This window comes from Mycobacterium sp., assembly GCF_029961025.1.
Taxonomy (GTDB): Bacteria; Actinomycetota; Actinomycetes; order Mycobacteriales; family Mycobacteriaceae; genus Mycobacterium.
This window is the reverse complement of record NZ_JASBVP010000009.1, coordinates 1-57,671: the sequence shown is the minus strand read 5'-3', so window position 1 is coordinate 57,671 and position 57,671 is coordinate 1. Positions and strand designations below refer to the sequence as shown.

Annotated in this window: 45 protein-coding genes and 3 pseudogenes (1 of these 48 running past the window's edge); 28 read left to right on the top strand and 20 right to left on the bottom strand. The window is 67.3% G+C overall.

The window, feature by feature from the left end; translation table 11 throughout:
- Both QJR12_RS12475 and QJR12_RS12470 read right to left on the bottom strand, forming a co-directional pair.
- Positions 1-1,440 carry the 5' portion of an acyl-CoA dehydrogenase gene (locus QJR12_RS12475; protein WP_300582630.1) on the bottom strand. Its footprint begins 405 nt before the window's first position, so the window shows 1,440 of its 1,845 coding nt (coding positions 1-1,440); its start codon is at positions 1,438-1,440; its stop codon lies beyond the left edge, outside the window.
- Between the two features lie 308 nt (positions 1,441-1,748).
- Positions 1,749-2,129 (bottom strand): metalloregulator ArsR/SmtB family transcription factor, encoded by a 381-nt coding sequence (locus tag QJR12_RS12470; RefSeq protein ID WP_300582708.1) that lies wholly within the window; start codon positions 2,127-2,129, stop codon positions 1,749-1,751.
- A 150-nt stretch (positions 2,130-2,279) separates the two neighbouring features.
- On the opposite strand from QJR12_RS12470, the gene QJR12_RS12465 reads away from it, so the two are divergent.
- From QJR12_RS12465 to QJR12_RS12450, 4 genes are all read left to right on the top strand, one after another.
- Positions 2,280-4,328 (top strand): heavy metal translocating P-type ATPase, encoded by a 2,049-nt coding sequence (locus tag QJR12_RS12465; protein ID WP_300582628.1) that lies wholly within the window; start codon positions 2,280-2,282, stop codon positions 4,326-4,328.
- Positions 4,329-4,330: 2 nt separating this feature from the next.
- Positions 4,331-4,690: a thioredoxin gene (trxA, locus tag QJR12_RS12460; protein ID WP_300582625.1), complete on the top strand. Its 360-nt coding sequence runs from the start codon at positions 4,331-4,333 to the stop codon at positions 4,688-4,690.
- A gap of 169 nt (positions 4,691-4,859) precedes the next feature.
- Positions 4,860-6,491: an ABC-F family ATP-binding cassette domain-containing protein gene (locus QJR12_RS12455; RefSeq protein ID WP_300582622.1), complete on the top strand. Its 1,632-nt coding sequence runs from the start codon at positions 4,860-4,862 to the stop codon at positions 6,489-6,491.
- Positions 6,492-6,631: 140 nt separating this feature from the next.
- On the top strand, positions 6,632-6,823 hold the full coding sequence (locus QJR12_RS12450; RefSeq protein WP_300582620.1) for a helix-turn-helix domain-containing protein: 192 nt from the start codon (positions 6,632-6,634) through the stop codon (positions 6,821-6,823).
- A 9-nt stretch (positions 6,824-6,832) separates the two neighbouring features.
- On the opposite strand, the gene QJR12_RS12445 is transcribed toward QJR12_RS12450, so the two are convergent.
- Together QJR12_RS12445 and acnA are read right to left on the bottom strand one after the other, a co-directional pair.
- On the bottom strand, positions 6,833-7,396 hold the full coding sequence (locus QJR12_RS12445; RefSeq protein ID WP_300582617.1) for a TetR/AcrR family transcriptional regulator: 564 nt from the start codon (positions 7,394-7,396) through the stop codon (positions 6,833-6,835).
- Positions 7,397-7,409: 13 nt separating this feature from the next.
- On the bottom strand, positions 7,410-10,238 hold the full coding sequence (gene acnA, locus QJR12_RS12440) for an aconitate hydratase AcnA (protein ID WP_300582615.1): 2,829 nt from the start codon (positions 10,236-10,238) through the stop codon (positions 7,410-7,412).
- 205 nt (positions 10,239-10,443) lie between these two features.
- Between acnA and QJR12_RS12435 the strand changes: the two genes are divergently transcribed.
- The 9 genes from QJR12_RS12435 to QJR12_RS12395 all read left to right on the top strand — a co-directional run bounded on the left by QJR12_RS12435 (position 10,444) and on the right by QJR12_RS12395 (position 19,563).
- Entirely contained in the window at positions 10,444-11,022 is a 579-nt protein-coding gene (locus tag QJR12_RS12435) for a DUF6676 family protein (RefSeq protein ID WP_300582612.1), read from the top strand.
- A gap of 197 nt (positions 11,023-11,219) precedes the next feature.
- Positions 11,220-12,683 (top strand): NlpC/P60 family peptidoglycan endopeptidase RipA, encoded by a 1,464-nt coding sequence (ripA, locus tag QJR12_RS12430; protein WP_300582609.1) that lies wholly within the window; start codon positions 11,220-11,222, stop codon positions 12,681-12,683.
- Between the two features lie 13 nt (positions 12,684-12,696).
- Positions 12,697-13,410 carry an NlpC/P60 family peptidoglycan endopeptidase RipB gene (gene ripB, locus QJR12_RS12425; protein ID WP_300582606.1) on the top strand — a complete coding sequence of 238 codons (714 nt, stop codon included), beginning with the start codon at positions 12,697-12,699 and terminating at the stop codon, positions 13,408-13,410.
- Between the two features lie 213 nt (positions 13,411-13,623).
- The gene (locus QJR12_RS12420) at positions 13,624-14,754 is read left to right on the top strand and encodes a MoxR family ATPase (protein ID WP_300582604.1); all 1,131 of its coding nucleotides are present in this window, start codon (positions 13,624-13,626) and stop codon (positions 14,752-14,754) included.
- The gene (locus QJR12_RS12415; RefSeq protein ID WP_300582602.1) at positions 14,751-15,704 is read left to right on the top strand and encodes a DUF58 domain-containing protein; all 954 of its coding nucleotides are present in this window, start codon (positions 14,751-14,753) and stop codon (positions 15,702-15,704) included. Before QJR12_RS12420 ends, QJR12_RS12415 begins: the two co-directional genes overlap by 4 nt.
- 82 nt (positions 15,705-15,786) lie before the next feature.
- Positions 15,787-16,794 (top strand): VWA domain-containing protein, encoded by a 1,008-nt coding sequence (locus tag QJR12_RS12410; RefSeq protein WP_300582599.1) that lies wholly within the window; start codon positions 15,787-15,789, stop codon positions 16,792-16,794.
- Positions 16,795-16,971: 177 nt separating this feature from the next.
- The gene (gene fabG1 / locus QJR12_RS12405; protein WP_300582706.1) at positions 16,972-17,676 is read left to right on the top strand and encodes a 3-oxoacyl-ACP reductase FabG1; all 705 of its coding nucleotides are present in this window, start codon (positions 16,972-16,974) and stop codon (positions 17,674-17,676) included.
- A 43-nt stretch (positions 17,677-17,719) separates the two neighbouring features.
- A complete protein-coding gene (gene inhA / locus QJR12_RS12400; protein ID WP_300582596.1) occupies positions 17,720-18,529 on the top strand; it encodes an NADH-dependent enoyl-ACP reductase InhA in 810 nt (269 codons plus the stop codon).
- A gap of 5 nt (positions 18,530-18,534) precedes the next feature.
- The gene (locus QJR12_RS12395; RefSeq protein WP_300582704.1) at positions 18,535-19,563 is read left to right on the top strand and encodes a ferrochelatase; all 1,029 of its coding nucleotides are present in this window, start codon (positions 18,535-18,537) and stop codon (positions 19,561-19,563) included.
- An 8-nt stretch (positions 19,564-19,571) separates the two neighbouring features.
- Here the strand turns inward: QJR12_RS12395 and QJR12_RS12390 are convergent, their stop codons facing one another.
- Entirely contained in the window at positions 19,572-20,462 is an 891-nt protein-coding gene (locus QJR12_RS12390) for a hypothetical protein (RefSeq protein ID WP_300582593.1), read from the bottom strand.
- 58 nt (positions 20,463-20,520) lie between these two features.
- On the opposite strand from QJR12_RS12390, the gene QJR12_RS12385 reads away from it, so the two are divergent.
- The 3 genes from QJR12_RS12385 to QJR12_RS12375 are packed head-to-tail and all read left to right on the top strand — an operon-like array spanning position 20,521 to position 22,504.
- Positions 20,521-20,955 (top strand): NfeD family protein, encoded by a 435-nt coding sequence (locus QJR12_RS12385; RefSeq protein ID WP_300582591.1) that lies wholly within the window; start codon positions 20,521-20,523, stop codon positions 20,953-20,955.
- A gap of 50 nt (positions 20,956-21,005) precedes the next feature.
- A complete protein-coding gene (locus QJR12_RS12380) occupies positions 21,006-22,148 on the top strand; it encodes an SPFH domain-containing protein (protein ID WP_300582589.1) in 1,143 nt (380 codons plus the stop codon).
- Positions 22,145-22,504, top strand: a complete 360-nt coding sequence (locus tag QJR12_RS12375) for a DoxX family protein (RefSeq protein WP_300582587.1) — start codon at positions 22,145-22,147, stop codon at positions 22,502-22,504. The genes QJR12_RS12380 and QJR12_RS12375 overlap by 4 nt, the downstream gene beginning before the upstream one ends.
- On the opposite strand, the gene QJR12_RS12370 is transcribed toward QJR12_RS12375, so the two are convergent.
- A complete protein-coding gene (locus tag QJR12_RS12370) occupies positions 22,501-22,740 on the bottom strand; it encodes a type II toxin-antitoxin system VapC family toxin (protein ID WP_300582584.1) in 240 nt (79 codons plus the stop codon). The genes QJR12_RS12375 and QJR12_RS12370 overlap by 4 nt on opposite strands.
- Positions 22,741-22,764: 24 nt before the next feature.
- Positions 22,765-23,508 carry a TVP38/TMEM64 family protein gene (locus QJR12_RS12365; protein WP_300582582.1) on the bottom strand — a complete coding sequence of 248 codons (744 nt, stop codon included), beginning with the start codon at positions 23,506-23,508 and terminating at the stop codon, positions 22,765-22,767.
- A gap of 181 nt (positions 23,509-23,689) precedes the next feature.
- Between QJR12_RS12365 and mutA the strand changes: the two genes are divergently transcribed.
- Genes mutA through QJR12_RS12345 form a run of 4 tightly spaced genes read left to right on the top strand, consistent with a single transcriptional unit; the run spans position 23,690 to position 30,140 of the window.
- The gene (gene mutA / locus QJR12_RS12360; protein WP_300582579.1) at positions 23,690-25,534 is read left to right on the top strand and encodes a methylmalonyl-CoA mutase small subunit; all 1,845 of its coding nucleotides are present in this window, start codon (positions 23,690-23,692) and stop codon (positions 25,532-25,534) included.
- A 2-nt stretch (positions 25,535-25,536) separates the two neighbouring features.
- Positions 25,537-27,816, top strand: coding sequence for a methylmalonyl-CoA mutase (gene scpA / locus QJR12_RS12355; protein ID WP_300582576.1), 2,280 nt, complete (start codon positions 25,537-25,539; stop codon positions 27,814-27,816).
- Between the two features lie 2 nt (positions 27,817-27,818).
- Positions 27,819-28,829 carry a methylmalonyl Co-A mutase-associated GTPase MeaB gene (meaB, locus tag QJR12_RS12350; RefSeq protein ID WP_300582573.1) on the top strand — a complete coding sequence of 337 codons (1,011 nt, stop codon included), beginning with the start codon at positions 27,819-27,821 and terminating at the stop codon, positions 28,827-28,829.
- 42 nt (positions 28,830-28,871) lie between these two features.
- The gene (locus QJR12_RS12345; protein WP_300582571.1) at positions 28,872-30,140 is read left to right on the top strand and encodes a serine hydrolase domain-containing protein; all 1,269 of its coding nucleotides are present in this window, start codon (positions 28,872-28,874) and stop codon (positions 30,138-30,140) included.
- Here the strand turns inward: QJR12_RS12345 and pks2 are convergent.
- Entirely contained in the window at positions 30,137-36,478 is a 6,342-nt protein-coding gene (gene pks2 / locus QJR12_RS12340; protein ID WP_300582568.1) for a sulfolipid-1 biosynthesis phthioceranic/hydroxyphthioceranic acid synthase, read from the bottom strand. The genes QJR12_RS12345 and pks2 overlap by 4 nt on opposite strands.
- A gap of 401 nt (positions 36,479-36,879) precedes the next feature.
- On the opposite strand from pks2, the gene QJR12_RS12335 reads away from it, so the two are divergent.
- Positions 36,880-38,619, top strand: a complete 1,740-nt coding sequence (locus tag QJR12_RS12335) for an AMP-binding protein (RefSeq protein ID WP_300582701.1) — start codon at positions 36,880-36,882, stop codon at positions 38,617-38,619.
- A gap of 45 nt (positions 38,620-38,664) precedes the next feature.
- Here the strand turns inward: QJR12_RS12335 and QJR12_RS12330 are convergent, their stop codons facing one another.
- From QJR12_RS12330 to QJR12_RS12305, 6 genes and pseudogenes are all read right to left on the bottom strand, one after another.
- Positions 38,665-39,006, bottom strand: a complete 342-nt coding sequence (locus QJR12_RS12330) for a hemophore-related protein (protein WP_300582565.1) — start codon at positions 39,004-39,006, stop codon at positions 38,665-38,667.
- A 96-nt stretch (positions 39,007-39,102) separates the two neighbouring features.
- A complete protein-coding gene (locus QJR12_RS12325; protein ID WP_300582562.1) occupies positions 39,103-42,015 on the bottom strand; it encodes an MMPL family transporter in 2,913 nt (970 codons plus the stop codon).
- Complete coding sequence (locus QJR12_RS12320; protein WP_300582559.1) at positions 42,005-45,001, bottom strand: RND family transporter; 2,997 nt, start codon at positions 44,999-45,001, stop codon at positions 42,005-42,007. Before QJR12_RS12320 ends, QJR12_RS12325 begins: the two co-directional genes overlap by 11 nt.
- The gene (locus QJR12_RS12315; protein WP_300582698.1) at positions 44,998-45,420 is read right to left on the bottom strand and encodes an MmpS family protein; all 423 of its coding nucleotides are present in this window, start codon (positions 45,418-45,420) and stop codon (positions 44,998-45,000) included. Before QJR12_RS12315 ends, QJR12_RS12320 begins: the two co-directional genes overlap by 4 nt.
- A gap of 369 nt (positions 45,421-45,789) precedes the next feature.
- Entirely contained in the window at positions 45,790-47,223 is a 1,434-nt protein-coding gene (locus QJR12_RS12310) for a hypothetical protein (protein ID WP_366526307.1), read from the bottom strand.
- 300 nt (positions 47,224-47,523) lie between these two features.
- Positions 47,524-47,658: pseudogene (locus tag QJR12_RS12305) on the bottom strand (hypothetical protein); the annotation flags it as partial.
- A 29-nt stretch (positions 47,659-47,687) separates the two neighbouring features.
- Here QJR12_RS12305 and QJR12_RS12300 point away from each other — a divergent pair.
- Positions 47,688-47,945, top strand: coding sequence for a CopG family transcriptional regulator (locus tag QJR12_RS12300; RefSeq protein ID WP_300582556.1), 258 nt, complete (start codon positions 47,688-47,690; stop codon positions 47,943-47,945).
- A complete protein-coding gene (locus QJR12_RS12295; protein ID WP_300582553.1) occupies positions 47,942-48,331 on the top strand; it encodes a type II toxin-antitoxin system VapC family toxin in 390 nt (129 codons plus the stop codon). The genes QJR12_RS12300 and QJR12_RS12295 overlap by 4 nt, the downstream gene beginning before the upstream one ends.
- 338 nt (positions 48,332-48,669) lie before the next feature.
- Here the strand turns inward: QJR12_RS12295 and QJR12_RS12290 are convergent.
- From QJR12_RS12290 to QJR12_RS12270, 5 genes and pseudogenes are all read right to left on the bottom strand, one after another.
- Positions 48,670-49,675 (bottom strand): annotated as a pseudogene (locus QJR12_RS12290) (HNH endonuclease signature motif containing protein); the annotation flags it as partial.
- A gap of 186 nt (positions 49,676-49,861) precedes the next feature.
- Positions 49,862-50,587 carry a hypothetical protein gene (locus QJR12_RS12285; RefSeq protein ID WP_300582551.1) on the bottom strand — a complete coding sequence of 242 codons (726 nt, stop codon included), beginning with the start codon at positions 50,585-50,587 and terminating at the stop codon, positions 49,862-49,864.
- A gap of 4 nt (positions 50,588-50,591) precedes the next feature.
- The gene (locus QJR12_RS12280; protein ID WP_300582549.1) at positions 50,592-51,926 is read right to left on the bottom strand and encodes a hypothetical protein; all 1,335 of its coding nucleotides are present in this window, start codon (positions 51,924-51,926) and stop codon (positions 50,592-50,594) included.
- Positions 51,927-52,066: 140 nt separating this feature from the next.
- The gene (locus QJR12_RS12275; RefSeq protein WP_300582547.1) at positions 52,067-52,240 is read right to left on the bottom strand and encodes a hypothetical protein; all 174 of its coding nucleotides are present in this window, start codon (positions 52,238-52,240) and stop codon (positions 52,067-52,069) included.
- A 22-nt stretch (positions 52,241-52,262) separates the two neighbouring features.
- Positions 52,263-52,580, bottom strand: coding sequence for a hypothetical protein (locus tag QJR12_RS12270; protein WP_300582544.1), 318 nt, complete (start codon positions 52,578-52,580; stop codon positions 52,263-52,265).
- Between the two features lie 1,108 nt (positions 52,581-53,688).
- On the opposite strand from QJR12_RS12270, the gene QJR12_RS12265 reads away from it, so the two are divergent.
- The 4 genes and pseudogenes from QJR12_RS12265 to QJR12_RS12250 form a co-directional block, all read left to right on the top strand.
- Positions 53,689-53,832, top strand: coding sequence for a hypothetical protein (locus QJR12_RS12265; protein WP_300582542.1), 144 nt, complete (start codon positions 53,689-53,691; stop codon positions 53,830-53,832).
- Between the two features lie 68 nt (positions 53,833-53,900).
- The gene (locus QJR12_RS12260) at positions 53,901-54,113 is read left to right on the top strand and encodes a hypothetical protein (RefSeq protein ID WP_300582539.1); all 213 of its coding nucleotides are present in this window, start codon (positions 53,901-53,903) and stop codon (positions 54,111-54,113) included.
- Positions 54,110-55,210, top strand: a complete 1,101-nt coding sequence (locus QJR12_RS12255) for a sulfite oxidase (RefSeq protein ID WP_300582537.1) — start codon at positions 54,110-54,112, stop codon at positions 55,208-55,210. Before QJR12_RS12260 ends, QJR12_RS12255 begins: the two co-directional genes overlap by 4 nt.
- A 151-nt stretch (positions 55,211-55,361) precedes the next feature.
- Positions 55,362-55,556: pseudogene (locus QJR12_RS12250) on the top strand (transposase); the annotation flags it as partial.
- A 177-nt stretch (positions 55,557-55,733) separates the two neighbouring features.
- Here the strand turns inward: QJR12_RS12250 and QJR12_RS12245 are convergent.
- Positions 55,734-57,146 carry an MFS transporter gene (locus tag QJR12_RS12245; protein ID WP_366526308.1) on the bottom strand — a complete coding sequence of 471 codons (1,413 nt, stop codon included), beginning with the start codon at positions 57,144-57,146 and terminating at the stop codon, positions 55,734-55,736.
- 407 nt (positions 57,147-57,553) lie between these two features.
- On the opposite strand from QJR12_RS12245, the gene QJR12_RS12240 reads away from it, so the two are divergent.
- The coding region (locus tag QJR12_RS12240; protein ID WP_300582693.1) for a glycosyltransferase at positions 57,554-57,671 on the top strand (118 nt) is incomplete at its 3' end.

The following is a 57,671-nucleotide window of genomic DNA, read 5'->3' as shown; positions in this document are numbered from 1 at the left end:
GCGCCTGATCTGCGACACCAGGTGATCGAGGGCCGCGCCGCGGTCGCGCACGATTTTCCGGAAGAAAAAATCCAGCGCCTGGATGGCGGTGGTGCCCTCATAGAGCGAGTCGATCCTGGAATCACGAAGGTACTGCTCGATGGGGTAGTCGGACAAATAGCCCGACCCGCCCAGCGTCTGCAGCGATTCGGCCAGGATCTCGTAGGCCCGTTCGGAGCCCGCCCCTTTGACCACCGGCAGCAAAAGGTCGGCGACCCGATGCGCCATGTCCTGGTCTGCACCCGAAACATGTTGCGCGACATCGCAGTCCTGGTGGGCAGCGGCATACATATAGAGCGCTCGCAAGCCCTCGGCGTAGGCCTTCTGCGTCATCAGGCTGCGGCGCACATCCGGATGGTGGATGATCGTGATTCGCGGCGCGGTCTTGTCGGCCATCCGCGTCAGATCCGCGCCCTGAACGCGGTGTTTGGCGTAGGCCAGAGCGTTGAGGTATCCACTGGACAGCGTGCCGGCGGCCTTGACGCCGATGGTCATCCGAGCGTGGGTGATCACGGTGAACATCTGCGCGATACCCCGGTGTACGTCCCCGACCAGGTAGCCGACGGCGGGTAATCCGTTGGTGCCAAACGTCAATTCACAGGTCGGCGAGGCCTTCAGGCCCATCTTGCGCTCCAGGGCGGTGGCGAACACCCCGTTGCGGGACCGAAGTTCGAGTGTTTCCGGGTCGAACAGGTATTTAGGCACATAGAACAGGCTTAAACCCTTGGTGCCCGGGCCGGCGCCTTCCGGGCGGGCGAGCACGAGATGGAAGATGTTCTCCGCGGTGTCGCCCACGTCACCGCCGGAGATAAACCGTTTAACCCCCTCGATGTGCCAGGTCCCGTCCGGCTGGGCGATGGCCTTGGTCCGACCCGCCCCGACGTCAGAGCCCGCATCGGCCTCGGTCAGCACCATGGTGGCCGACCAGCCGCGTTCCAGTCCCATTGCCGCCCAGCGCTTCTGCTGCTCGGTGCCCTCCCGGTAGAGGGCATTGGCCATCGCCGGGCCCAGGCTGTAGAAGAATGCCGCAGAAGGATTGGCGCAGTACAGCATTTCGTTGATCGCCCAGGTCAGCGGCGCCGGAGCGGCAACACCGCCGATCTCCTCGGCCAGGCCGATGCGCCACCACCCGGCATCCTTGACGGCCTGCACCGTCTTGGCCAATTCGGACGGCACGTCGATGGCGTTCCGATCCGCGTCGAAGGTCGGTGGCCGGCGATCGGCGTCGGCGAACGACTCGGCGACCGGGCCCTCGGCGAAACGGGCGGCGTCGCAGAGCATGGCGTGCACCGTGGGAACATCCAGATCGCCGTAGCGGCCCGAACCCAGGACCCTGCCGATGTCGAGGACCTCGAAGAGGTTGAACTGTAGATCGCGCACGTTAGAGATGTAATGCCCCACCGGTTTTCCTTCCCCGTTTCCTCGCACAATCACCCCGCACAATCACCCCGCAAACACCCCGCAAACACCCCGCCAAAGCGCCCACAAAACTCCCCCGCAGTGTGCACTACCCGCAATAAGATACGCAACCGTAACCTACGGTGACGGAACCGTAACGTGCGCTGACCCGACGACAGCAGCTAGTGCGCTGAATTACCGCCGGTATGACTGTTTTTGGCGACCGTTCGGCGTCGAGAGACGACGAGATGATCAGCGGATGATCGGCGCGATGATCGGCGCGGAAAATCCGGCCGGCAGCGCCGGCGCGATCAGCGGCGCGCGGATTGCCCCCGGTGGTGGCCGGGATGTCCCCGCGCGGCCGGGGGAAGGGGATGGGGGAACGTGTCGCTGACGCCCAGGCGCAGGTGCTCGCTGTGATAGACCGCCTCGTCGAGCAGCGCGGCGACGTGGTTGTCGTAGAGCCGGTAGACGATGTTGCGCCCGCTGCGATCGCCGGCCACCAAGCCCAGGTTGCGCAGCAGCCGCAGCTGATGGGAGACCGCGGGCTGCTCCATCCCGACCGCGGCCGCCAGCTCGGTCACCGAGCACGGCGATTGCCGCAGCCGGGTGAGGATGCGCAGCCGGCTCGGGGAGGCCAGCGCCTGCAGGGTTTCGGCGACCTTGCCGACGGCCACGGGATCCGTCAGCAGCGGCTCGGTGCGGCCCTCCCGCTCATATCCCGCGTCATAACCCACCTTCAAATTCAACCACACCACACCCGATAGCGAGAAAACATGTTGACCTTTACATGTATACATTTATACTGCCATCAGTGCGGGCGATCCCGAGGAGGGCGTTGGATGAGCGTGACCGCTGTCGGGGAAACGGTCCGAAACGGCACGCGGCGGGCCGCCGGTGGGCGCGGGGCGCAGCCCCCGGTGGGCTCGGTGTGGTGGGCGCTGGGCGCGCTGGCACTGTTCGTGCCGGGGCTGGGGGCCCAGTTCTGCGGGGCGCCCCCCGTCGTGTGGTGGGCACTGTATCTGGGCTGCTACCTCACCGGGGGCTGGGAGCCCGCGCGCAGCGGGCTGCGGGCGTTGCGGCACAAGACCCTCGACGTGGATCTATTGATGATCCTCGCCGCTATCGCGGCGGCCGCGGTCGGGCAGGTCGATGACGGGGCCCTGCTGATCGTCATCTTTGCCACCTCCGGGGCCCTCGAAGACATCGCCACCAGACGGACGGCGAACTCGGTGAGGGGTCTGCTGGACCTGGCGCCGGACCGGGCCGTCGTGATCGACGGCGGCGGCCACCAGAGGGGAGTGGCCGCCGCCGAACTGGTGGTCGGTGACCGGGTGGTGGTGCGCCCGGGCGAGCGAATCGCCGCGGACGGCATCGTGCTATCCGGGTCCTCCGAGGTCGACCAGTCCTCGATCACCGGCGAATCCCTGCCGGTGACAAAGACCCCCGGTGATGAGGTGTTCGCCGGGACCTTGAACGGATCCGGGGCACTGGAGGTGGTGGTCACCCGCGACCCGTCGCGGACGGTTGTCGCCCGCATTGTCGCGCTGGTGACCCAGGCCTCGGCCACCAAGGCCGAAACTCAGCTTTTCATTGAGCGGCTGGAACGGCGCTACTCCGTCGGCGTGGTGGTGGCCACCGTCGCGCTGTTCGCCGTTGCGCTGCTCTGCGGCGCCCGGCTCGACTCGGCGGTGCTGCGCGCTATCACGTTCATGATCGTGGCCTCCCCCTGCGCGCTGGTGCTGGCTACCATGCCGCCGCTGCTGTCGGCCATCGCCAACGCCGGACGCCACGGGGTCCTGGTCAAATCCGCCGTCGTCGTCGAACGCCTCGCCGGCATCAGCATCGTCGCGCTGGACAAGACCGGGACGCTGACCCGTGGCGTTCCCCGGCTGACCACCATCGCATCGCTGGATCCCGATCACGTCGACGGCGAGGGGCTGCTGCGGTTGGCCGCCGCTGCGGAACAATCCAGCGAACACCCGCTCGGGCGGGCAATCGTGGACGCCGCCCGCTCGCGCGGCGTTGCGATTCCACCGGCGGCGCGGTTTCGCGCCCTGCCGGGCTGCGGCGTCCGGGCGGTCGTCGGGCACACCGTCGTCGAGCTGTGTGGCCCGCACACCTACCGGGGGGCACCGATTCCGCAGCTGGCGACGATCCAGGAGGACGGCGCCACCGCCGTCGTGGTGCTGGCGGACGGCGCCCCGATCGGCGTGCTGGGGCTTTCCGACCAGATCCGCCCCGGGGCCGCCGACGCCGTCGCCGCGCTGAGGGCCTTGACCGCCGCCCCGCCGGTGCTGCTCACCGGCGACAATCCGCGGGCCGCGGCCCAAGTCGCCCGCCACGCCGGCATCTGCGATGTGCGGGCGGCGCTGCTGCCCGAGCAGAAGGTCGACGCGGTCCGGGAGCTGCAGGCCGGGGGCCACCGGGTGCTCGTCGTCGGCGACGGCGTCAACGACGCTCCGGCCATGGCCGCGGCGTCCGCCGCCATCGCGATGGGTGCCGCCGGCTCGGACCTTGCGTTGCAGACCGCCGACGGGGTGACGGTTCGTGACGAACTGCACACCATCCCGACGATCATCGCGCTGGCCCGTCGTGCCCGCCGAGTCGTGATCGCCAATCTGGCCCTCGCCGCCGCCGTCATCACCGTCCTGGTGGCCTGGGACCTGCTGGGGCACTTGCCGCTGGCGCTGGGTGTGGCCGGTCACGAGGGATCCACCGTGCTGGTCGCTCTCAACGGGCTGCGGCTGCTGACCAACGGTTCCTGGCGGGCCGCGGGCCGACGGGCCCGACGCCCGCGCGCCGTGCCTGGCGGGCCGGTCCCACCGGCCGGCCGGGCGGGCGGCGCACCGCGAGGGGAACAAGCGCCCCAGCTCGCCGCGTTGGGCTAGGGGTGACCACCGTAGATCTCACCGCTGAGCAGTTCAACGACACCATCACCGGCAACGACATCGTGCTCGTCGACTTCTGGGCGTCCTGGTGCGGGCCGTGCCGCGCCTTCGCCCCGACGTTTCAGGCGTCGTCGGAGAAACATCCCGACGTGGTGCACGCCAAGGTCGACACCGAAGCCGAACAGCAATTGGCGGCGGCCGCCCGGATCCGGGCCATCCCGACGCTGATGGCGTTCAAGAAGGGCCGGCTGGTGTTCAACCAGGCCGGAGCGTTGCCGCCGGCCGCGCTGGAGGAACTGGTGCAGCGGGTCAAGGCGTTCGACGTCGACGCCGCCGCGGACGACACCGGCGACGGGCCCTGAGCCCGTACCCCGGGCTCGCGGAAGCCGGGGCGGAAGACCGCTAGTCTGTTGGGACGGCGGCAACCGCCGGCCCGGCGGGTGTCGGCACGCCGATCCCGCGGCCGCGACGGTGCCCGGGAGACCGAGCACCGCGTGCCCCGGCCAGACGCAGACGACGAGGAGGGTGACCGTGATCACGGCAACGGACCTGGAGGTCCGCGCCGGAGCCCGCACGTTGCTCGCCGTCAGCGGTTCCGGGCTGCGTGTTCAGCCCGGGGACCGCATCGGGCTGGTCGGGCGTAACGGCGCCGGCAAGACCACCACCCTGCGGATCCTCGCGGGCGAAAGCCAGCCGTATGCCGGCACCGTGTTTCGCACCGGCGACATCGGTTATCTGCCACAGGATCCCAAAGAAGGTGACCTGGAGGTGCTGGCCCGCGATCGGGTGCTGTCGGCGCGTGGATTGGACACCCTGCTCGCCGAGATGGAAAAGCAGCAGGCGTTGATGGCCGAAGTCGCCGCCGCCGATGACCTGGAGCGCGCCGTCCGCCGCTACGGCGAGCTCGAGGAGCGGTTCGCCGCGCTGGGCGGTTACCGCGCCGAGAACGAGGCGGGGCGCATCTGCGCGAACCTCGGGCTGCCGCAACGGGTGCTGGCTCAGCCGCTGCGCACGCTGTCGGGCGGTCAGCGCCGCCGGGTGGAGCTGGCGCGCATCCTGTTCGCCGCCTCCGGCAGCAGCGGTCCGGGCGCGTCGACCACGCTGCTGCTCGACGAGCCGACCAATCACCTCGACACCGATTCACTGGGCTGGCTGCGGGAGTTCCTGCGGGCCCACACCGGCGGGCTGGTGCTGGTCAGCCACAATGTCGACCTGCTGGCCGATGTGGTCAACCGGGTGTGGTTTTTAGATGCGGCACGCGCTCAAGTCGACGTCTACAACATGAGCTGGCAGAAGTACCTCGACGCCCGCGCCACCGACGAGCAGCGTCGCCGGCGGGAGCGTGTCAACGCCGAGCGCAAAGCCGCCGCGCTGCGCGTCCAGGCCGCCAAGCTTGGCGCTAAGGCCACCAAAGCCGTTGCTGCCCAAAACATGTTGCGACGAGCCAACCGGATGATGGCCGCTCTCGACGAGGAGCAGCAGGCCGAGAAGGTGGCCCGGATCAGGTTTCCCACCCCGGCACCGTGCGGGCGCACACCCTTGGTGGCCAAGGGGTTAACCAAGACCTACGGATCACTGGAAGTGTTCACCGGGGTGGACCTGGCGATCGACCGCGGCTCCCGGGTGGTGGTGCTCGGTTTCAACGGTGCGGGCAAAACCACCCTGCTGCGGTTGCTGGCCGGTGTCGAAAAGCCGACCGCCGGCACGCTCGAGCCCGGGCACGGGGTGAAACTGGGCTATTTCGCCCAAGAGCACGACACCCTCGACGACGACGCGACGGTATGGCAGAACATCGTCCACGCCGCACCGCAATCCGGTGAGCAGGATCTGCGGGGGCTGCTGGGGGCGTTCATGTTCAGCGGCGCGCAGCTCGATCAGCCGGCCGGAACGCTCTCCGGCGGGGAGAAGACCCGGCTCGCCCTGGCCGGTTTGGTGGCATCCACCGCGAACGTGTTGTTGCTCGACGAACCGACCAACAATCTCGATCCCATGTCTCGGGAGCGGGTGCTCGACGCGCTTCGCAGCTACACGGGCGCGGTTGTGCTGGTGACGCACGACCCGGGGGCGGCCGAGGCGCTCGATCCGCAGCGCGTCGTGCTGCTGCCCGACGGCACCGAAGACTACTGGTCCGAGGAGTATCGGGACCTGATCCAGCTGGCCTGAGGCCGCAACACCCGGGTCGCCGATCGCTCGGGCCATCCGGCGTCGTGGGGCCGCAAGTGTTTTCGGTGAAACGGGCCCGCCGCCGACGGTGGCTTCCTTAGGCTGGCCGCAAGGGGTCTTGGCATCGCGGGAGGCGCCAGATGAGGAAATCGAAGAAGACGCGCGAACAGTTGCTGGGCGAGTTGCGCAACGCCTACGAGGGCGGGGCCAGCATCCGCAAGCTGGCGGCCTCGACCGGCAGATCATACGGGACCATTCACAGCATGCTGCGGGAATCGGGGGCGGCGATGCGCAGCCGGGGCGGACCCAACCACCGCAGGCGATCCCGCTAACGTCTCGATTCAGCCTCGCCGCACCGAGTTTTCCACCAGGTCTAAGACGGCGGCGAGCAACTGCGGGTCCTCGCCGGACGCCAGCCGGGCCACCAGCCCGTCAAGGACGAGATCCAGGTAGCACTGCAGCACCTCGCCGGGGACGTCGTCGCGTAGCCGGCCGGCCCGGGTCTGGCGGCGCAACCGGTCTGCCGTCGCCGCCGCCAGCTCGGCACCGCGCTGGGTCCATCCGCGGTTGAACACCGGGTCGTTTCGCAGCCGGCGTGCGATTTCCAGACGGGTGGCCAGCCAGTCGAACTCGTCGGGCGCGGCGAGCAGGTCGCGCATCACCTGGATGAGCCCCTCACGCGAGGTGACCTCGGCCATCCGCTCGGCGTCTTCGCGCGCCAATTCGAAGAACAACGTGTCCTTGTCGCGAAAGTGGTGAAAGATCGCCCCGCGCGACAACCCGATGGCTTTCTCGAGCCGGCGGACGGTGGCCCGGTCATAGCCGTATTCGGCGAAGCAGCGGCGTGCACCGTCGAGGATTTGGCGGCGGCGGGCCGCCAGGCGGTCACCACTGACCCTGGGCACAGCCGGAACCGCGCTAGCCGGCCCTGAGCATGTGACGCAGCACGTACTGCAAGATCCCGCCGTTGCGGTAGTAGTCGGCCTCGCCGGGGGTGTCGATGCGCACCACCGCGTCGAATTCGACCGGCTTGCCGGCGTTCTTGCTGGCGGTGACGCGGACCGTCCTCGGGGTTTTGCCGGTGTTCAGCAGATCGATGCCGGTGATGTCGAAAACCTCGGTGCCGTCCAGGCCCAACGAGCGCGCCGACTGCCCTTCGGGGAATTGCAGGGGGATGACACCCATGCCGATCAGGTTGGAGCGGTGGATGCGCTCGAATGACTCGGCGATCACCGCGCGCACCCCCAGCAACCGGGTGCCCTTGGCCGCCCAGTCCCGCGATGAACCCGACCCATACTCTTTGCCTCCCAGAACAACCAGCGGAATGCCTTGGGCGGCATAGTTTTGCGCTGCATCATAGATGAACGCCTGCGGACCGCCCGGCTGGGTGAAGTCGCGGGTGTAGCCGCCGGTGACCCCCGCGGCGATGGGATCGAGCAGCAGGTTGTGCAGCCGGATATTGGCGAAGGTGCCGCGGATCATCACCTCGTGGTTGCCCCGGCGCGACCCGTAGGAGTTGTAATCCTTGCGCGCCACCCCGTGAGCATCGAGGTATTGTGCCGCCGGGGTGCCCGGTTTGATGGCGCCCGCCGGAGAAATGTGGTCGGTGGTCACCGAATCGCCCAGCAGCACCAGTACCCGGGCGCCGATGATGTCGGTGACCGGTTGGGGATCGGCGGTCATCCCGTCGAAATACGGTGGTTTGCGCACGTAGGTCGAGCCCGGGTCCCACTCGAAGGTGGTGCCGGCGGGTGTCGGCAGGCTGCGCCAGCGCTCGTCGCCGGTGAACACGTCGGCGTAGTTCGTGGTGTACATCTGCCGGTTGATCGCCGACGCGATGGCATCGGAGACGTCCTTCTGCGATGGCCAGATGTCGCGCAGATACACGTCGTTGCCGTTGTTGTCGCGACCCAGCGGCTCGGCGTCGAAGTCGAAGTCGATCGTGCCGGCCAGCGCGTAGGCGATCACCAGTGGTGGTGAGGCCAGGTAGTTCATTTTCACGTCGGGGTTGATGCGGCCTTCGAAGTTGCGGTTGCCCGACAGCACCGCGGCCACCGCAAGGTCATTATCGTTGACCGCCTTCGAGATTTCCTCGGGCAGCGGGCCAGAGTTGCCGATGCAGGTGGTGCAGCCGTAGCCGACCAGGTAGAAACCGAGCTTCTCCAGATAGGGCCATAGGCCGGCCTTCTCGTAATAGTCACGCACCACCTGTGATCCCGGTGCCATCGAGGTTTTCACCCAGGGCTTAGAGGCCAGACCCTTTTCGACGGCGTTGCGGGCCAGCAGCGCGGCCCCCATCATCACCTCCGGGTTGGAGGTGTTGGTGCACGAGGTGACCGCGGCGATCACCACCGTGCCATGGTCGATCACGAAGTCGCCGAGCCCGGCGGAGCGCACCGGCACCGGGTTGCTCGGGCGGGCCGGCGCGTCCACCGCGGCCGTCGACATCGGGCTGCCGTTGTCGTCGGCGAAGGTCAACTGTCCCGGGTCGCTGGCCGGGAAGGTTTCCTCGACCACTTCGTCGAGCTTGGAATGCGGTGCCTGCTGGCGCTGCTCGCCGACGTAGTCGCGAATCTGCTTGCGAAAGGCGGTCTTCGCCTCAGACAGCGCGATGCGGTCCTGTGGGCGTTTCGGTCCGGCGATCGAGGGCACCACGTCCGACAGGTTCAATTCGAGATACTCGGAAAACTCCGGTTCATGCGTGGGGTCGTGCCACATGCCCTGTTCTTTGGCGTAGGCCTCCACCAGCGCCAGCTGCTGCTCGCTTCGTCCGGTCAGCCGCAGGTAGTTGATGGTCTCCTGGTCAATCGGGAAAATCGCTGCCGTGGAGCCGAATTCAGGGCTCATGTTACCCAGGGTGGCCCGGTTCGCCAGCGGGACGCGGCCCACCGCCTCACCGTAGAATTCGACGAACTTACCCACTACGCCGTGCTTTCGCAGCATCTCGGTGACGGTGAGCACGACGTCGGTGGCCGTTACACCCGGCCGGATCTCGCCGGTCAGCTTCAAGCCGACCACCTGCGGGATCAGCATCGACACCGGCTGGCCCAGCATCGCGGCCTCGGCCTCGATGCCCCCGACGCCCCAGCCCAAAACGCCGAGCCCGTTGACCATCGTGGTGTGCGAGTCGGTGCCCACGCAGGTGTCCGGGTAGGCCGCTCCGTGGCGGGCCATCACCACCTGGGCCAGGTATTCGATGTTGACCTGGTGCACAATCCCGGTGCCCGGCGGCACCACCTTGAAGTCGCGGAAAGCTCCCTGCCCCCACCGCAAGAACTGGTAGCGCTCGGCGTTGCGCTGATACTCCAGCGCGACATTGCGCTCGAACGCGTCGGCGCGGCCGTAGAAGTCGGCGATCACCGAGTGGTCGATCACCAGGTCGGCCGGGGCCAGCGGGTTGACCTTCGCCGGATCGCCGCCCAGATCGGCGATGGCCTCACGCATGGTGGCCAAGTCGACGATGCACGGCACACCGGTGAAGTCCTGCATCACCACCCGCGCCGGGGTGTACTGGATTTCCACACTGGGTTTTGCTTTGGGATCCCAGTTCGCGATGGCCTCGATGTGGGCGCCCGTGATGTTGCTGCCGTCCTCGTTGCGCAGCAGGTTCTCGGCGAGGACCTTCAGGCTGTAGGGCAGTCTGGCAAGGCCGGCAACGGCGTCCAGCCGGTAGATCTGGTAGCTGGTGTCATCGATGGTGAAGGTGGCGCGGGCGCCGAACGAATTCACCGACTCTTTGGTGCTCATCTCAAACTCCCGGATTAGCGCTGCCGCCGACGGGCCCGATGGTCGATCGTTGCCGCACCACCTTAACAGTACGGTTGTCCTGCTTTGCGGGCGCTCACGGCCGGTGCGGGTGCCCGGCCGTGCCCACTGCGCGCGGGGTTGCGCCGTGGGGCGCGCGGTCGCGTACCGTGCTAGCAGACAGCCGAGTTCTCCCAAGAAGGGCGCGATGACCGGGCAAGGCGCATTCGTCCCGCCGTCGGGACCGCAGATCATCCCATTCCTGCCGGCCTACATCCCGCCGGATGTGGACATGCCTGCGATTAAAGCCCAGGTGGCGGCGGACGGCGTGAGCGCGCCGCCGGCCGACCTGCCGGGACTGCTGCACGTGGTCGCCGAGGCCCGCAAGGACGGCATCAACCTCAAAATCGTGGTGCTCGACCACAATCCCCCGATCGATACGCCGCTGCGCGATATCGCCACCGTGGTGGGCGCCGATTACAAAGACACCACCGTCTTGGTGCTCAGCCCGTCCTATGTCGGCACCTACAGCACCCAGTTCCCGCGGGTGACGCTGGAGGCCGGGGAAGACATCTCCAAAACCGGCAACCCGGTCGTCTCCGCGCAGAATTTCCTGAACGAGCTCAACACACCGGAGTTTCCCTGGACGGCGTTGACCATCGTGCTGCTGCTCGTGGTGTTCGCGGCCGCGGTGGGCACCAGGATCCTGCAGGTGCGCGGCGGGCGCGCGGCACTGGCCGCCGACGGCTCGGCCACACCGGCGGCGGACCGTCCTTCCGACGCCTGATCGGTGGGCGTCCCACGACGCCGGATCACCGTTTGGTCACAGCCCGTGCACTAACCGGCCTGGGTCTGTGACGGAAGTTTCTTTTGTGTCATTCGTGACGTACGGTCTCTAGTGATGCTTGTGTTCAATTCGTGCTTCCAGTGACTACTGGGGCCGGCGCCGTCCGTTCGGGTTGAGCCAGAGGAGATCCGAGTCCAATGAGACGCACTTGCCGCGGCCCTGCTGTGCAGTCGGCCGGCGGGCTCGCGCGGACCGCGATGTCATCTTCCCTCAGTTTTGTCCTGAGTTTTGCCGTGGGCGTGGCCGTGCTGGCGGGGCTGCCGGGACGGGCACCGGGGCTGGCTAAGGCCGACCCCGACACCGGCCCCGACACGCTGGCCGCCCTGATCGCTGCGGTCGCCGAGGCCGACCAGCGCCTGCAGAGCCTCGGCGCCGCCATCCAAGCCGAGCAGGAGCAGGTCAACAAGGCCTTGGTCGACGTGCAAACCGCGCGGGACAACGCCGCCGCCGCACAGCGCGACGTCGAGGTCAGCCGGCAGGCCGTCGACGACGCCAACACCGCGATCGCCGCGGCCCAGCGCCGGTTCGACACCTTCGCGGCGGCCACCTACGTCAACGGTCCGTCCGATCGCTACCTGATCGCGGCCACCCCCGACGACGTCATCGCCACCGCGACCGCCGGGCAGACCCTGGCGGCCAGTTCCCGCCGCGTGCTGGCGCAGCTGCAGCGGGCCCGCACCGAGCGGGTCAACAAGGAGTCGATGGCGCGGCTGGCCAAGCAGAAAGCCGACAAGGCCGTCGCGGAGGCCCAGGCCAGCCAGGACGCGGCGGTCGCCGTCCTGACCGCCACCCAGCGCAAGTTCGGGGAGCAGCAAAAGGAGATCGACCGCCTGGCCGCCGAACGCCGAGAGGCCCGGGCCAGGCTCGACGCGGCCCGCAACTGGGCGGCGCCGGCCCGCGGCGGGGGCGGTCGGGTCGAGTCCGACCGGTGGGATCCCGCATCCCCGGGCCCGGGAACGCCGCCGGATCACCACCCCGGCCAGTGGGATACCGGCTGGGATCCCACGCTGCCGGCGGTGCCCAGCGCCAACGTCCCCGGCGACCCGGTCGCGATCATCAACACCGTTTTGGGCATCTCGGCGACCTCGTCGCAGGTCACCGCCGACATGGGGCGCAAGTTTCTGCAGTCGGTGGGCCTGATCAAACCCAACACCCCCGACCCCGGGTTCACCAACGGACGCATCCCCCGGGTGTACGGCCGGCAGGCCTCCGAATACGTGATTCGCCGCGGGATGTCGCAGATCGGCGTGCCGTATTCCTGGGGGGGTGGCAATGCGGCCGGCCCCAGCCGGGGCATCGGCTCCGGCGCCGACACGGTCGGCTTCGACTGCTCGGGTCTGATCCTGTACTCGTTCGCCGGGGTGGGCATCAAACTGCCGCACTACTCGGGTGATCAATACAAGCTCGGCCGCAAGATTCCGTCGGCGCAGATGCGTCGCGGCGACGTCATCTTCTACGGCCCCGGCGGCAGCCAGCACGTGACGCTCTACCTGGGCAACAACCAGATGCTCGAGGCCTTCGACACCGGGGTGCCGGTGCGGGTTGCGCCGGTGCGCACCAGCGGCATGACCCCCTACGTAGTTCGCTACATCGAATTCTGACGTCGGGATATCTATGGACCACAAGGGTTTTCGACTGGTCAACCGGGTGTTGACATCGGTGGTGACGGTCGGTGTGCTGATCGGGTCGCCCGGTCCCGCCGCCGCGGACGCCGGCGCCTGGGACCCCACGTTGCCGGCGGTGCCCAGCGCGGGCGCTCCGGGGGATCCGGTGGCCATCGCCAATGCCTCGATGGCGGCCACCGCCCAGGCGACGCAGACCACGCTCGATCTGGGGCGAAAGTTCCTGAGCGGCCTGGGCCTGAATATCGCCGGCACCACGGCCGCCACCAGCACCAGCCCCGCTAGAATCCCGCGGGTGTACGGCCGCCAGGCTGTCGAGTACGTGATCAAACGCGGGACCTCGCAGCTGGGGGTGCCGTATTCGTGGGGCGGCGGCACCCTGCAGGGGCCGAGCAAGGGCGTGGATTCCGGCGCCGACACCGTCGGCTTCGATTGCTCGGGATTGACCCGCTACGCGTTCGCCGGGGTCGGCGTGCTGATCCCCAGGTTTTCCGGTGACCAGTACAACGCGGGCCGGCACGTGCCGCCGTCGCAGGCCAAGCGCGGCGACCTGATCTTCTACGGGCCGGGCGGCAGCCAGCACGTCACGCTGTATTTGGGCAACGGCCAGATGTTAGAGGCCTCCAGCATCGCCGGCAAAGTGATCATCAGCCCGGTGCGAACCGCCGGGATGACCCCGTATGTCACCCGGATCATCGAGTCTTGAGCCGGTATCCGGCCCGACGGCGCGACAGGGCCGACGGGCGGGGCCGGGCGCCCGGGGGGCCGGGTCGCCGCCGGCGCGCGCGGACATCGCGTCGACGGAATCACCGACGCCTGGAATAGTTGAACAAGAGCACGCCGCCGGCCGCGATTCCGATCGGGTCAGCAGGCGTGTTCGGCAGTGCTGTGAAGGTCGAGCCGTGGAAGGTAGTAGCCGATGACATCAGCAGGTGGGCTGGCCCCGGGCGCCAGCGGGTATTCCGGCCAGGGCGGGCCGTCGGCCCCCCCGGCGCACGCGGCGCCCGGCGGCGGCAACGGGCTGGCCGCCGAAGTGCACACCCTGGAGCGGGCCGTCTTCGAGGTCAAGCGAATCATCGTCGGTCAAGACCAGCTCGTCGAGCGGATGCTGGTGGGCTTGTTGTCCAAAGGCCACGTGCTGCTCGAGGGTGTTCCCGGGGTGGCCAAGACGCTGGCGGTGGAGACCTTCGCCCGGGTCGTCGGCGGAACGTTCGCCCGGATCCAGTTCACCCCGGACCTGGTGCCCACCGATATCATCGGCACCCGCATCTACCGGCAGGGCAAGGAGGAGTTCGACACCGAGCTCGGCCCGGTGGTGGTCAACTTCCTGCTGGCCGACGAGATCAACCGGGCTCCCGCCAAGGTGCAGTCGGCGCTGCTGGAGGTGATGCAGGAACGCCACGTGTCCATCGGCGGCAAGACCTTCCCGATGCCCAATCCGTTCCTGGTGATGGCGACCCAGAACCCGATCGAGCACGAGGGCGTCTACCCGCTGCCGGAAGCCCAGCGGGACCGTTTCCTGTTCAAGATCAACGTCGGCTACCCGTCGGCCGAGGAAGAGCGTGAGATCATCTACCGGATGGGCGTCACCCCCCCGCAACCCAAGCAGATCCTCACCACCGGCGACTTGCTGCGGCTGCAGGAGCTGGCGGCCAACACCTTCGTCCACCATGCGCTGGTCGACTACGTGGTGCGCGTCGTGTTCGCCACCCGTCAGCCCGAGCAGCTCGGCATGAACGATGTCAAGAGCTGGGTGGCCTTCGGTGCGTCCCCGCGTGCCTCGCTGGGCATCATCGCGGCCTCGCGGTCGCTGGCGCTGGTGCGGGGCCGCGACTATGTGATCCCGCAAGACGTCATCGACGTCATCCCCGACGTGCTGCGCCACCGGCTGGTGCTCACCTATGACGCGCTCGCAGATGAAATCTCGCCGGAGATCGTCATCAACCGGGTGCTGCAGACGGTCGCGCTGCCGCAGGTGAACGCCGTCCCGCAGCAAGGCCACGCGGTGTCTCCGGTGATGCAGGCCGCGGGGGCGGCTAGCGTGCGGTGACGGAGTCGAAAACGCCGGCGGTGGTGCATCCGCCGTCAATGCTTCGCGGCGGGATCGACGACCCGAAGCTCGCGGCCGCACTGCGCACCCTCGAGCTGACGATCAAACGCAAACTCGACGGCATGCTGCACGGTGACTATCAGGGCCTGATCCCGGGTCCGGGCACCGAGCCGGGGGAGTCGCGGCTGTATCAGCCCGGCGATGACGTTCGCCGGATGGATTGGGCGGTCACCGCGCGCACCACCCACCCCCATGTCCGGCAGATGATCGCCGACCGCGAACTGGAAACCTGGCTGGTGGTCGACATGTCGGCCAGCCTGGACTTCGGCACCACGGTCTGCGAGAAACGCGACCTGGCGGTGGCGGCGGCGGCCGCGATCACCTACCTCAGCAGCGGCGGCGGCAACCGGCTGGGCGCCCTGATCGCCACCGGCGCCACGATGACCCGGGTTCCGGCGCGCTCCGGGCGGATGCACGAGCAGACGCTGCTGCGCACGATCGCGACCACCCCCCGGGCGCCGGTCGGGGTGCGTGGGGATCTGGCGGTGGCCATCGACGCGCTGCGCCGTCCGCAACGCCGCCGCGGGATGGCGGTGATCATCAGCGATTTCCTCGGCCCGATCAACTGGACGCGGCCGCTGCGCGCGATCGCCGGCCGTCACGAAGTCCTGGGTATCGAGGTGCTCGATCCCCGTGATGTCGAGCTGCCCGACGTCGGCGAAGTCGTCTTGCAGGACGCCGAATCCGGGGTGGTTCGGGAGTTCACCATCGACCCCCAGCTGCGCGAGGATTTCGCCAGGGCGGCGGCCGCGCACCGCGCCGACGTCAGAAACACCTTCCGCGGCTGCGGGGCACCGCTGCTGTCGCTGCGCACCGACCGCGATTGGATCGCCGACATCGTCCGCTTCGTCACGTCCCGCCGCCGCGGGGCCCTGGCGGGCCGGCAATGATCTCGCGGCCGACCCCCCGGCCCCGGGGCGCCGCCGGACCGTCGGCGACCCCGGCGGGCATGACCACCGCGACGGGACCGGCATGACGCTGCCGCTGCTCGGGCCGATGACCCTGTCCGGTTTCGAGCACCCGTGGTTTTTCCTGTTTCTGCTGGTCGTGCTCGCGCTGGTGGCGCTGTACATCATCATGCAGGTGGCGCGGCACCGGCGCATGCTGCGGTTCGCCAACATGGAGCTGCTGGAACGCGTTGCGCCCAATCTGCCCGGCCGGTGGCGTCACCTGCCGGCGGTGCTGCTGGTGTGCTCGTTGCTGCTGTTGACGATCGCGATGGCGGGGCCGACCCACGACATCCGCATTCCCCGCAACCGCGCGGTGGTCATGCTGGTGATCGACGTGTCCCAGTCGATGCGGGCCACCGATGTGGAACCCAACCGGATGGTCGCCGCGGAGATCGCGGCCAAAGACTTCGCCGGGGAGCTGACCCCCGGCATCAACCTCGGGCTGGTCGCCTATGCCGGCACCGCGACGGTTCTGGTGCAACCGACGACCAACCGGGAGGCGGTCAAAGCCGCCCTCGACAAGCTGCAGTTCGCCGACCGCACCGCCACCGGCGAGGCCATCTTCACCGCGCTGCAGGCCATCGCCACGGTGGGCGCGGTGATCGGCGGCGGCGACACCCCGCCGCCGGCGCGCATCGTGTTGTTCTCCGACGGCAAGGAAACCGTGCCGACCAACCCCGACAACCCCAAGGGGGCCTTCACCGCCGCCCGCACCGCCAAGGACCAGGGCGTGCCGATCTCAACCATCTCGTTTGGCACCCCCTACGGCTTCGTGGAGATCAACGGCCAGCGCCAGCCGGTGCCGGTGGACGACACCACCATGAAAAAGGTCGCCGAGCTCTCCGGTGGACAGGCCTACAACGCCTCCAACCTGCAGGAGCTCAAGCAGGTCTATGCGAACCTGCAGCAGCAGATCGGCTACGAGACCATCAAGGGCGACGCCAGTGTCGGCTGGCTGCGGCTGGGTTCGCTGGTGCTGGCGCTGGCCGGGCTGGCGGCGCTGCTGATCAACCGGCGGCTGCCCGGGTAACGGCACACCGGCGCGCGGTGGCGCCGTCGCCCGGCACGCGATTTCGGCCCGGCCCCGCCCAGGCGATAAGTTGGCGGGGTGACCGACACCGCCACCGAACAAGCCACCGACACCGCCACCGAACAAGTCACCGAACAAGCCACCGCGGGTGTCCCGAGCGCGAGCCGGCCCGCGTTCGTGTCCCGCTCGGTACTGGTCACCGGCGGCAACCGGGGCATCGGGCTGGCGGTGGCGCGCCGGCTGGCCGCCGACGGGCACCGGGTGGCGGTGACCCACCGGGCCTCCGGCCCCCCCGACGGGCTCTTCGGTGTGGAGTGCGACGTCACCAGCTACCAGGCCGTCGACGCCGCGTTCGGCGCCGTCGAGGAGCATCAGGGCCCGGTGGAGGTGCTGGTGGCCAACGCCGGCATCACCTCCGACATGCTGATCATGCGGATGACCGAGGAGCAGTTCCAAAAGGTCATCGACGCAAACCTGACCGGGGTGTTTCGGGTCGTCAAGCGGGCGTCGCGCAACATGGTCAAAAAACGCTTCGGCCGGCTGATCTTCATGGGATCGGTGGTCGGGCTCACCGGCCTGCCCGGGCAGGCCAACTACGCGGCGTCCAAGGCCGGATTGATCGGGATGGCCCGCTCGCTGACCCGCGAGCTGGGATCGCGGTCGATCACCGCCAACGTGGTGGCCCCCGGCTTCATCGACACCGAAATGACCCGGGCCATGGACCCCAAATACCAGGAAATGGCCCGGCAGGCGATCCCGTTGGGCCGCATCGGCACGCCCGAGGAGGTCGCCGGTGTCGTCAGTTTCCTGGCTTCTGAAGACGCCGGCTACATCTCCGGCGCGGTGATCCCCGTCGACGGCGGCGCCGGGATGGGCCATTAGGCCCCCGGAGCACCCAAGGGCTTTCGCACAACCGAGGACGGATATGGCAGGACTGCTGGAAGGCAAGCGAATTCTGGTCACCGGGATCATCACCGACGCGTCGATCGCGTTTCACATCGCCCGGGTGGCCCAGGAGCAGGGCGCGCAGCTGGTGTGCACCGGCTACGACCGGTTGCGGCTGATCGACCGCATTCTCGGCCGGCTCCCGCAAAAGCCGCCGCTGCTGGAACTCGACGTGCAAAACGAAGAGCATCTGGCCACGCTGGCCGAACGGGTGATCGCCGTCATCGGCGAGGGCAACCAGCTCGACGGGGTGGTGCACTCGATCGGCTACATGCCGGCCAGCGGGATGGGGCTCTCGCCGTTTCTGGACGCGCCGTTCGAGGACGTTGCGAAAGGCATTCACATCTCGGCCTATTCGTACGCGTCGCTGGCCAAGGCGCTGCTGCCGATCATGAGTCCGGGCAGCGCCATCGTGGGCATGGATTTCGACCCGAGCCGGGCGATGCCGGCTTACAACTGGATGACGGTCGCCAAGAGCGCGCTGGAGTCGGTGAACCGGTTCGTCGCCCGCGAAGCCGGGCGCTACAAGGTGCGATCGAACCTTGTTGCGGCCGGGCCGATCCGGACGCTGGCGATGGCCGCGATCGTCGGGGGAGCCCTCGGCGCCGAGGCCAGCGAGCAGATGCACCTGCTCGAACAGGGCTGGGACCAGCGGGCGCCCATCGGCTGGGACATGAAGGACGCGACCCCGGTCGCCAAGACGGTCTGTGCGGTGCTCTCGGACTGGTTGCCGGCCACCACCGGGGACATCATCTACGCCGACGGCGGTGCGCACACTCAACTGCTGTGAGCGCCATGTGTTTCGACGCGGTCCTGCTGCTGTCGTTCGGCGGTCCGGAGGGTCCGCGCCAGGTCCGGCCTTTCCTGGAGAACGTCACCCGCGGGCGCGGGGTGCCGCCGGAGCGCCTCGATGAAGTCGCCCGGCACTACCTGCATTTCGGCGGGGTGTCACCCCTCAACGCGATCAACCGCGCGCTGGTCGCCGAGATCCGGGCCGAGCTGGCCGGGCGCGGCTCGGACATGCCGGTGTACTTCGGTAACCGCAACTGGGCACCCTATGTTGAAGACGTCGTCGCAACCATGCGCGACAACGAGGTTCGCCGGGCAGCGGTGTTCACGACGTCGGCGTACAGCGGGTATTCCAGCTGCACCCGGTACGTCGAGGACATCGCGCGGGCCCGCCGGGTGGCCGGCCTGGGGGCACCCGAGCTGGTGAAGCTGCGCCCCTACTTCGACCATCCGCTGTTCGTCGAGATGTTCGCCGACGCCGTCGCCGCGGCGGCCGGGACCCTGCCCGAGGAGCTGCGCGGCGACGCGCGGCTGGTGTTCACCGCGCATTCGGTTCCGGTGGCCGCCGACCAGTGCTTCGGCCCCCGGCTTTACAGTCGCCAAGTTGCTTATGCCACAAGTCTTGTCGCTGAAGCAGCCGGATACGTCGACTACGACTTGGTGTGGCAGTCGCGGTCGGGGCCGGCGGAGATCCCGTGGCTGGGGCCGGATGTCGCCGAGCACCTGCGGGCACTGGCCGGCACCAAGGCCGTCATCGTCTGCCCGATCGGTTTCGTCGCCGACCACATCGAGGTGGTGTGGGATCTCGACCACGAGCTGCGTTCGCTCGCCGAAGCGGCCGGCATGGCGTTCGCCCGGGCCGGCACGCCGAACGCCGACCCGCGGCTGGCCCGGCTGGCCGTCGACCTGATCGACGAACTGCGCTACGGCCGCCCGCCGGCCCGGGTGGCGGGCCGCGATCCGGTGCCCGGGTGCGCGGCCAGCGTCAACGGCGCGTCGTGCCGGCCGCCGCACTGTGTGGCGCAGCAGGGCTGATCGGCCCGTCAGCCCTGCCAGGCGGACCGCAGAATCGCGCCGACTGCGGCCATCCGTGCCGCGCGGACCACGGCGATCAACGGCCGCAGCGCCTCGCCGGCGAGCTGCGCCTCCGAGGACGACAGCGTGCGGATCGGCAGGCAGCCGGCGGTGCCGGCAACCCCGGGCGCGCGGGTCAGCCCGGCGCTGATCGCGATGATCGCCTCGACGTGCGCCGCGTTCTCCAGCACGCGCAACGCCCGCGACGGCGCGTGGTCGGGAACCCGGTGCCGGCGCGAGGATTCCAGCAGTTGCGTGATCAGGACCCGCGGATCGGCGCGCTCCTCGGAGTCTCTGAAGCCGAGGGCGCCCAGCGCGTCCGCGGCCGAGCGCACCGCCGAGCGCAGGGCGTATTCGGCCTCGCCCAACCCCTGCTGGTCGGGCGCCGGGGCGCCGGGCAGCGAATACACCGTCCAGGACAGCGCGCGCAATTCGGGAATGCCGGTGCGCTGGTCCGCGTCGGCGTCGTCGAACTCCGGAACCAGCCCGACGGCCACCGTGGGATCGACGGGGTCGCTCACGATCACCGCCTCACCGGCGCTCAGCGCGTCGCGCTCGAACTGGGTGCCCGCGGGCAGTCCGCGCACATCGCCGGGCACCGGCAGCACCACGCCGATCGAGGGCGCCGCCGTCGCCGACCGCCCGGCGGCCGTCCGCAGCGTCTGCAGCAGCGACACCGCGCCCGCGTCGTCGACATCGGGCCACGGCAGCCCGGTGTGCCCCGCCGCGACCGCATCGTAAGCGATGACCGAGTGTGTTGGCGCCCAACGTGATAAAGCGTCGAGCACATCGTCGGGCGCGGCCTTGCCGGCGAGCCAGGCGTTGGCCCACACCGACAGCGAGACACTGGGGCACCACATGATCCCGCAGTCTAGTTGTTCACCCTGATCCGGGCTGATCACGCGATATCCTGGCCGCATGCCCGCGGACGTGATCTGGCTGATCTTCGCGGTGGGGCTGGCCGGCGCCGAGGCGCTGACCGGGGACATGTCTTTGCTGATGCTCGGCGGCGGAGCGCTGGCCGCGGCCGCCGGCAGTTGGCTGCTGGGCACCCCGGTCTGGGCCGACGGGGTGGTGTTTTTGGTGGTGTCGCTGCTGCTGCTGGTGCTGGTGCGCCCGGCGCTGCGGCGCCGGCTGACCCCGGCGAGCGGGGTGCGGACCGGCGTGCAGGCACTGGAGGGAAAAAGCGCGCTGGTCGTCGGCCGGGTCGACCGGGACGAAGGCCAGGTGAAGCTCGACGGGCAGGTATGGACGGCGCGGCCGTTCAACGACGGCGACGTCTATGAGCCCGGTGAGCTGGTGACCGTGATGCACATCGACGGCGCCACCGCGGTGGTCTGGAAGAACGCCTAGCGCCGGGGACGGCGCCAAGAACCGGCGTACGGCGGCAAGGAGGAACCACGGTGCACACTACGGTAACCGGTCTGGTGTTGCTGGCTTTCCTGGTGATTTTCGCCGTCATCGTGGTGGCCAAATCGATCGCGCTGATCCCGCAGGCCGAGGCCGCGGTGATCGAACGGCTGGGCCGCTACAGCCGTACGGTCAGCGGCCAGCTGACGCTGCTGGTGCCGTTCATCGACCGGATCCGGGCCCGGGTCGACCTGCGCGAGCGGGTGGTGTCGTTCCCGCCGCAGCCGGTGATCACCGAGGACAACCTGACCCTCAACATCGACACGGTGGTCTATTTTCAGGTCACCAACCCGCAGGCGGCGGTCTATGAGATCAGCAACTACATCGTCGGGGTCGAACAGCTGACCACCACGACGCTGCGCAACGTCGTCGGCGGCATGACCCTGGAGCAGACCCTGACCTCGCGCGAGGTGATCAACAGCCAGCTTCGCGGTGTGCTCGACGAGGCGACCGGGCGGTGGGGCCTGCGGGTGGCGCGGGTGGAGCTGAAGGCCATCGACCCGCCGCCATCGATTCAGGCGTCGATGGAAAAGCAGATGAAGGCCGACCGGGAGAAGCGGGCGATGATCCTGACCGCCGAAGGCGCCCGAGAGTCGGCGATCAAGCAGGCCGAGGGGCAAAAGCAGGCGGAGATCCTGGCGGCCGAAGGCGCCAAGCAGGCGGCGATCCTGGCGGCCGAGGCCGAGCGGCAATCCCGGATCCTGCGCGCCCAGGGCGAGCGGGCCGCGACCTATCTGCAGGCCCAGGGCCAGGCCAAGGCGATCGAGAAGGTGTTCGCCGCGGTCAAGGCCGGCCGGCCCACCCCCGAGCTGCTGGCCTACCAGTACCTGCAGGTGTTGCCGCAGTTGGCCCGGGGCGAGTCCAACAAGGTGTGGGTGGTACCCAGCGATTACGGGTCCGCGCTGCAGGGGTTCACCAGGCTGCTGGGCACCCCCGGCGAGGACGGGGTGTTTCGCTACCAGCCGCCGCCGGTCGATGAGGAGCGGCCGCCCAAGCCCGAGGACGACAGCGAGGAGGTTGCCGACTGGTTCAGCACCCAGACCGATCCGGCGATCGTGCAGGCGGTGGCCGACGCCGAGGCGCAGGCCCGCGCACCGGCCGACGGCGTGATCGAGGCGCCGGGGGTGGACTCATGAGCGCGCTGACGTCTTCGAAAACCTATGTGGCGCTGGCCGCCTTTCAGGCCGGTGACGCCGCGGCATGCGCGATCCCGGTGCCGTATATCACCAAAACCCTTGACAATCTTGGGGTTCCGCCGGAAATCCGATGGATTCTCCCGGTGGTCAAGGCGGCGGCCGCGCTTGGCTTGTTGTCGGTGTTCCGCTTTCCCGGGCTGGCGAGGCTGACGACAGCGATGCTGACGCTGTATTTCGTGCTGGCGGTCGGCGCGCACGTCCGGGCCCGGGATCGGGTGGTCAACGCCATCCCGGCGGCGGTGTTGCTGGTGACGTTCGCGGCGATGACGGCGAAGGGACCTGCACGCGCGGCTTAGCCGGCGCCCGGAACGGCGACCGCACACCTGATGCCCGGCGTCTGGCTTATCCGCCGATCCAGCGTCAGCAACGGCGCCGCCAGGATCTCCGCCAGGGCAACATATGCGGCGTCGTAGACGGACATGGTGGCACGTAGCTCCCACACGCGGGTCGCCAGCACCTCGTAAGGCCACAGGTCCACCGGCAGCTCGAGCAGATCGGCGTGCGCTTGAGTGGCCGGGTCCGCGCTCGCCATCGCAGTTCTCAACCCGCTGTGGGCCTACCCGGGCCGTGGGCCGGTGTCGGACCGGTGCGGCGCACGCCGGCGGTGGTGGCGGATCTCGTAGCCGAGCACGGCCACCCCCACGGCCGCCGTGCACAGCGACACCAGGAACAGCAGCGGGCTGACGTGGCCGGTGAGCGCGTCGCCGAGGATCACCACGGCGGCGGTGCCGGGGATCAGGCCGGCCAGGGTCGCCAGGGTGTAGGGCAGCACCCGCACCGCCGAGGCGCCGGCGGCATAGTTGAGCACCGAGAACGGCACCGCGGGGATCAGCCGCAACGACAGGATCGCCGGCCAGCCGCGCTCCCGCAGCCGCGAATCCAGCCGGTCGACGGCCTGGTGGCGCACCAGTCGGCTCAACTGCCAGCCGGCCGCGCGCACCAGCACCAGCGCGATCACCGCGCTGACCGCGCTGGCGGTCACGGCGAGCACCACGCCCAGCAGCGGACCGAACAGCAGGCCCGCCCCCAGCGTGAACGCGGTGCGGGGAAACGGCAGCACGGTGATGGCGATGTGCGCGGCCAAAAACGCCACCGGAAACCACGGGCCCGCCGACCTCGCCCAGTCACGCAGCTGCACCGCGGTGGGCAGCGGTACGACCAGCGCCACCGCCACCGCGAGCGCCATCGCCACGGCGGTGGTGACGATGCGCCGCCGGGACAGCTGACGCGCCACCGCGAGGACGGCGGTGGCGACACCGCGCACGGTGTCGCCCGGCGTGCAGGTGGCGCGGGCCGTCACGGTCTCAGGCTACGGGGCGCGGGTGAACATCGCGGATCCCGTCGCCGGTGTTTCGCCGCTGCCGGCGCCGTCGTCGCACCTCACCTCACCGCAACGGCAGCCGAAGCCATCGATTAGCCTCGGTGACACCGAAACAAACGGGACAACAGGCAGTGATCTGCTGCGACGACAGGAGCCGCCGGTGTCGGTAGAGGTGTCCGCCGAGCGCGCGGAGCTGGTGCGGGCCCGCGCCCGATGGCGCACGGCGGTGGCCGGGGTGCTGGCCAAAGGCACGGCGCACCACCCCAGGGATTTCGGGGACCAGCCCGAACGGCTGTTAGACACCGCGACCTATGAGGGCTTCGCGATTCACGCGCTCTACACCGGCCTGGACGAGCTGCCCGAGCCGCCGCTGCCCGGCGAGTGGCCGTTTGTGCGCGGCGCCGACGCGCGTCGCGACGTCAACCGCGGCTGGAAGGTCGCCGAGGCGTTTCCGGGCGAGGGTGGTGAGGACAACGCCGCGGTGCTGGCCGCGCTGGCCAGCGGCGTGAGTGCCCTGGTGTTGCGGGTGGGCCCCGAGGGGATCCCGGCGGGCCGGTTGGACCGGGTGCTCGAAGGGGTCTATTTGGAGCTGGTACCGCTGATCCTGCAGGCCGGCGCCGACTACCCGGCGGCGGCCGACGCCGTACTGGCCCTGGTGTCCGGCCTGGATCCGGATAAGACCACGACACTGTCGGTCGACTTGGGCGCCGACCCGCTGACCGGCGCGCTGAGCGGCCGCGACGCCCCGTCGGTCGGCGAGGTGGCCGCCGTCGCCAGGACAGCGGCCGGGCGGCGCGGCGTGCGGGCGGTCACCATCGACGGCCCCGCCTTTCACAACCTGGGCTCCAACGCCGCCTGGGAACTCGCCGGCAGCATCGCCGCCGCGGTGGCCTACCTGCGGGTGCTCTGCGAGTCCGGGCTGGCCGTCTCCGATGCTTTGCGCCAGATCAGCTTCCGTCTCGCCGCCGACGACGACCAGTTCATGACGATCGCGAAATTCCGTGCTGCACGCCAACTCTGGGCGCGCGTGGCCGAGGTTGTCGGCGCCCCCGAGGACGGCGCGGCCGTCGTGCACGCCGAGACGTCGTTGCCGATGATGACCCGGCGCGACCCGTGGGTGAACATGCTGCGGATCACGCTGGCGGCCTTCGGGGCCGGCGTCGGCGGCGCCGACACGGTACGGGTGTTGCCGTTCGACGTGGCCATCCCGGGCGGCCACCCGGAGATGGGGCCGAGCTTCGCCCGGCGGATCGCCCGCAACACCCAGCTGCTGCTGCTGGAAGAGTCCCACATCGGGCGGGTGCTGGATCCGGCCGGCGGGTCGTGGTATGTCGAGGACCTCACCGGGCAGCTGGCCCGGCAGGCCTGGCAGCATTTCCAGGCCATCGAGGCGCGCGGCGGATTCGCCGCGGCCCGCGGCTATGTGGCCGGGCAAATCGCGCAAGTGGCGGCGCGCCGCAGCGACGATATCGCGCATCGGCGCACCGCGATCACCGGCGTCAACGAATACCCGAACCTGGCCGAACCCCCGCTGCCACCGGGTGATTCGACGGTCGGAAGCTATGCGGCGCAGTTCGAGGCCTTACGGGACCGTTCCGACGCCTTTTTGCGGCGCACCGGGTCGCGCCCGCGGGTGCTGCTGTTGCCGTTGGGCCCGCTGGCCGAACACAACAGCCGGGCCACGTTCGCGGTGAACCTGTTGGCTTCCGGCGGCATCGAGGCGATCAACCCGGGTCCGGTCGAGGCATCCGGTGTCGCGCAGGCGGTGTCGGCGGCCGGATCGCCCGCCGTCGCGGTGATTTGTGGAACCGATAAACGCTACCGCGAGGAGGTCGCCGACGTGGTCCGGGCGGCCCGTCGCGCCGGCGTGGCGCGGATCTACCTCACCGGGCCGCAGAAGGCGCTGCACGGCACCCCCGACGGTGACCGCCCCGACGACTACCTGACAGCGAAAATCAATGCCGTAGAAACACTCTCGAACCTGCTCACCCGATTGGGAGCCTAGCCATGACCATCCATGATGTCGTCGGCCAGCCGAACTCGTCGGCCCGGCCCGTGGTGGGCAGTTTCGCCGACGTTCCGCTCGCCGGCGAGCGCACCGGCCGGCCCGCCGCCGAGGCCGGGGTGACAACGCTGGTGGCCGGCCTGGCGGCGGCACACGGCTACGCACCGGAGCAGCTGACCTGGCACACCCCGGAAGGCATCGCCGTCAAACCGGTCTACATCGCCGCCGATCGGGATACCGCGGTCGCCGAGGGCTATCCGCTGCACACCTTCCCCGGTGAGCCCCCCTACATCCGCGGGCCGTATCCGACGATGTATGTCAACCAGCCCTGGACCATTCGTCAATACGCCGGGTTTTCCACCGCGGCGGACTCGAACGCGTTCTACCGCCGCAACCTCGCCGCCGGCCAGAAGGGGCTGTCGGTGGCCTTCGACCTGGCGACCCACCGCGGCTATGACTCCGATCACCCCAGGGTGCAAGGTGATGTCGGAATGGCCGGGGTGGCAATCGATTCCATTCTCGACATGCGCCAGCTGTTCGACGGTATCGACCTGTCGAAAGTCTCGGTGTCGATGACCATGAACGGGGCGGTGCTGCCGGTGCTGGCGCTTTACGTGGTCGCCGCCGAGGAGCAGGGGGTGCCGCCGGAGAAACTGTCCGGCACCATTCAGAACGACATTCTCAAAGAGTTCATGGTCCGCAACACCTACATCTACCCGCCCAAGCCGTCGATGCGGATCATCTCCGACATCTTCGCCTACACCAGCGCCAAGATGCCGAAGTTCAACTCCATCTCGATTTCCGGCTACCACATGCAAGAAGCCGGCGCCACCGCGGATTTGGAACTGGCATATACCCTGGCCGACGGTGTGGAATACATCAAGGCCGGGTTGGACGCGGGCTTGCACATCGACCAGTTCGGCCCGCGGCTGTCGTTCTTCTGGGGTATCGGGATGAACTTTTTCATGGAGGTCGCCAAACTGCGTGCCGGGCGGCTGCTGTGGAGTGAACTGGTCGCCCAGTTCAAGCCGGAGAACCCCAAATCGCTGTCACTGCGCACCCACTCGCAGACCTCGGGCTGGTCGCTGACGGCCCAGGACCCGTTCAACAATGTGGCACGCACCTGCATCGAGGCGATGGCCGCCACCCAGGGCCACACCCAGTCGCTGCACACCAACGCGCTGGACGAGGCGCTGGCGCTGCCCACCGACTTCTCCGCGCGGATCGCCCGCAACACCCAATTGCTGCTGCAGCACGAGTCCGGCACCACCAGGCCGATCGACCCGTGGGGCGGGTCATATTACGTGGAGTGGCTGACCCACCGGCTGGCGCAACGCGCCCGGGTGCACCTGGCCGAGGTGGCCGAGTACGGCGGCATGGCCCAGGCCATCGGCGCGGGCATCCCCAAGCTGCGCATCGAGGAAGCCGCCGCGCGCACCCAGGCCCGCATCGACTCCGGGCAGCAACCCGTGATCGGGGTGAACAAATATCGGGTGGCCGAAGAGCAGCGGATCGAGGTGCTCAAGGTCGACAACAGCCGGGTGCGCGCGGAACAGCTGGCCAAACTGCAAGAGCTGCGTGCGACCCGGGACCAGGACCGGGTGCAGGCGGCGCTGGCGGAGCTGACTCGCGCTGCCGCGGCGCAGGGCAAGGCCGGGCCCGACGGGCTGGGAAACAACCTGCTGGCGCGCGCGATCGACGCGGCCCGGGCCAAGGCCACCGTCGGGGAGATCTCCGACGCGCTGGAAAAGGTGTACGGCCGTCATCAGGCGGAGATCCGCACCCTGACCGGTGTCTACCGGGACGAGGCCGGAAAGGTGAGCAATATTTCCCAAGCCAGCGAGCTGGTGGCGAAGTTCGCCGAGGCCGACGGGCGCCGTCCCCGGATTCTGGTGGCCAAGATGGGCCAGGACGGTCATGACCGCGGCCAGAAGGTGATCGCAACGGCCTTCGCCGACATCGGGTTCGATGTCGATGTGGGCCCGTTGTTTTCCACACCCGAAGAAGTGGCCCGCCAGGCCGCCGACAACGATGTGCACGTGATTGGGGTGTCCTCGTTGGCCGCCGGCCACCTCACCCTGGTGCCCGCGCTGCGTGACGCGCTGGTGCAGGTGGGCCGGCCAGACATCATGATCGTGGTCGGCGGTGTCATCCCGCCCGGCGACTACCAGGAGCTCTACGATGCCGGCGCCGCCGCCATCTTCCCGCCCGGAACGGTGATCGCCGACGCTGCAATCGGCTTGCTGCACAAGCTTGCCGACCGGTTGGGCTACACCCTGTAGATATGACGGCCGGTAACGGCGACGCCGTCGAGCAGTTGGCGGACGGCGTTCGCCACGGTGACCGGGCGGCGCTGGCGCGGGCGATCACGTTGGTGGAGTCCACCCGCGCCGACCACCGGGAGCGGGCACAGCAGCTGCTGCTGATGCTGACGCCGCACTCCGGCGCTGCGCATCGGGTGGCCATTACCGGGGTTCCCGGCGTGGGCAAGTCGACGGCGATCGAGGCGCTGGGCGGGTATGTGATCGAGCACGGCCATCGGGTGGCGGTGCTGGCCGTCGACCCGTCGTCGACCCGCACCGGCGGATCGATACTGGGCGATAAAACCCGGATGGCGCGGTTGGCGGTGCACCCGGACGCCTACATCCGGCCGTCGCCGACGTCCGGCACCCTCGGCGGGGTGACCAAGGCCACCCGGGAGACCATCGTGTTGCTCGAAGCCGCCGGGTTTGACGTGATCCTGATCGAAACCGTCGGGGTGGGCCAGTCCGAGGTGGCGGTGGCCACCATGGTCGACACGTTCGTGTTACTGACCCTGGCGCGCACCGGTGATCAGTTGCAGGCCATCAAAAAAGGTGTCCTCGAGCTGGCCGACATCGTCGTGGTGAACAAGGCCGATGGTGAGCATCTGGTCGAGGCGCGGTTAGCCGCGCGTGAGCTGACCACCGCGCTTCGGCTGGTTCATCAGGGTGAAACACTGTGGCGGCCACCGGTTCTGATTATGAGTGCGGTGGAGGGAACCGGGCTGGCGCAGCTGTGGGAGGCGATCGAGCGGCACCGCCGGGTGCTCACCGACGCCGGGGAGTTCGAGGCCCGCCGGCGCGCGCAGCAGGTCGACTGGACCTGGCAGCTGGTGCGCGACGCGGTGCTCGAGGAGGTGCTGGCCAACCCCGCGGTGCGTAACTCCCGCGCCGAGGTGGAGCGCCGCGTGCGCAACGGAGAGCTGACCCCGGTCCTGGCGGCTCAGCAAATACTGAGAATTGCTCAGGCTAAAGAAAGCCTAACAGAAAGATAACTTAAGTTTTCTTTGCCAGTCGCGAGGGTAAATTCGGCAGATGTGAAGCGGGAAACCCGTGACGATCGCCGGGCCGTGCTTCCCCGCGGTGTTCACGGCGCGGCGGACCCGCGCTTCGCCTGCGCGGTGCACAGCTTTGCCAGCCTGTTCCCGGGGCGCCGCTTCGGCGGCGGGGCGCTGGCGGTGTACCTCGACGGGGAACCCGTCGTCGACGTGTGGACCGGCTGGTCGGACCGGGCCGGTCAGGCGCCGTGGTCTGCGGACACCGGCGCCATGGTGTTCTCGGCGACCAAGGGGATGGCCGCCACCGTCATCCACCGGCTGGTGGATCGGGGACTGATCGACTACGACACCCCGGTTGCTCACTACTGGCCGGAGTTCGGCGCGAACGGTAAATCGGCGATCACCGTTCGCCAGGTGATGAGCCACCGCGCCGGTTTGTCACGGTTGAACGGCGCCACCCGTGAGGACTTGCTGGACCATAAGCTCATGGAACAGCGGCTGGCCGCCGCCCCCGCGGGACGCCTGCTCGGCAAACCCGCCTACCACGCGCTGACCTACGGCTGGCTGATCTCCGGGCTGGCGCGCGCGGTCACCGGCAAGGGCATGCGCGAGCTGATCCGCGAGGAGCTCGCCGCGCCGCTGGCCACCGATGGCCTGCACCTGGGCCGGCCGCCGGTGCAGGCGCCCACCCAGCCCGCGCAGATCATCATGCCGCAGAGCGGCATCGCCAATCCGGTGTTCAACTGCCTGGCACCCAGGATCGCCGCGCTGCAGGCATCGGCCGGATTTGGCGCCGTCTACTTTCCGGGAATGAAAGCTGTTGTGCAGGGGGATATTCCGCTGCTCGACGGCGAGATACCGGCGGTGAACGGGGTGGCGACGGCACGCGCGCTGGCCCGGATGTACGGCGCGATCGCCAACGGCGGCCGGATCGACGGCTACCGGTTCTTGTCGCCCGGCCTGGTGGCGCGCCTGACCGATCGGGCGGGCCCACGGCTGGACCGAAACCTGTTCGTGCCGGTGGGTTTTCACCTCGGCTATCACACGATGCCGATTCCCGGGCTGATGCCGGGGTTCGGCCACGCCGGGCTGGGTGGCTCACTGGGCTGGGCCGACCCGTCGAGCGGGCTGGCGTTCGCGTTCGTGCATAACCGGCTGCTCTCGCCGTTGGTGCTGCTGGATCACACCGGGTTCGTCGCCCTGCACGCGATGATCCGCCGGGGCGCCGCCCTGGCCCGCCAGCACGGGTTTCACCGGGTGCCCGACTTCGGGACGCCGTTGCGCGAGCCGGGAGCCGCGGCGGGCTAACCGCGTCGGGCGTCTGCCAGCCGCTCGCACAGCAGCCCCGCTAAACCACGGATGGTGATGGTGCTGAAGTCGGTGGCGGCGAGCCGGACTCCGGTTTCGGTTTCGACGCGGGTGCGCAGTTCGAGGGCGGCCAGCGAGTCCAGCCCGTATCCGGCAAGCGGCCGGTCGGGATCGATGCTGCGCCGCAGGATCCGGCTGACCTGCTCGGAGATCAGATGCCGCAGCCGGGTGGGCCACTCGTCGATGGGCAGCTCCGCCAGCTCGGCACGCAGTTTGGTGGTTCCCGCAGGGGACTGCCCGCCGGAGCGGAACGCTTCGGCGAAGGGGCTGTGTTGGGCCAGGGTGGTCAACCACGGCGCGCCGGTGAAGGGCGCATATCCGCTGTAGGCACGGTCGTGGCGCAGCAACGCCTCGAATGCGTAGGCCCCCTCCTCGGGGGTGATGGCGAGGTCGGCGGCCCCGGCCGGGGCGGTGGCGCGCCCGATCCGGGCCCAGGGGCCCCAGGCGATCGCGGTGGCCGGCAGGCCCTGAGCCCGTCGCCACCAGGTGAAGGCATCCAGCCAGCTGTTGGCCGCGGCGTAAGCCCCCTGCCCGGGCGCGCCCACCAGGGCGGCCGCCGACGAGAACGAGCAGAACCAGTCCAACGGCTGGCCGGCGGTGGCGGTGTGCAGGTTCCACGCGCCGCGCACCTTGGGCGCCCAGTCCCGGTCGAGCAGGTCCTCGCTGATCTCGGCCACGGCGGCGTCCTCGGTCACCGCCGCCAGATGCAGCACACCGCGAACCGCGCGCCCGGTGGCGGTCGCCACCGCCACCAGCCGCGCGGCGGTGTCGGCCCGGGTGACATCCCCGCACTCCACTACCACCTCGGCGCCCGTCTCGCGCATCCGCTCGATGGCCCGCAACCCCTCCGGGGTTGGCCGGGAGCGTGAGCACAGCACGATACGCCCGCAGCCGCCGGTGGCCATTTTCCCGGCCAGAAACAGCCCCAGGCCGCCCAGGCCCCCGGTGATGATGTAGGCGCCGTCGCCGCGGAAGGCCCGGACCTGTGCGGGGGGCACCACCACCCGATTGCACCCGGTATGCGGGATGTCGAGCACCAGTTTGCCGACGTGGCGGGCGTCGCTGATCAGCCGGATGGCGGCGGCGGCGTCGGCCAGCGGGTAGCGGGTGCTGTGCGGCACCGGCAGCGAGCCGTCCGCGACCAGCCGATACACCGTGCTCACCACATCGCGCAGCCGGTCGGGATCGCTGGCGGACAGCAGCCCCAGGTCGACGCCGTAGAACGCCAGGTTGCGCCGGAACGGGAGGAGCCCCAACCGGGTGTCGCCGTAGATATCGCGTTTGCCGATCTCGATGAAGCGGCCGCCCGGCGCCAGCAATTCCAGCCCGGCCCGCTGGGCGGCGCCGGTGACCGAGTTGAGCACGATGTCCACCCCGTAGCCCGCGGTGTCACGACGGATCGCCTCGGCGAACTCCAGGCTGCGCGAGTCGTAAACATGCGCAATGCCCATCTCGCGCAGCAATTGCCGACGCTGCTCGCTGCCAGCGGTGGCGAAGATGTCCGCCCCCGCGGCGCGGGCGATCGCGATCGCCGCCTGCCCCACGCCCCCGGTCGCGGAATGGATCAACACCCGATCACCGGCCTTGATCCGGGCCAGCTCGTGCAGGCCGTAGTAGGCGGTGGCGTGCGGGGTGGTCACCGCCGCCGCGAGCGCGTCGGAAAGCCCGGCCGGCAGCGCCACGGCCAGGCGGGCGTCGCAGGTCAGAAAGGTGCCCCAGCAGCCGCCGGCGGCGAACCCGCCGACGTGATCACCCACCTTGAGGCCGGCCACGTCGGGCCCGACGGCGGTCACCACTCCGGCGAAATCGGTGCCCAGCTCCGGCAGGCGCCCCTCGAGGGCGGGGTAACGTCCGAACGCGTGCAGCACATCGGCGAAGTTGACGCCGGACGCGGCGACGGCGACCTCGATCTGTCCCGGTCCCGGCGGAACCCGGTGGGCCGCAACCAGTTCCAGCGTGTCCAGATCACCGGGAACGCGGATCTGCAGGCGCATCCCGTCACGCTCCCGGTCGATGACGGTGGTTTGGCGTTCCTCGGGGCGCAGCGGGGCGGGGCACAGCCGCGCGGTGTACCAGGCGCCGTTGCGCCAGGCGGTCTCGTCTTCGTCGGAACCGCTGAGCAGCTGGCGCGCCAGCTGCTCAGCGTCGGTGCCGGCGTCGGTATCGATCTGGGTGGCGCGCACCAGGGGATGCTCGGTGCCGATCACCCGCAGCAGACCCCGTAACCCCGCCTGCTCCAGGTTGGCCACGTCGCCTGCCACGACGGTCTGGGCGTTGCGGGTCACGACGTACAGCCGCGGCAGCGCGCCGGGCATGTCGGCCAGCTCGCGGGTGATGCGCACCAGGTGGCACACGTACTCGCGGCCCAGCCGGGGGACGTCGTTTGCGGACTCCGCGCCGGCCGGACCGGTGAGCACCACCACACCGCTGAATTTGCCGGAGCGCAGCTGGTTTCGCAGCTGCTGAGCGCTCGAGGAGTGCTCGGCCTGCAGCGGCCAGAACATGCTGATGCAATGCGCGCCATGGCTTTTCAGGGCGTCGTTCAACGCCGCGGCCAGCGCGTCGACGGTGGTGGTGATCAGCAGCCAGGCCCCGGCGTGGCCGTGGTCGGCCTCCGGCGACGGGCGTTGCCGCCATTGGATGGCCAGCAACCGCTCGCCCAACAGCCGATCGTTGCGGGCCCGCTCGGATGCTCGGGTGCCCAACCGCAGCCCCCGCACGGAGACCAGGACCGCGCCGCGCTCGTCGAGCACGTCGACGTCGGCCTCGATGCGGGCAGCGGCAACCGTGGTGAGCCGAGCGTGGCAGTAGCGGGCGCCGCGGGCTGCGCCGTAAACGCGCAACCGCCCGACCCCCGCCGGCAACGCCGCCGCGTCCTCACCGAGGGCGCCGACGTCCGGATGGGCCGCCACGGACTGAAAGCAGGCGTCCAGCAGCGCCGGGTGCACCGCGTAGGCATCGTGTTGCGCACGGATCGGGCGGGGCAGCGCCACCTCGGCCACCACGGTGGCCGGTGTCGTCTCGCCGGTGTGCACCGCGATCAGCCCGCTGAATGCCCGGCCGTAGCGGACCCCGCGCAGCTGCAGGCGGGTGCGCACCTCGGCGCCGTCCTCCCGGCGGGGGTGCGCGGCGAGCAGCGCGGCGATGTCGTGTGCCGGTGGCGGCGTCTCATCTTGCACCACGCGCAAAACCGCGCCGGCAAGCCGCTCCCGCTCGCCGCCCCGGTCGGTTTCCACGGTGAAGTCGGCAACGCCGGGTGCGGTGACCGTCGCCGAGGTGGTGACCGTGGTCTGCTCCTCCAGCGGCAGCGCTTGCTCGAACCGGATGTCACGGACCTCGGCGGCCGGCCCCAGAACCGTGCGAGCCGCCGCCAGCGCCATTTCGCAGTACGCCGCCCCCGGCAGCACCGCCGCATCGCGGACTCGATGCTCGGCGAGCCAGGGTTGGGCGCCGGTGCCGATCTCGGCCTGCCACACGTGGCGTTCGGGATCCTCGGGAAGGCGCACATGAGCACCCAGCAGTGGATGGGCCGGCACGCTGCAACCGCCGGGCGCGGACGGTTCCCGATCGTCACGGCTCAACCACAGGCGGCGATGGGTCCACGTCGGCAGCGGCGGGTCCACCAGCCGGCCGTTGGGGTAAAGCACCGAAAAGTCCACCGCGGCACCGGAATTGTGCAGGTCGGCCACCAAGGCGCGCAGCCCGTGGGAGGGCTCGTGGTCCCGGTGCATGCCGGCCAGCACGGCCAGCGGCATCTCGAGGCTGGCGGCGGTCTGCTCGAGAGCATGGGTCAGCAGCGGGTGCGGCGCCAGTTCCGCGAAAACCCGGTAGCCGTCCTCCAACGCGGCTTGCACCGCGGTGGCGAAGCGCACCATGCGCCGCGTGTTGTCCGCCCAGTAGCGGGCATCGCACACCGGCTGCTCGCGCGGGTCGAACAGGGTGGTGGAGTAGAAGGGCACCTGCGGTGTCATCGGGTGCAGGTCGGAGAGGGCGTCCCGCAGCTCGTCGAGGATCGGGTCCAGCTGCGGGGAGTGAAAGGCGACGTCGGTGGGAACCACCCGGGCGGGCACGTCGCGCCGCTCCCAGACCGCCACCAGCTCCCGCACCGCCGGGGCGTCCCCGGCGATCACCGTGGACCGTGGCGAGGCCACGACCGCCACCACCACGTCGGTGATGCCACGGGCCATGAGTTCCGAAAGCACTTGCTGGGCAGGCAATTCCACCAACGCTGTGGCGCCGGCTCCGCAGACTCGGGACATCAGCCGCGAGCGGCGGCAGACCACGCGCACCCCGTCTTCCAGCGACAGCGCACCCGCGGCGACGGCCGCCGCGGCCTCGCCGAGGGAATGCCCGATCACCGCCCCCGGGCGCACCCCGTAGGCCTTCAGGGTGGCGGCCAGGGCGATTTGCATGGTGAACACCGCCGGCTGGATGCGGTCTTGACCGGTCACCACCTCGGCGGCCGTCACCGCCTCTCTCACCGAGAACCCGGCCTCGCGGGCGATCAGCGTTTCGGCTTGCGCGACGGTGGCAGCAAACACCGGCTCACGCGCCAGCAGGCCCGCGCCCATCGCCGCCCACTGGGAACCCTGCCCGGAAAACACCCACACCGGACCCCGGTCGTCCTGCCCGACCGCGGCCCGATACTCGATGTCACCCCCGGCGATGTCGCGCAGCGCGCCGGTGAGTTCCGCCCTGTCGCCCGCGAGGACGGTGGTGCGCACCGGCCGGTGTGCCCGCCGGCGCGCCAGGGTGTAGGCCAGGTCCGGCAACGCCACCTCCCCGTGGGCCGCCACCCAGTCGGCGAGCCGGCCGGCGCTGCGGCGCAGCTCCCCGGCCGAGGTGGATGACAGCGGGAACAGCAGGGGCGCCGCCGTCGGGTCGGGTTTTCCGTCGGGGTGCGCATCGGTTTCCGGGATTTCGGGGGCCTGCTCCACAATCGCGTGCACATTGGTTCCGGAGAGCCCATAGGCGGACACCGCCGCCCGCCGGGGCGCGTCACTGTTGCGCGGCCATGGTGTATTTTCTTGCGGCACAAAGAGGTTCGTCTTGATTCGGGTAAGCTCGTCGGGCAGCCGGGTGAAGTGCAGATTTCGTGGAATGACACCGTGGCGCACCGCGAGCACCGTCTTCAGCAGCCCCAGGGCGCCGGCGGCCGACTGGGTGTGCCCGAAGTTGGTCTTCACGGCGGCGAGCGCGCAGGGAGCGTCGATGCCGTACACCTCGGCGAGGCTGGTGTATTCGACGGGGTCGCCGCTGGGGATGCCGGCACCGTGTGCCTCCACCATGGCCACACTGCCCGCATCCACACCCGCAGCCGTCAGCGCCGCCCGATAGGCTGCGACCTGCGCGCCCCGTGACGGCGTGGCGATGTTGGCCGTGTGGCCGTCCTGATTGGCGGCGGTCGCGCGGATCACCGCCACAATCCGGTCACCGTCGCGCTGCGCATCCGATAGCCGCTTGAGCACCACCATCACGCAACCCTCGCCCGGCACAAACCCGTCCGCGGCGGCGTCGAAGGCGTGGCAGCGCCCGGTGGGCGACAGCAGGCCCTCGGCCGACCCCGCGGCCCACTTGCGCGGGTCCAGGGCCAGGGTGACGCCGCCGGCCAGGGCCAGGCCGCTTTCCCGCTCGTGCAGGCTGCGGCAGGCCAGGTGCACCGCCGTCAGGCTCGACGAACATGCGGTGTCCACCGTCAGCGCGGGGCCCCGCAGCCCCAGGGCGTAGGCGATCCGCCCGGACGCCAGGCTGAAGCTGGTGCCGGTAAACCCGTAGGGTTCGGCGAGGGCGTGCGCGTCGGCGGCCAGCAGCTGGTAGTCGCCGTGGGTCAACCCCACGAACACCCCGGTCGGCGAGCCGGCCAGCGTCCGCGGGGAAAGACCCGCGTGCTCGACGGCCTCCCAGGAGGTTTCCAGCAACAACCGGTGCTGGGGGTCGCCGGCGGCGGCCTCGCGCTCGTTGAGTCCGAAGAATTCGGCATCGAAGCCGGCGACGTCGTCGAGGAAGGCACCCCACCTCGGCACCGACCGCCCGGGCACCCGCGGCTCGGGGTCGTAGTAGTCCTCGACGTCCCAGCGGTCCGGCGGCACCTCGGTGACCAGGTCATCGCCGCGCAGCAGGGCCTCCCACAACCGATCGGGGGAATCGATGCCTCCGGGCAGCCGGCAGGCCATGCCGATGACGGCAACCGCAGTCGCCGGGGTGGCGCCCGCGGCGGGCGGAAATTCCGCCGACGCGCAGCGGTGCGCGCGATCATCGGTCGTCGCGAACGAACCCATTGCGCCTCCTCACGGCAACGGCTAGGAGCCTGGTCGGCTGTGTGACCCGGAATGCGGCACCCGCCGACCACCCGGGTGCCCAGGTTCCGCGGCTGTGTCGATCGGGGCCGTCGATCGGGGCCTCTCAGGTGTCAGGGGCGGCACCCACCTCGACGGGGCTGACATGGCAAACGCGAAAAATATCGCAAATATTAAACATATGTGCAAAATAGCGGTCGGACGTTACCTGGTCGTGACATTTAACCAAGCCCGGATGGCCGGTGTACACGGCTGCCCCGGCGTGGCGGGGTCCGGCCGCCTCCGCGGCCGGGCCGGGCTCCCGGGTAACCGGCGTGCCGGGGGCCTCGGGCCGCGGGATACGGCGGCGACCGCCCCGGGAAGGCCACGGTAACGTTATGCGGGTGCTCGAGTCGTCGATTCCGGCCGTGCTGCAAGAGCGCGCCAGTCTGCAGCCCAATGACGCGGCATTCACCTTTGTCGATTACGACCAGGATTGGGACGGTACCGGCCAGACCCTGACCTGGTCGCAGGTGCATCGGCGGGCGTTACGCGTCGCCCACGAAATTCGGCGTTATTGCGCGACCGGGGATCGGGCGCTGATCTTGGCCCCGCAGAGTCAGGATTACATCACCGCATTTCTGGGCGCGTTGCAGGCCGGGGTTATCGCGGTTCCGCTGCCGGTTCCGGTGGGGGGCGCCCACGACGAGCGGATTAGTTCGGTGTTTAGCGACACGTCGCCCGCCGTCATTCTCACGACATCGGCGGCCATCGACAGCGTTGAGCCGTACGCGACACCGCGCCCGGACGGCTCGGCGGCCGCAGTGGTCACGGTCGATGTGTTGGGCTCGGACCCGGCAACCGGTTCCGGTGTCACGCCCGGGGATCGCCCGGACACGGCGTACCTGCAATACACGTCGGGGTCGACCCGCCAGCCCAAAGGGGTGGCGATTTCCTACCATAACCTGCTGGCCAATTATCGGCAGTTGATGGCCAACTATTTTGCGGATTACGGAAATGTCGCTCCACCCGACGGCGCCGTTGTGTCGTGGCTGCCGTTCTATCACGACATGGGTTTATTTCTGGGCATCATCGCGCCGATACTGGGTGGATATCGCAGCGTGCTGACGAGTCCGGTCGCATTTCTGCAGCGGCCGGCCCGGTGGATGCACCTGATGGCAGACAATGGCCGCGCTTTTTCGGCGGGACCGAACTTCGCGTTCGAGTTGGCGGCCCGCCGAACGTCGGACGACGACATGGCCGGGCGTGATCTCGGAGCCGTGTTGGGCATCCTGAACGGCAGCGAGCGGGTGCAGCCCGCGACCCTGAAGCGCTTCACCGAGCGGTTCGCCCAGTTCAACCTGCGCGACACGGTGCTGCGGCCCTCGTATGGCCTGGCCGAAGCAACGGTTTTCGTGGCCGCCTCGCCGGCGGGTCGGTCGCCGGAAATCGTGCACTTCGAATCCGATAAGCTGGCCGCCGGCCACGCCAAGCGTTGTCGCGCCGGCGGGACCGCGCTGATCAGCTACGGGATGCCGCGGTCACCGGCGGTGCGCATCGTCGACCCGGAGACCAGGACCGAATGCCCGGCCGGGAGAACCGGCGAGATTTGGGTACACGGCGACAATGTGGCACTGGGGTATTGGGGGAAACCGCACGAGACCGAACAGACATTCCGCACCACGCTGGTCAATCCGTCGGAGGGCACACCCGAAGGGCCGTGGCTGCGAACCGGTGATTTGGGTTTTGTGTCCGAGGACGAGCTGTTCATCGTCGGCCGGATCAAGGATCTGTTGATCGTCTACGGGCGCAACCACTCTCCCGACGACATCGAGGCAACGATCCAGGAGATCACCCGGGGCCGCTGCGTGGCGATCTCGGTTCCGGAAAACGGCACCGAGAAGCTGGTCGCGATCGTCGAACTGAAAAAGCGCGGCGATTCCCCCGAGGAGGCGATGCACAAGCTCGATCTCATCAAAAGTGAAGTCACCTCGGCGATCTCGGCATCGCATGGCCTAAGCGTGGCGGATCTGGTTCCGGTGCCGCCCGGTTCGATTCCCACCACCACCAGCGGCAAGGTCAGACGCTCGGCCTGTGTCGAGCAGTACCGCAGCGGTCGGTTCACCCGCCTGGACACGCTGTAGGTTTGCCACGGCGTCACCGGCACCGCCGGGCCGGTCGGCCAGTGCTCAGTAGTTGTTGCAGGTGTTGAAGACCTGCTGGATGATTCCGAAGTACTGCTGAGCCGCGGGCGTGTTCTCAACCTGTTGGGCCATCTGCAGGCGCCGACTCGGGGGCGCGGCCAGGAACTGGCGCAAAAAAGCTTGCGATGTCGGTGACGCGTTGAATTGTGCGGCGGCTTCCGGGTTTTGCGCGTTCAGCGCCGCCATCGCCTGCGAGTACGTGCACGTGGTGTTGACGATCGGGCCCAGATCCGGATCCGCCGCGGCGACCCCGGTCCCGGCGGTCAACGCCGTCAATCCCAGCCCGCCAACCGCCAGCGCCATCTTGGCCAACGACAGTTTGATCATGTGTGTGCTCCCCTTCCGGCCGACCGTTTCGACTGTACCCGCCCGGCGTGAACTCCGCCGATCACCGCCGACCGTGGCCGCGGTAACCGCAACTTTTTACACCTGCTGCCTTGGCAGCGGCGCGGTGGCCGCCTCGACGGGGCATTGTTCGTTGAGCAGCAAGGAGCGGACCAACGGACGCGGCCCATACGATCGCAGCATGTGGCTGGCCGGGCGCGGGCGGATTTTCTGCGGCCACCAGAACCACCGCCCGAGTAGTGCGGCGACGGACGGCGTCATAAACGACCGCACAACCAAGGTGTCGAACAGCAATCCGAGGCCGATCGTGGTACCCGCCTGGGCGATAATGCGCAGATCGCTGACCGCCATGGACATCATCGTGAACGCAAACACCAGTCCCGCATTCGTCACCACTTTGCCGGTGCCGCCCATTGCCCGGATGATACCCGTTTTAATGCCCGCGGCTATCTCCTCTTTCATCCGGGAGACCAGCAACAAATTGTAGTCCGAACCCACCGCCAACAGGATGATCACCGACATCGGCATCACCATCCAATGCAATTTGATGCCCAGAACGTACTGCCAGATCAGCACCGACAACCCGAACGACGCACCCAAAGAAAACGCCACCGTGCCCACAATAACCAGCGCGGCGACAAAACTTCTCGTGATGATCAGCATGATGATGAAAATCAGGGACAGCGAACCCACTCCGGCGATCAGGAGGTCGTATTTGGACCCGACCGCCCAGTCCCTATAGGTGGCTGCGGTGCCCGCGATATAGATCCGCGCGTTCGCCAGCGGTGTCCCCTTGAGCGCCTCTTCGGCCGCCGTTCTGATCTGGTCGATACGTTTAATTCCTTCGGGCGTTGCCGGATCGCCCCGTTGCGAAATAATGAACCGCGCGGCTTTGCCGTCCGGGGAGAGGAACGAATTCATCGCACGGCGAAAGTCTTTATTCTGGAAAACCTCCGGTGGCAGGTAGAATGAATCGTCGTTGCGGGCGGCGTCGAACGCTTGTCCCATGGCCGTGGCGTTGCTGGTCATCTCGTCCATCTCATTTAACGTTCCGGCCATGGTGCTGTGCATGGTCAGCGTCATGGTTCGCATGTCCTTCATCGTGGCGATCATGGGCGGTATCAAGCTCAGGACCTGCGGTAAAAGCACATCCATTTTATCGAGATCTACGATGAGCTCATGCATCTTATCGGTAAGCTCATCAACACCGTCCAGCATATCGAATATGGATCGCAGCGACCAGCAGATAGGGATATCATAGCAGTGCTTTTCCCAGTAAAAGTAACTGCGAATCGGTCTCCAGAAATCTTCGAAATCGGCGACGTGATCCCGTAACTCGTCCATGATCGCGGTCATCTGCTTTGTTTTTTGAATCGAGTCATGGGTCAGCGCATTAAGCTGCTGCATCAAAGTGTACTGATGCTGCATCAGATTAATCATTTTCGTCAGCTCGTCGGCTTGCTTCAGCATATCGTTCGTGCGCTCTTTCATGTACTTCATGTTTTGGACCATACCGGCGCTTTGCATGCTGAGCAGAAACGGTATCGAGGTGTGATCGATTGGCGTCCCTTCCGGACGGGTTATGGCCTGCACTCGAGAAATTCCGGGAATCTGGAAAATGCCTTTGGCGAGCTTGTTGAGCACGAGAAAATCCGCCGGATTGCGCAAATCATGATCGGCCTCTATCATGAGAATTTCCGGCATCATTCGAGCCTGGGAGAAATGGCGATCGGCGGCGGTATAGCCTAAATTGGCTGGAATGTCTTTAGGGATGTAGAGGCGGTCGTTGTAGCTAGTCTGGTAGCCCGGCAGTGTCAGCAGGCCGATCAACGCGATCGCAACGGCGCCACCCAGGATGGGCATCGGCCAGCGGACGATCGCCGTGCCGGCCCGGCGCCAGCCGCGGACTTTCATCATGCGTTTGGGGTCGAAGAGCCCGAAGCGGCTCCCAAGGGCAATAACCGCCGGTATCAGCGTGAGCGTGACGGCCACGACAACGATCAGGCCCAAGGCACATGGGATACCCATGGTCTGGAAGTAGGGCATCCGGGTGAAGCTCAGGCAGAAGATCGCTCCCGCGATGGTCAAACCGGAGGCCAGCACGACGGGAGCCACCCCGCGGTACATGGTGTAGTAGGCGGTCTCGGGATCTTCGCCGGCCTGACGCGCCTCGTGATATCGGCCGAATAAAAATATCGCGTAATCGGTTCCGGCCGCGATCCCCAGGGACACCAGGAGGTTAACCGCGAATGTCGATAAAACAAAAACGTTCTCGTTACCGAGAAACGCGACAAGTCCGCGCGCCATCCCTAATGCGATCCCGACCATGAGCAACAGCAGAACCACGGTGATGACCGAACGGTAGACAAGGAGCAGCATGGTGAAGATCATCGCGACGGTGACCGCGGTGATCTTCAGCATGGATTTGTCACCGCTGTGGTGCATATCCGTGACCATCGGGGCCGGCCCGGTGACGTAAACCTTCACTCCGGAAGGCGGTGGCATTCGCTTGACGATATTGCGGATTGCCGCCACGGATTCTTCACCCAGGGTCGTGCCCTGGTTGCCGGCCAGATTCAATTGCACATATGCGGCCTTGCCGTCGGGACTCTGCGCGCCCGCCGCCGTGAGCCGGTCTCCCCACAAATCCTGCACGTGCTCCACGTGCGCCGGATCATCTCGGAACTTTCGGACCAAGTTGGCGTAGTAGCGGTGAGCGTCGTCCCCGAGGGGTTGTTGCCCCTCCAGCACAACCATCGCGAAACTGTCGGAGTCGGATTCTTTGAAGTCCTTGCCCATGCGCACCATGGCCTGCACCGAGGGTGCGTCTTTGGGGCTCATTGAGGAGGAATGTTCTTGCCCAACTTGTTCCAGCGATGGAACAGCCAGAGTCACGACCAGAGTAAGTGCCACCCAACCCAGAATTATGAGCAGCGATGAGCGGCGGATGGCCCGCGCTACAAACGACGAGTGGGGGCGCTCAGTGCTCATGCGGCGGATGCCCAACGTGCGGATGTCCGACATAAAGGCGATCGGTGCTGTCGTCGCGGGTTTGCGGATTTGTGTTTGGAACCGGATTTCCGCCGTTGACCGACTGCTGGCTGAGCAATAGCGAGCGCACCACCGGGCGGGGGGCAACCGGTCGCAGCAGCGTGCTGGCGGGACGGGGGCGTACCTGCTGCGGCCACCAGAACCAGCGCCCCAGCAGCGCCGCGGTCGACGGCGTCATGAACGCCCGTACAACCAGGGTGTCGAACAGCAGACCGAGCCCGATCGTGGTGCCGATCTGACCGATAATGCGCAGGTCGCTAACCACCATGGACATCATGGTGAACGCGAACACCAGACCCGCGTTGGTCACGACTTTGCCGGTGCCGCCCATGGCCCGGATGATGCCGGTGTTGATCCCGGCCGCTATCTCCTCTTTCATCCGGGAGACCAGCAACAGGTTGTAATCCGATCCCACCGCCAAAAGGACGATCACCGACATCGCCAAAACCACCCAATGGATTTGGATGCCGAGGAGATATTGCCAGACCAGCACGGACAGTCCAAAGGACGCGCCCAGCGACAGCGCCACCGTGCCCACGATGACCAGGGCGGCGACAAAGCTACGCGTTATGAGCAGCATGATGATGAAAATCAGGCACAGCGCTGCGACCGCCGCGATCAAAAGGTCGTATTTGGAGCCATCCACGATGTCTTTCACCATCGCCGCGGTTCCGGTGAGGTAGATCTTGGCGCCTTCGAGCGGCGTTCCCTTGAGCGCCTCCTCGGCAGCGGTTTTTATCGCGGCAACCCGTGAGACACCCTCGATCGTCGCGGGGTCGCCGCGTTGGGTAATGAGCAGACGGGCGGCCTTTCCGTCGGGCGACAAGAACACTTTCATGACCCGTTTGAAGTCTTTGTTTTTGAAGACGTCCGGCGGCAGGTAGAAGGAGTCATCGTTTTTTGCGGTGTCAAACGCCTTCCCCATGGCCGTCGCGTTGTCGCTCATTTCATCCATCTGGCTAAGAATCCCGGACATCGTGCTGTGCATGGTCAGCAGCATGGTCCGGGTGCTCTGCATGGTCGCGATCATTGGTGGGAACTGAGCGAGGATCTGTGGCATGAGCACGTCGATCTGATCGAGATCTTTGATCAGCTCCTGGAGCTTGTCGGTCAGCAAGTCAACACCGTCAATGGAGTCGAAGATGGACCTCAGCGACCAACAGATCGGAATGTCATAGCAGTGCTTCTCCCAGTAGAAGTAACTGCGGATCGGTCTCCAGAAATCCTCGAAATCCGAAACGTGGTCTCTCAGCTCTTCGGTGATCGTCAGCATCTCATGCGTTTTGCCGACCATATGATGAGTCGTGTTGGTGAGCTCCTGCATCAGGCCATACATCCGCTGCATCAAGGTGATTGTTTGTGCCAGCTCGTCGGCCTGTTTGAGCAGATCCTTCATGCGTTCTTTTTGATACGTTGAATTTTGTATCTGGCTCGCCTGCGCCATGCTCAACATGAATGGTATCGACGTGTGAGCGATTGGGGCTCCGGTGGGCCGAGTGATGGCCTGAACACTTGAGATTCCCGGGACCGCGAAGATGCCTTTCGCGAGTTTATTCAATATCAAGAAATCCGCCGGATTGCGCAGGTCGTGATCGGCCTCGATCAACAGGATTTCGGGTGTCATCATCCGTGACTCGGGAAAATGCCGTTGCGCGGCCGCATACCCCAAGTTACCGGGGATGTCCTGGGGTATATATTTCTGGTCGTTGAAGTTGGGCTTGAATCCCGGCAGCGCCAGCAGTCCGATCAGCGCCGCCGCTAATGTCGTGATGAGAATGGGGGCGGGCCAGCGCACAATCGCCGTGCCTACCCGTCGCCATCGGCGAGCCCTGACCGTGCGTTTAGGCTCGAATAGCCCAAAGCGGCTGCCCACGACAATAACCGCGGGTACCAGTGTCAGCGCCACCGCGACCGCGATGAGCATGCCCAGCGAACACGGGACGCCGAGGGCCTGGAAAGCCGGTAGCCGGGTAAAGCTCAAGCAGAAAAGCGCTCCGGCTATCGTCAGACCGGAGGCCAGGACCACCGGCGCGACTCCGCGATAGGCGGTGTAAAACGCCGTGACCCGATCCTCGCCGGCCTGGCGCGCCTCTTGATATCGCCCGAAGAAGAAGATCCCGTAATCCGTCCCGGCCGCGATCCCCAGCGACACCAGCAGATTGACGACAAAAGTGGTAAGGCCGATGATCTGGTGATGCCCGAGGAAGGCGATGACTCCCCGCGCGACCTGCAATTCCACCCCGACCATCAGCAGCAAAATGATCACCGTGACAACCGAGCGGTAGACGAGCAGCAGCATGGTAAAGATGACTGCGATGCTCACCGCCGTGATCGTGGCGACCGTCCGGTCGCCGCTGCGTCCGATATCGGCGGCGATCGGTGCTGGACCGGTGACATACGTCTTGACTCCCGGCGGCGGAGGTATTCGCGCCACAACGGCCCGGAGGGCTTCCACCGATTCGTTCGCTAAGGCCTGACCCTGATCACCGGCGAGGTCCAGTTGAACGTACACGGCTTTGCCATCGGCACTTTGCGCAGCGTCGGCGGTGAGCGGATCTCCCCAGAAATTGTGAATGTGGCGCACATGCTTCGTGTCGTCTTGTAACTGACGAATCAAGCGGTCATAGTAGCGGTGGGCCTCATCACCCAGGGGTTGCTGGCCTTCCAGGACGATCATGGCCACCGTCTGGGAATTGGACTCCTTGAAGTCGGCGCCCATCCGTTTCATCGCTTTGAACGCCGGCGCATCGGCGGGCTCCAGCGAGACCGAACGCTCTTTTTCGACTTGCTCCAGCGGCGGGACGGCGGTAGCGACGAGGACGGCGATTGCCAGCCACGCCAGGATGATGGGCAGCGAAAGGCGGTGAATCATCCGCGCTGCGAATGACGGCGCGGCGTGCTCGCTGGCCAGGTGTTTGGGGATCATGCGGCCTTCAACAGGCAATAGGTGAAGGCGTTGACTTCGTGTGATATCCGTTCGGCTTTGACTTCACCGTCCACCAGGATGCGGCAGCCGATGCTGTCGCTATTGCCTTGGGCCACCACACTTCCCACGGCCGTCGCCTCGGTGGTTGCGAACTCCAGCGACCACGGCAAACGTGCACCGTCGATATGCTGCGGGTTAGCGTTGACATCGAAATAACTGATAGTGGCCACGGTTCCCGGTGGGCCGAAGACCTCATAAGTCAGGCGCTTTGCATTGAAGGGTTTAGTGTCGTTCATTTTGGTGTCGGCATATGAGGGGCGTTTCTCAGAGCCGAATACACTGTGTAGCCGCGTCACGGTGAACCCTCCACTGATGATGACCACCAGTATGACCAGTGGAATCCATACCCGCCTCAAAATCGTCAAAATTGCGAATCCCCTTAACCCGTTTTCACACCCGGCGCCACGCCAACTGCTCAAGCAGGTAACTAGTGATCGGCCGTAATACGCCAGAGAGCGGCATCTCGAATGCGATGGCCGTCGCGAGCCAGCCCGAGGCTAGTCTCGGCGGTCATCTCAAGCGAGCGTCGCCCCGGGAAGCGCAACCCGATCTTGATGAGTAAACCATAGCGGTGCTCAGTTAGCTCCTTGCCCCTCAGTGGAGTGGGATTGTAACGCGCATCGCGCGCGTAGACGTACCGGATGGGGCTTCTGGCTCGATCGGAGCCCACAGGCCCCGGACAGGCTATGCGCGGGGGTGTGGCGGGGAGGTAGGGGGCGCAGAATCGGTTACTCGACGTCGCCGGTCAGGCCGAACTCGGTCAGCGTGCGCGCGGCCAGCTCACGCAACGCGGGCTTGGTGTTCTCGCCGCCCGGCTGATAGGCCTCGACGGTGACGCCAACCTTGTCGCCGATGCGCCACGATTGCACGGTCAGATGCCCCGCCTGCTCCAGCCATCCGCGTGTCACCCGTTGCCCGATCACCCGGATCAGATGCAGGGTATTGAGGTGGGCGCTGACGGTAGCGGACTCGGCCTCGGTGGTGGCGAGGGCGTACACCAGTGGGCCGAGGTCACGCAGATTGGAGCAAAACACCGGGCGATCGGGGTCGGTGAGCGCCGCATCGGCCAGCCGTCTCAACGTCCGCTTCGGTGTGAACGGGGCCAGCCAAGCCAGCTGCCGCTCATCGTCGTCAGGTGATTCCCGCAAAGCGGTCAGCGCCTGCCGGATTGCGGTCCGCGCCTCGCGCAGATCCGTTGTGACCCGCGTCGGGTCGACGCTGACGCGCGCATACGACACCGCGATCGCGCGGGTATCGGCCGCGGTCCGCTCGCTCATGGGCAGTTGCAGGGTGACGGCACCGTCACCGGCCCGTCGGCGCCCCATGTGCTGGCCGAGTTTTGCGGCCAGCCCGGCGACCAGGGTGTCGCTCGTTCCGCCGAGGGCCTTCGCACGCGCATCCCAGGCATGCGCGTCGATGTGCATCGTGATCACCGGCACGATGACGGTGACATCGCCGTCGGCTCCACCGACGGCCCCGGGCCGTGACGCTGACGGTCGGGCACCGTCACGGCGCAGGCGCCGCGCCAGCTTTGTCGCCGCCACCAGCGCCCGGGCAACCTCGGGTGCGTCCCGCGCGGTTTGTCGGGCATCCTGCAGCACCGCGCGCAACGGGGTCCGTGACCGGGGCGGCGGGTAGCCGAGATCACTCGAGTTCTCCAGGACCGCCTCGGCGATGGTGAGCGCAGACCCGAAGCCATCGATGAGGTAGTGGGAGATCACCAGGCTGACCGCGTTCGAGCCGTCCGTCAGCGGAAGGACGGCGATACGCCAGCCGGGCCCGAATTCCGCGTCAACCGGCCGCTGGGAGTGTTCATCCGCCCAATCGCTGAGCTCGGCGCGTGGACGGGCGCGTTCGGCGACCTCGATGTCCGTCGGGACGGGATCTGAAACCCACCGCAGCCGGGCAAACGGCAGCGGGGAGCGCTCCACGCGCCGGCCCAACAACCCTTTGCCGAGGTTGTGGTTAAAGCGCCGCACCCCGTCGAGGTCGATGGCGTGCTCATAGACCCATACCACCTGGATGACCACCTGCCGGCCGATCGCGCGGTGCTGCGTAAACACCGCGTGATCCGTGATCGCCAGCCGATTGTCTTGCCGCCGACCGTCGTTGGGTGCGCGGCTTTCGGAGGAGGCACGTGCGGGGCGGATCCGGACCGGCACCGATCAGCCTCCACCGACCCGGACGGGGTGGATCTTGACGGCGGTCGGCACGACGGCGGGCAGGAGCGCGGCAATCGGGAGTTGAGCGAACGCACCGATTCCGGTTGGTGTCGGCATGCGGTCATTATCTCCGGCGCGTATTTCCGCCGGTGGGTCAGCCGGGCGGTGTTCGGCCCGATCACCGGATAGCGCCACAATTGCACTCGGCCGGAGAGCATGCCGGCACCGGGGGACGGTTACCGGGCTTGATTAGCCCTGGCCGGTGAGGGGCAGCGCTAGCCCGGATTACGGCTGTGCAGCCTAGTTGGGTGCGGGTGGCGGGTGGGGTTGGAAGGGTTGATACCACCACCAGTGGTCGCGTTCGCCGGTGGGCCCGGGGCAGGGCGGCACAGCGGGCGGGAGCCGGATGGGGGCACGTGCGAGTGCACGAGCCGAAAACCTCGCTGTGATGTATGATGTGATGTATGAAACGCACGAACATCTACCTCGATGAGGAGCAGACGGCGACCCTCGACCGGCTGGCAACACAAGAGGGCGTGTCACGTGCCGAACTGATCCGCCAACTGCTGAATCGCGTTCTTGCGAATACCGACGAGAGCCTCGCGTCGGACCTTCAAGCAATCGACGACTCGTTCGGCGCGCTAGCTGACATCGAGGTGCCGGTGCGCGGCCGGAGCGGTCGCGAGGACCACCTGGCGCGCATCTGGCACCGCTCATCGTGATTCTGGTCGATTCCGACGTGTTGATCGCGCATCTGCGCGGCGTCGATGCCGCCCGAGACTGGCTCACCGGCGCCCGAAAACGCGGACCTCTCGCGATTAGCGTGGTGTCGGTCACCGAGCTGATCGGTGGAATGCGATCAGCCGAGCGTCGCGAGGTATGGCGGTTGTTGACATCGTTTCGTTTTGAGCCGGTCACCGAGATCATTGCTCGTCGCGCGGGCGACATGATGCGCCGATATCGCAGCAGCCACAACAGGATCGGCCTCGGCGACTACCTTATCGCAGCGACCGCCGACGTTAAGGGACTCGAGTTGGCCACCCTCAATGTGCGCCATTTCCCCATGTTCGAGGGTCTGCTGCCGCCGTTTGCCACCACACCTGGGTAGCGACTTCAACGGCCGACGCCGCGTCCACGGGCCCTCCGCGTGCGCTTCGACCGGTTCCGGCGCAGCCTGGCGCCGCCACAACGTCGCGTCGCCCTTGCGGCGGCCGTGTGCCGGGGGTTACCGCCTCACAGACACCAGGTTGGTGACAAGTCCGGAATCTACCCGCTGGCACCGAGTGTGAATCCTTGGCGTCGAGAGTGAACCTGTGGCGGGATTCCGGCCGGATCCCCGCCCTACACGCACCCTCAAAGCCAAGGATTCACACTCGATGCCGCGGTAGTTGACGGCCACGGCGAAACTTTCTGATCGACAAGGGCAGCCGACGCCGACACCGTTCCGAGGTTGAATAACTCGGTCAGACCGCCGTCTTCCCAGTGCCGGATGTGGCGCGCGTGCAAACCGCGGGTGGCCCCACAGCCGGGCACCGCGCACGTGGGATGGCGGTGCTCGAGCGCGCGGCGCAGCCGCCGGTTGATCACCCGAGTCGCCCGGCCGGCGCCGATGACCTCGCCGTCGCGTTCGAACCAGACTTCACAGCTGGCATCACAGGTCAGGTATCGGCGTTGAGCGTCGCTCAGCAACGGACCGGCATGCAGCTCCGCGGCGCGCTGGCGGGCGTCGACGTGCACCACCACCGTGGCGTGCTGGCCGTGTGGGCGCCGAGCCGCCTCAGCGTCCCATCCGACCTCGACCAGGCGCAGAAACGCCTCGTTACTGCCAGGCAACGGGGGACAATTCTTCGATGTGCGCTCGGCATTGCCGTGATCCCGCTTCCATCCGGCGATCAGCGCCTCCCGATGCGACGCCGGCGCCGCGTCAAACATCGCCGCCTCTGGGTGGGAAAGCCTTATCCGCCAACAGCTGAACTGCTCGGTGGAGGTCTTGGTGATGCACGGCTTCGGTTGCGGCTGAGGGTCGGAACTGGGTTGCGGTTCCAGCTTGACCGCGGTGCGCAGCTAGGTGACGGTGGTGACCCGCGCCGGCGCAGCGTAATGCGCGTCGGATCCCTTGCCCGCCCGCGCCGCGATCACACCCCCTGATCCAGCGACAGCCGGCCCTCGGCCAGGCCCGCCGCGCAGCGGGGAAACTGCTCCAGCCGATGTGCCACGGTGGCGATCGTGTGGGCATTGGCCGAGGACACCCGAGCTTCCAGGCCACCAACGCCGGAACCGATCGTGCCCCCGTCGCACCCCACAGCTCGTCGCGGTCCAGCTCGGCGACGATCTGCACGATGCGCCCGTCAATCGCATTGCGCTGACCGGCCAACTCCGCCAATTCCTCGAACAACACCTCCACACGCCCGGCAGGGCTCACCGCCGCGGCAGACGGAGCGGGCAACGACATACCGTCATCGTCACAGCCGGGCACGACATTTAGGCCTCTGTGCGAGCCGACGGGTAGGTCGGAAACCCGCGGGTCGGCCCGACGACCCTCGATTTGTTGTGGTCGTCCCAGCGCTCACCGGCCAGGCGCCGATCGCCGTGGCGGGCAGCGCTGCCCGTGGGGTCGGTGAGGAACGTGACCCCTAACCTAGGGCCATCTTTTCTGATGGCGAGGGTGCACGCGATATTCTAGGGACCGTTTATTGCGCCACGGCCAGCGTTTACCTGCATAATATCCGCCGAGGTAGAAAACGGTGAACACACCGAACGTGACGACCGAGATGATCACGAACTGAAGGTATTGACCGCGGGCAATCGGATACCCCCAACTCGCGTCAGTAGCATAGCCGAAACCAAAAGCCAAGAGCACGATGATGCCCACCGCCGAGGCCAGACTCCACGGGCTCGCCCTGAAGTGAAAGTATTCAGCAACACCTAAAGCACACATCGCCATGATGAAAACCAACAGCCACCAAAATTTCTTAGCGGTGGCCAGCCCCAGTCCTGCGTAAGCGTCCGGTGCCGGGTCGTAATCACGGTTGCCGCCGCGAGGCGGCGAAACCCCGTCCGGGGACGGATCAGGTTGGCTGTCTTCAACAGAAAATGCGTAAATCTTGCCCCGGATCTTGATGTGCGGGGTATAAGCGTAGGCGGTGAAAACTGTCATGCCACTGACAAATAGCGACAGTAAGATCCCTGTCTTCCAGTCGGGTGGGTAGGCGATGAAAAACGCGGATATCGTGGCGATGAGGCAACCAGCCCAGTATACGCGCCGCCCCGCGCGACGATTCTTCGGCGAAGCCAGCACCGTGAGGAGCAAACCAAAAGCTCCAGTCACTATAAAAAGAATATTTACCGTATTGAGATGACGCATTGTGCTACTCCGTCAGCCATTTGTATATCTTGTCAGCGCCCCATTCGCCGCGGAATGCGCCCGCCGTGCCACCGATGAGCGCGCCAACGAATGCCCCTGGGGGTCCGCCGACCGCCAAACCTAATGCTCCGACAGCCTGCCCGCCTGCCCATGCCCCCGCCCAACCGCCTGCGCCCTTCGCGATTTCCTCACCCGCGTCGGCGCCGTGCGCAATCTCGTACAGGCCTACGCCGATGTCGATAGCATTGCCGGCCGCGCCGAGGCGACCACCGATCTTTTTGAGTGCTTCGATGTCCTCGGCGGAAAAAGGCGCGTCGGGTGCGAAGCCTTGCCAGTGTCTGCCGGTGGGTAACGACTCGGCGAGGCCTTTGAATCCTTCCTTGCCGCCGGCTAAAACCGAGCTGGCGTCCGCCGCGCCCTGGATGATCTGTTGCGGGCTTGCGCCATGAGCGATGGCGTCGGTGATCTTGGCCGCTGCCCCGGGGGAGACGCCGCCATCTATCAGCCCTTGTTGCAGTTTGCCCAGGATATTGGCCCGGTCGTTCGCCTGCATGCTGTCGACGAGCCGGGTTGCCTCGTCGGGTGTCATCGGTTGCGGGTGCCAAGACGGATTGCCGTTTTCCAAATCGTGCTGCAGGCGCAGCCTGGCCTGCGCCAGGTCTCGGGCGTCACCACCGAAAACGGGGTCGGTGGGTAAGGGTCCGACGAATCGCGATGTGTTGTAGTCCTCCAGGCGCTCACCGGCCAGGCGCCGATCGCCATGGCGGGCAGCACTGCTAGCGGGGTCGGTGATGGTCTTGTAGTCGCGCAGTCGCCCCGCCGCATCCGCTTGCTCACGCGTCATGTATCCGGGCTCGTCCTCCATGGAGGGCAAATATGCTGTGCGGCCCTCTTTTTCGGCCTGATTGACAAGCGCCTGATCAGCGGCCCGCTGACCAGACTGGTCGTACTGGCGGGCGGCGCTTGCGGCGCTATCATTTTCAGCTGGTTCAGCTGGTTTCGGCTCCGAGGTGCCATCTCGCTTGAAGGCGCGGTCGACGGCCTCGACCTTGCCTTTCTGGTGTGCTTTGGTGTCGGCGGCGGTGTTTCCGGAAGCGCCCTGGGTGGCTGCCGCGAACGGCTGGCGCCAATGCGCGGGCGTCATGGCCGTGATCTCCGCGGCCCCAGCGTTAAGTTGGGCGGCGATGCTGGTGTTGGCGGCCTCTAGCCGTGCCGCCCAGTGCGCGATGTAGTTGCGGTGCGCCACCGCGGCGGCCTGGCGGGCCGCCCGCTCGGCCGGTGACTTCGCCGCGGAGTTGTCGCTGACCGAGAGATCCTCACCCACGGTGAAGTTATCCAATTCGGCTTTCGTGATCGCCTCCAGCGCAGACTCGCGGGCACCCAGCAGATACTCCGAGCCGCCCTCAGCGGTTTCGGCCAGTTCGTTGGCATGAGCAATCAACGGAGACACCGACAAGAAGTGATCGTTGTTGGCGCTCGCTAGTAGGACGCGGCGGTCTGCCCCTTCCACTCGGTTCCGCCGGGTGCGCGCATTTGCGCGAGGTAGGCGTCGCTGGCCTGCTGCAGCACTTGCGTGCCGGACCGTAACCGAGTGGCAAGATCAGCCAACACCTGGGCGGTCTGGTCAAATGCCTCGATCCGTGAACGCGTCATCGGCCCCCCACCGCGGCCACGGCTATACCTGCCTGACCGGCGCGTCCCCCACCGGCGCGACAGAGGCCAGCATCTGGGTGCTGGTGTGCTCCATCGCGGTAAACGAGCCGGCCGCGCCCAGCAGCGCGGTCGACGCCAAGGACAGCCGCTGGGCAAACGCCGCGCAAAACCCGTCAAACGCGCCGTGCACCGCGGCCGCCGCAGCACCGGACAGCTCCGCCGACCCACTCAAGCTCCCCGCCGCCGAGACCACCCGCGCGCCGTGTCCGGCGATGATTCCAGACGCATCCTGTAATCCCGGTGGAAGCACCTCAAGCCCATGAGGGTCGGCGCTTGCCATGGACAACCTCCTGCAGAACTACGGCCAAGAATCTACAGCCCCGGCGACCACGATGAAGGTGGTTCTAACTTAACCACAGAGATAGAGCCTGAGAAATTACCCAACTCATGGCGTCTTTCTTCGGTCCAGGTCTTTGTGGGGCACAACGCATGCGGGGCGCTGTCACCTGACGTAAGGATGAAGATACGGCGCGCTTTGCGAAAGTCCGTCGGCTCTTGGTCATGGCGACAAAATAAAGACAGAGTAAATAAGGGGTAAATAAGGGATGGCCTGACGCGATAGCCGTCTATCTCGCATAGCTCTGCGACCCGGGACGTAACTCGGTTGCTTCAGTCCAGTCCGCGAGTCGCACGCCGACCCCTCGCTGTGTCCTTGTCACCGAGTTGATCCGCCTCCGTGTAAGTCTCTAGGCGGTTAAAGTCAATAGATGGCTTTAGCAACCATAATTGCCAGAATGGTAACTGCTGCCAAATTGCTGGCGATCGTCGCCGTCCTCACCTAGGCTGCAACGCACCCGGTTGCCACGGAAGGAGCTGCGAGGTGATCTACCGGCGACGTGTCTTGGATTCGCCGTCTCAGCTGTCCTATCTGGTCGGCGACGGGATCTCGGGCCGTGCCCTCATGGTCTACCCCCACTGTGGCATGGCCGTCTACCGGCAAGACACCGAGGAATTTGGGCTACGCGTCGAGCGGGTGATCGATGCCCGCTGCCACGCCGACTTTCTGTCCGGCCATTTCGAACTCACCGCGGCCGGTGCGGTGACCTGCTATGTGGGGGGCTCCGTAACCGATGACCCGATCGCTCCCCTCCACGACGGTCAGCGGCTCGAACCCGGTGAGGTGACGCTTCTCATTCGCTTCGCAACGCAACCGCCAGCGCGGTCCCTTACTTGGGGCAACCTCTCCGCCCCGAGGTCGTTTGTCGACTCGACCGCGCGGCGAGCTGCAGGCGTGGTCGCGCTCGATACCCGCGAGCCCTCGGACATTGCACTCGGCCACTTGCGCGGCTCGGCAAACATCAGCCTCGAGGGCCGATTCGCCGAATGTGTCGGCGGCGTAGGGCGGCGCCGAGCAGCGTATCGCTCTTGGATGTCCACCGCGCCGGCAATTGGACGTCACGCCCCAACACGGCCTGACCGGGGACGACGACCTAGTGGGTTGCCTCGACAACCCGCTGGGCGCGATCATCGAGCATGCCGCGGAGATCGAGCCAGGTATGCGGCTCACGGCCGGGGCGCTGAAGCTACGCTAGGTCGCCACATCCGAATTGGTGCTGACCGACGTGTGCAAACCCGGCGAACCCGCCGACAGCGTGATCCCGTGCGCCGTACATCTCCCATCGGCCCGGCTGGTGCCACCGGCCGAGGAATTGGACTGATCCGCTCGGTCACCGTGTACTCCGCCGAAGGCCGCCGCTCGGTGATCGCGGCGAGGTGGTTGACGACCACGGGCTTCGCCGACGTTTCCGACCTGTCGGGCAGCCATGACGCGCGGGCGGCCCTGCAGGTTCCTGGCCCGGTTCCGGCGCTATGACCGCCGAGCCGACCAACCCTCCCCTGGATTGGGAGCAGACCTACCACCAGGCGGCCGGCGCGGGTTTGCTCGTCCACACCAGCCATCCGCTTAACGCCGAAACGCCGCTGCCCGCCCTGGTCGAGGCGAACCTAACTCCGGTCCATCACTTCTACGTTCGTAATCACTTCCTCATCCCCGCTTTGGATGCGGCTCGCTGGCGGCTCACCGTCACCGGCCATGTGCTGCGCCGCCGGACCTACAGCCTGCAGCAGCTGTATGCACTGCGAGCGCACACCCGGGTCGTGACGCTGGAGTGCGCCGGAAACAACCGTTCCGCATTGGCCCCGCCGGTGTCGGGTCCGCAGTGGGGGCTTGGCGCCGCGGGCACCGCCGCGTGGACCGGTGTTCCACTGATCGACATCCTGGATCAGGTCGGCCCGAAAGTCGGCGGGCGCGAGGTGGTGTTTCGCGGCGCTGACTGCGGACAAGTCGACGGGTCTGCCCAAAACGTTTTCTTCGAGCGCAGTCTGAGCCTCGATGACATCGCCGAGAGCGGCGCCCTGTTGGCCTATGCGATGAATGGTGCGCCGTTGTCCCCCCGGCACGGCTATCCGCTGCGCCTGGTGGTTCCCGGATGGTACGGAATGGCCTCGGTGAAATGGTTGACCGAGATCGACGTCATCGACCACAGCTTCACCGGTCACTTCCAGACCCGACAATACCGTTATGAATGGCTGCGGGGCGGGCAGATCGTCAGCGAACCCGTCCAGCGGCAACAGGTGCGCGCGATAATCGCACAACCCGTCGACGAACAGCGGTTCGCCCGCGGCAATGTGACGATCACCGGCCTGGCTTGGTCCGGTGTGGCGCCGATCGCGCAAGTTTGGGTCAGCGTAGGCGAGCGGCCTTGGCAGCAAGCACGTCTCCTGGGTCGTCCGGCGTCGGACCGATGGCGGCGCTGGGAGTTGCCCATCCGGGTCGATCAGCCGGGAGCCACGACGGTGCGGGCCCGCGCCGTCGACCACGCCGGCCGCACACAGCCCCAGCGACCTGAATGGAACAGACAGGGATACGGGGTAAATGCCGTGCAGACCATCACAATTCACGTGTATTAAGCCGGCCGGGAGCACACGCTCTTTGACGCCGTCCAAGCAATCTACGTCTGCGAGCGGAAATCCCAACCTGTGGCGTTGCTTGCACCGCTCCGGCTGGTGAATCGCCCTGGAAAAGCTGGAGGCTCCAGACCTTGGAAACGAGGATGGAGTCATGTCGAACAAAAAGTCGCCGGCAAGCCCGAGCGCTCGCCGCTACAGCCCGGAGCAGAAAGCGGCCGCGGTGCGGATGGTGCGCACGCTGCGAGCCGAGTTGGGGACTGAGCACGGCACGGTGGCGCGGGTCGCTCGTCAACTGGGCTACGGGGTGGAATCGGTACGGCTTTGGGTGCGCCAGGCCGATATCGACTGTCGACGGCAGGTGAAAACTGACCCCGGCGCGGCATCGGCGGATTCCAGTGAACGTCGCAACGGGACGGTTGCAACACAAGCGCGGTGAGGGGTCTGCCGGCGCGCCTGGTGGCGATTCGGTGCGGCACTTATCGCCGCTCGGACTCCTCAGTGGCTACGTCTCGACTCGGCGCAGCTATAGTTCCCCGGCCCCGAGGGCTCTCTTGACTTGCTGCGCGCGTGCCACCTGCTCTGCGGTGTAGCCAATGAGCAGCGCAACACCACCAGCCAAAACAACTACGCCAGCCAGCCAGCGTAGCCCGTAGGTGAAGCCGTGGTCCAACGCGTGCAATTGGGCGGGGTTCATCAACTTCACCGGTGCGCTAATGCCGCCCAGGTGCAGCGTGCGCGAGGTGATGACGGCCTGGATGACGGCCAGCACCACCGGTCCGCCGAGGCTGGAGAGAATGAGCGCGATCGCCGATGTGGGCCCGATGCGGTTCAACCCGACATCGGCGATCACCGAGAGGGTGAGCGGAACGTTGACCAGGCCGATACCGATACCGGCGACCACCAGCGGGATCACCAGATTCGGGAAGTAGGGGATACCGTGGTTGAGCGTTGTCGAACTGTACAGTAGCGCGCCCAGCACCAAGATGCCGCCCACGATCACCAGCACCCGCGGCGGGAACCACATCACCAGCCGTGACGCCACGCCTGCTCCGGTAGCCGCCGCGATGGCGAACGGGATGAAATCGACACCCGCGCGCAGAGCGCTATAGCCCAAGATGTCTTGAACGTACAGGGCAACTAGCACGGTCAAAGTGAACATCACCCCACCGGCCAGGAATAACGTCGCGAACGTAGCCAGCCGGTTACGGTCGAAGAGCACATCGAACGGCACGATGGGGTTCTCGGCGGTGCGTTCCACCACGACGAATGCCACGAAGGCGCACAGCGCCACCGCACCGGACGCGACCGTGGTGGCCGACAGCCAGCCTTTCTCCGGTCCCATCGCAATGCCGAACACCGCCGTGGTACAGGCTAACGTGGCCAGACCCGCCCCGACGGCGTCCAGCTTCATTCGCTCTTTCTGTGTCTCCTCTAGCGCCCTGCGGGCCACGTGGATCACCAGTAGCCCGATCGGCACGTTCACCAGAAACACAAGCCGCCACGACATCTCGGTGAGCGCCCCGCTCACCACCAGGCTCAGCACTGCGCCGACACTGCCGATTGCGCCGAACACCGCCATTGCGGCGTTGCGCAACGGGCCCTTCGGGAACGTCGTTGCCACCAGGGCGAAAGAGGTCGGGGAGATAATCGCGGCGGCGGCGCCCTGCAACAGCCGGGCCGCCACGAGGACCGCTCCGTCCCAGGCGATGCCGGACATGAGGGAGGCGAAAGTAAACAGCGCGACGCCGCCGATGAAGGCGCGCTTACGGCCGATGGTGTCACCGAGCCGACCGCCCAAAAGCACCAGGCCGCCGAAGGTCAGCACGTACGCGGTGACCACCCAGCTGCGCCACGCATCGGAAAGACTCAGCTCACTCTGGATTTTGGGAAGCGCAAGAAGCGCGATGGTTCCGTCGATGCCGGCCATCAGCTGCATGCCGACAATGCTGCCAACTGCGGCAATAAACGGGCGAGAGGCCAGCAATGGCGGGACGCGCCTGTTCACGCCGCCTAGCGTGGTCGGTTCGACAGGTATCAAGATCGCTCGTTTCGCGCGCGGTGTCTTTTGTTGGACCGGTGTCAGCTCGGCATCGTTGAGAGCCGCCACAGCGGGCCACCCTACATGACTTCGGATAATTGTCAGCCGCAGCCCACCCCTGTGCATTCATTTCGTCGGAAACCGCTTCCCGGGTGACTCGGGGCCGTGCTATGTGAGACGACTGTGCGACCGGCACGCGCGATAGTTTGCGATGATGTGGAAGGCCGTGACAGCTAACGCTGGGAAGACGCGGTTGCAGGTTTCATCCCGTAGCACGCACCGGATGTGAAAGGCCAGGATCTGCGGTGAGATTTGTGCTGGCAAGCAATGGGACACGTGGCGATATCGAGCCGTGCGTCGCTATCGGCCGTCAACTGGCGGGCCGCGGGCACGATGTGCGCATGGCCGTCCCGCCCGATCTAG

Bases quoted from the DNA above. Each gene is read 5' to 3' on its own strand.
- QJR12_RS12435 (WP_300582612.1), top strand. From the start codon at position 10,444: ATGACCGGGCAAGGCGCATTCGTCCCGCCGTCGGGACCGCAGATCATC.
- QJR12_RS12300 (WP_300582556.1), top strand. From the start codon at position 47,688: ATGAAACGCACGAACATCTACCTCGATGAGGAGCAGACGGCGACCCTC.
- QJR12_RS12245 (WP_366526308.1), bottom strand. From the start codon at position 57,146: ATGCAGCTGATGGCCGGCATCGACGGAACCATCGCGCTTCTTGCGCTT.
- meaB (WP_300582573.1), top strand. From the start codon at position 27,819: ATGACGGCCGGTAACGGCGACGCCGTCGAGCAGTTGGCGGACGGCGTT.
- ripB (WP_300582606.1), top strand. From the start codon at position 12,697: ATGGACCACAAGGGTTTTCGACTGGTCAACCGGGTGTTGACATCGGTG.
- QJR12_RS12320 (WP_300582559.1), bottom strand. From the start codon at position 45,001: ATGATCCCCAAACACCTGGCCAGCGAGCACGCCGCGCCGTCATTCGCA.
- QJR12_RS12420 (WP_300582604.1), top strand. From the start codon at position 13,624: ATGACATCAGCAGGTGGGCTGGCCCCGGGCGCCAGCGGGTATTCCGGC.
- QJR12_RS12410 (WP_300582599.1), top strand. From the start codon at position 15,787: ATGACGCTGCCGCTGCTCGGGCCGATGACCCTGTCCGGTTTCGAGCAC.
- QJR12_RS12375 (WP_300582587.1), top strand. From the start codon at position 22,145: ATGAGCGCGCTGACGTCTTCGAAAACCTATGTGGCGCTGGCCGCCTTT.
- QJR12_RS12450 (WP_300582620.1), top strand. From the start codon at position 6,632: ATGAGGAAATCGAAGAAGACGCGCGAACAGTTGCTGGGCGAGTTGCGC.
- QJR12_RS12395 (WP_300582704.1), top strand. From the start codon at position 18,535: ATGTGTTTCGACGCGGTCCTGCTGCTGTCGTTCGGCGGTCCGGAGGGT.
- QJR12_RS12390 (WP_300582593.1), bottom strand. From the start codon at position 20,462: ATGTGGTGCCCCAGTGTCTCGCTGTCGGTGTGGGCCAACGCCTGGCTC.
- scpA (WP_300582576.1), top strand. From the start codon at position 25,537: ATGACCATCCATGATGTCGTCGGCCAGCCGAACTCGTCGGCCCGGCCC.
- QJR12_RS12255 (WP_300582537.1), top strand. From the start codon at position 54,110: ATGACCGCCGAGCCGACCAACCCTCCCCTGGATTGGGAGCAGACCTAC.
- QJR12_RS12325 (WP_300582562.1), bottom strand. From the start codon at position 42,015: ATGAGCACTGAGCGCCCCCACTCGTCGTTTGTAGCGCGGGCCATCCGC.
- ripA (WP_300582609.1), top strand. From the start codon at position 11,220: ATGAGACGCACTTGCCGCGGCCCTGCTGTGCAGTCGGCCGGCGGGCTC.
- acnA (WP_300582615.1), bottom strand. From the start codon at position 10,238: ATGAGCACCAAAGAGTCGGTGAATTCGTTCGGCGCCCGCGCCACCTTC.
- QJR12_RS12465 (WP_300582628.1), top strand. From the start codon at position 2,280: ATGAGCGTGACCGCTGTCGGGGAAACGGTCCGAAACGGCACGCGGCGG.
- QJR12_RS12275 (WP_300582547.1), bottom strand. From the start codon at position 52,240: ATGACGCGTTCACGGATCGAGGCATTTGACCAGACCGCCCAGGTGTTG.
- inhA (WP_300582596.1), top strand. From the start codon at position 17,720: ATGGCAGGACTGCTGGAAGGCAAGCGAATTCTGGTCACCGGGATCATC.
- QJR12_RS12385 (WP_300582591.1), top strand. From the start codon at position 20,521: ATGCCCGCGGACGTGATCTGGCTGATCTTCGCGGTGGGGCTGGCCGGC.
- QJR12_RS12270 (WP_300582544.1), bottom strand. From the start codon at position 52,580: ATGGCAAGCGCCGACCCTCATGGGCTTGAGGTGCTTCCACCGGGATTA.
- pks2 (WP_300582568.1), bottom strand. From the start codon at position 36,478: ATGGGTTCGTTCGCGACGACCGATGATCGCGCGCACCGCTGCGCGTCG.
- QJR12_RS12285 (WP_300582551.1), bottom strand. From the start codon at position 50,587: ATGCGTCATCTCAATACGGTAAATATTCTTTTTATAGTGACTGGAGCT.
- QJR12_RS12330 (WP_300582565.1), bottom strand. From the start codon at position 39,006: ATGATCAAACTGTCGTTGGCCAAGATGGCGCTGGCGGTTGGCGGGCTG.
- QJR12_RS12370 (WP_300582584.1), bottom strand. From the start codon at position 22,740: ATGGCGAGCGCGGACCCGGCCACTCAAGCGCACGCCGATCTGCTCGAG.